Origin of the sequence: Xanthomonas sp. D-36-1 (assembly GCF_017746155.1) — a bacterium.
Classification (GTDB): Bacteria; Pseudomonadota; Gammaproteobacteria; order Xanthomonadales; family Xanthomonadaceae; genus Xanthomonas; species Xanthomonas cissicola.
In genome coordinates this window covers 57,672-114,284 of sequence record NZ_JAGHWR010000006.1, presented here as the reverse complement: position 1 = coordinate 114,284, position 56,613 = coordinate 57,672, and the positions used below count along the sequence as shown (strand labels likewise).

Here is a 56,613-nt window from a genome sequence, read left to right as displayed (position 1 = left end):
CCTCACCAACGAAATACAGCGCCAGCATGGCCGGCAGAAGAACGAGATCATCTATGCCACCCAGACCGGCCCGCGCTACATGCTGGGTCTGCGCTACAAGTTCTGGTGATGCCGCTTGGGCGATGCAGGACTGACTGCATCGCTACAGCAAGCCGCACGTTCCCCGGCAGCCTGGCTGCCGGGGAACGTACACGGCCGTTGCACCTGCCCAAGGACGTGAACGCATCCGGGGCTTGCCGTGCAGTGGCGATTCGTTGAAGCATGGGCCACGCGCCCCGCGTGCTGTGCCTATCCCCCATGAACAATGCTGTGTTGTTGAACAATCTCGATCACCGCGATCTGCGCGTGATCACCGCACACGGCGCCGCCTACGGCGATGACGTGATGTCGGCTGCGACCTTTCCGCAGGAATTTCGCCAGTTGCAGGCGCAATACCCCATCGTGTTCCATCGCAGCGGCGAGCGCAGTTTCCAGCCGCTGGCGTTGCTGGGATTACGCCTGGGCGAAAACCTGTTCCTGGATGGCGCGCGTTGGGATGCGCCCTATGTCCCGCTGGCGATTCAGCGCCAACCGTTCCTGATCGGCGAACAGCCCGATGGGCCGATGGTGCATGTGGACCTGGACAGCCCACGCGTCAGCAGCACCGAGGGCGAGTTGCTGTTTCGCGAACACGGCGGCACCACCGAATTTCTCGACCACATCAGCCAAGTGCTGCGCACGCTGCACGATGGCCTGGTGGCCAGCACGGCATTCGTCGAACGTGCGCTGCGTTACGACCTGCTCGAACCATTCGTGTTCGAAGCCACCTTAAACAACGGCCTGGAATGCCGCCTGGCCGGGCTCTATGTCGTGCACGAAGAACGCCTGCGCGCACTCGATGACGCGGCGCTGCTCGAACTGCACCGGCATGGCGATCTGGAACCGCTGTACATGGCGGTGGCCTCGATTGCGCAATTGCGCCATCTGCTCGAACGCATGAACCGCCGTCATGCCGGCTGAGCCACGCGCCATCCACGAGCGTCACGGCCTGGACCCGCAACGGCTGGACCCGGCCATCCTAAGCTCCACCGCGCCGCTGGTGCTGCGCGGGCTGGTGCGCGACTGGCCACTGGCCCGCGCCGGTGCCAGTTCTGCGCAGGCCGCTGCCGCCTACCTGCGTGGCTTCGACCGCGGCGAGGCGGTGGTGGCGCAGGTTGGACCACCGGAGATCGGTGGGCGCTTCTTCTACAACGCGGACATGAGCGGCTTCAACTTCCGTCCCGAACGCGTGCCGTTGGGCGTGGTGCTGGACACCTTGCTGCGCGACCTGGATAACGCGCAGCCACCGGCCATCTATGTCGGCTCCACCACGCTGGACACCTACCTGCCCGGGTTGCGTGCGCATCACCCCATCGCGCTGCCGCAGGGCGAGCCGCTGGCCAGCATCTGGATCGGCAACCGCACCCGCATCGCCGCGCATCAGGACCTGCCCGACAACCTGGCCTGCGTGGTCGCCGGGCGACGCCGTTTTACCCTGTTCCCGCCCGATCAGCTGGCCAATCTCTACATCGGCCCGCTGGATCTCACCCCGGCCGGGCAGCCGGTCAGCCTGGTGGATATCGCCGCACCGGACCTGCAGCGTTTTCCACGCTATGCGCAGGCGCTGGACCACGCCCTGGTTGCCGAGCTGGCGCCGGGCGATGCGCTGTTCATTCCCAGCATGTGGTGGCATCACGTCGAGGCACTGGAGAGCTTCAACGTATTGATCAATTTCTGGTGGCGGCAGAGCCCGGCCTACATGGATTCGCCGATGAACGCGCTGATGCTGGCGCTGTTGACCATCCGCGACCTGCCGACCGAACAACGCGCCACCTGGCAGGAGGTGTTCCGTCACTACGTGTTCGAGTCCGACGACAGAACCGCCGCGCATCTGCCCGATGCCGCGCGCGGTGTGCTGGCCCCGATGGACGATGCCCGTGCGCGCAGCCTGCGTGCACGGCTGCTGCAACGCTTGAATCGCTGAGGATTTGACCATGCCCGACACCACGCCTTCGGACCCGCACCAGCGCCCGGTACGCCGCGTCGTCATCGCCGGTGGCGGCACGGCCGGCTGGATGGCGGCTGCAGCGCTGTCGAAATTGCTGGGCCGGCACCTGCACATCACCCTGGTGGAGTCCGACGAGATCGGCACGGTGGGGGTGGGCGAAGCTACCATCCCCAGCCTGGTCACCTTCCACCGCTTGCTGGAAATCGACGAAGCCGCCTTCATGGCCGCCACCCAGGCCACCATCAAGCTCGGCATCGCCTTCGAACACTGGCGCGATGTGGACCAGCATTACATCCATTCCTTCGGGCATGCCGGGACCGACCACTGGAGCGCCGGGTTCCAGCATTTCTGGTTGAAGGGGCGCCAGCGCGGGGTGGCGCGCGACTTCGGCGACTACTGCCTGGAACTGCGTGCGGCGCAGGAAGGCCGCTTCGCGCATCTGCCCAATGGCGGCATGAATTACGCCTACCACCTGGACGCCGGGCTGTACGCGCGCTTTTTGCGCCGCTTCAGCGAAGGCTTCGGCGTCACCCGCGTCGAAGGCCGCATCGGCCAGGTGGAGACCGATGCGCAGAGCGGCTTTCTCACCGCACTGACGCTGCAGGACGGCATGCGGGTGGAAGGCGACCTGTTCCTGGATTGCACCGGCTTTGCGGGCCTGCTGATCGGCAAGACGCTGGGCGTGGGCAGCGACGATTGGTCGCGCTGGTTGTTCGCCGACAGCGCGTTGGCGGTGCAGACCGAATCGGTGGGTCCGCCGGTGACCTACACCCGTTCGCGCGCCGACCAGGCCGGCTGGATGTGGCGCATTCCGCTGCAGCACCGGGTGGGGAACGGCATCGTGTATTCCAGCCGCTACATGGACCAGGATGGCGCCCGCGCGGTACTGGAACGCAACCTCACCGGGCGCGCGCTCACCGAACCGCGGCCGCTGCGCTTCACGCCCAACCAGCGCCACCGCGTATGGGAAAAGAACTGCGTGGCGCTGGGCCTGGCAAGCGGGTTCCTGGAGCCGTTGGAATCGACCAACATCCATCTGATCCAGCGCGGCATCATCCGCCTGCTGCAGACCTTTCCGCAGGTGATCAACGCTGTCGACATCGCCGAGTACAACCGTCAGGCGGCCCAGGAGATCACCCACATCCGGGATTTCGTGATCCTGCACTACCACGCCACCGATCGCCGCGACACGCCGTTCTGGCGCGACTGCGCGGCCATGGACATCCCCGATTCGCTGCGCCACCGGGTGGAGTTGTTCCGCCAGAGCGGGCGGGTCTTCCATCAGGCCAACGAGCTGTTCGCCGAGAACTCCTGGGTGCAGGTGATGCTGGGCCAGGGGGTGGTGCCGCAACAGCACCACCCGGTGGCCGACCTGATGGGCGATGCGGAGCTGAGCCGCTTTCTGGAAACCATCCGCACCCGGGTGGAGGCGGCGCTGGTGCGGTTGCCTGCGCACGCGGACTTCCTGCAGCGCTACTGCCCTGCCCCGCCGCTGCCCGAACCGGCCGCACGCGTGCCGGCCCCGCCGGTCATGGCAACCCCGGCGGGATAAATTTCGGCGATCTGCAGCGCAACCCTTGGCTCAGACCGCCCCAGCAATGCTAGATTGCGGCATTGCCGTCCATTGCGGGAACAATGGCCGGCGCTCGCCGCAGCAACGTTATCTTTCGCACTCGGGGTAAGGGGGACGCATGTTGGATCTGACACAGGGCCGTATGGCACGCCGGATCGCGCCGGTCATTTTGCTGGTTGGCCTGGCCGCCTGCTCCAAGCAGGAAGACAAGGCCGCCACCGCCACGCCGGCGACCGGCGCCACACCGGCGGCAACGGCACCCACGCCGGCCACGGCGGTCTCGCCGCAGGTGCAGTCGATGGCTGCCGAACAGTTGCGCGAATCGGCCACCAAAGCGCTGCAGGACAACCGCATGTACGCCCCGGCCGGCGACAACGCGGTGGAGTACTACCTGGCCTTGCGCGAGAAGCAGCCGCAGGACGCCACCGTCAACAGCGCGCTGACCGATCTGCTTCCCTATACGCTGATCGCCGCCGAACAAGGCATCAGCCGCGAAGAATTTCCCGAAGCGCAGCGTTTGATCGCGTTGATCGAGAAGGTCGACCCGCAGGCACCGGCACTGCCACGCCTGAAGAGCGGCCTGGAAACCGGCATGAAGACCGCCGCCAACCGCTCCGAGCAGGATGCCGAGCAGGCCAAGAAGCAGGTCGAGGACAAGGCCAAGCAGGCGGCCGAGCAGAAGCGCCTGGCCGAGCAGCAGAGCCGCGAGGCCGCCGCTGCCCAGCAGATTGCCGCCCAGCAGGAAGCGGCCCGCCAGCAGACCGCCGAGGCCGAGCGCCAGGCGGCTGCGCGGCGTCAGGCCGAAGCGCCGGCCCCCACACCGGCGGCCCCGCGTCCGGCGCCGCCGGCGGCCGCTGCAGCCGCACCGGCCGCGCAGTCGCTGCGTCCGATCAGCACCCCGGCACCGCGCTATCCGGCCGAAGCACTGCGTTCGGGTACCTCCGGCGAAGTGCTGGTGGAACTCACGGTCGGTACCGACGGCTCGATCACCGCCTCGCGCGTGCTGCGCGCCAACCCGCCGCGCGTGTTCGACCGCGAAGCCCTCAACGCGGTCAAGCGCTGGCGCTTCGAACCGGTGGCCGCACCGGTGACCACGCGGCGTACGCTGTCGTTCAATCCGGGCGATTGATGCCTGCGTCGTCGATGATATGGAAACGCAAAGCCCGCAGCGATGCGGGCTTTTGCGTTGTGGCGATGGTGCAGCGTCGGTGTTTCGCGTTGGAGGGTGCCGCAGGGACTTGCAGCAAACAGCCACCACGCAACAACCTCAGCCCGAAATCGCCAGGCGCCCCTGGTGATACCGGCGCACTGCCGCATACCACAGCAATGCCGCCACACCGAAACCGGCCAGCAGATACACCGCCCAGGTCTGTAGGTTGATGGTCTCGTGGCGGATCACCTTCAACAGCATCTGGTTCTGCGCCAGAAACGGCACCGCAAAATGCCATAGCTGCGTCTTCAGCGGATAGGCCATCAATGCATAGCCCGGCAGCATCGGCAGCAGCAGCAGCCAGGTCATATGCGCCTGCGCTTCCTTCATGCTCTTGGCGGCCGCGGCCAGATAGGTCAGCAGCGAGGTGCCGACAAACAGCATCGGGACCAGGATGAAGAGCATCTGCAACATCGGCACGAAACCGACATTGAGCTGGCGGCCAAGAGTCGACGTGGACAACTGCGCACTCAGCTTGAAAGCGAGCAAGGTGAGCAACAACGACACCATGCCGATCACGCAGGCCGCGGCGATCTTGCCGCTGACGATGGCGCTGCGCGGCGCAGGCGTGGCCAGCAACGGCTCCAGCGACTGGCGTTCGCGCTCGCCAGCGGTGGCGTCCAGAATCAACGACGCGCCGCCCAGAAACGAGGTGATCACCAGTAACACCGGCAGCAGCATCGCCATCATCTGGCCGCGCTTGGCTTCGGCAGTGGCCAGATCTTGCGCGGCGACTTCCAGGGGCCTGGACACCTGCGCGTCGATACCGCGCGCCAGCAGCCGCAAGGCGCCGACCTGCTGGCTGTAGCCGGTAAGCGCGGCCTGCAAGCGCATGCTCGGCACATCGGCCTCGCGGCGGGTGCTGTCCTTGATGATCTCCACCAGCGCCGGCCGGCCTGCGCGCCAATCCTCGGCGTAGCTGTCGCTGATGCGCAGTGCCACATCCACATCCTGGTTGCGAATCGCCGCGGTCAGATCGGTTGGCGCATCCACGGCATTGAGTCCCTGCGCGGCCAGAAATCGCACCAGATTCGGTGCATTGCTGCGGCCGAGCGTGGGGATCTCCAGCGGCTTGTCGATCTGCGTGCGCACGCGGCTTTCGCTCAGCGCGCCCATGCCCAGGATCAGGATCGGGTACAGCAGCGGCGACAACAGCAACGCCAATGCCAGGGTGCGCCGGTCGCGCGAGATGTCGCGCAATTCCTTGCGCAGCACGGTCCACAGCGTGGACAACAACGATGCGGTGCTCATGCGTGCAGCCCCTCGTCCGAGCCGATCGCCTTGACGAAGGCGTCTTCCAGATTGTGTTCACCGGTGGCATCACGCAATTCGTCGGCGCTGCCGGACGCCACCACTTTGCCCTTGGCGATGATGACGATGCGGTCGCACAGCGCGGCGACCTCCTGCATGATGTGGCTGGAAAAGATCACGCAGCGCCCCTCCGCACGCAGTTGCTGCAAGAAGCCGCGCATGGCGCGGGTGGTCATCACATCCAGGCCGTTGGTGGGCTCGTCCAGGATCACGTTGCGCGGGTCGTGCACCAATGCGCGCGCAATCGCGGTCTTGGTGCGCTGGCCCTGGCTGAAGCCTTCGGTCTGGCGGTCGAGAATGTCGTCCATGTCCAACGCGCTGGCCAGCAGCTGCGTGCGCTGGGCGATCTGGCTGCGCGACATGCCATGCAACTGGCCGAAGTAGGCAATGTTCTCGCGTGCGGTCAAACGCTTGTAGACGCCGCGTGCGTCCGGCAACACCCCGAGTGCGCGGCGCACCGTCACCGGGTCGCGGGCGGCATCCACGCCATCGACCGTGACGCTGCCCTGATCGGGCGCCATCAACGTGTAGAGCATGCGCAAGGTGGTGGTCTTGCCGGCGCCATTGGGGCCGAGCAGCCCGGTGATCTGGCCATCGGCGGCGCTGAAGCTGACCCCGTCGACGGCTTTCACCAGCCCGGTCTTGGTCTTGAACGACTTATGCAGGGTATCGACGACGATCATGCAAGCGCCTCCGTGGCGTGGTCGATGCGGCTCATGGTTCCCATCCGTTGAACGAGGTGAAGGCGGGCACGGTGTTGAGGCTGGCAACGCAGGTGGTATCCAGCGCCTTGGCATCGGCGGTCTGCATGAACTGGCTCAGCACCTTGGGCATGCAGCCCAGCCGGAACACGCCATGCCCCTGCCCGGGCGCAATCACATGCCGGCCGTTGGGCAGTCCCTGCAGCACGCGCTCGGCATAGCGTGGCGGTGTGACCGGGTCGAGCGCGCCGGAGAGCAGCAACACCGGCAACGTGGAGCGGAACGGGGCGCTCGCGGCAGCCGGGGCCGGCTTGGAGGGCCACACCTTGCATGGTGCGAAGAACATCTCGGCGACCGCGTTGCCCAGCAACGTGGTGTCCTGGCGTGCGGGTGGGTGATAACGCCCGGCATCTTCGCTGCACAACACCGACCATTGCATCAGGCGATTCATCCGGTCGGACATGCCCGATGCGCTCATCTGCGCCAAGGCCATCAACGAGGCGTAACGGCCTGCGGCAGCTTCGTCCAGCACCAACGGTAGCAACGATGCGGTTTCCGGCGCATACGAGAAACCGAACGCCAGGCCGGCCACGGTGTCGGCAGTGACCTGTTCGTGGCGTAAGGCACCGGTGCGCGGGTCGCGGTAGTCCACCGCCACCGGCGCCTGCCGCAGCCGCTCGACCACCTGGCGCAACTGCGTGGCGGTATCCACTGGAAAGCGCTTGGCACATGCAGGCTGCTGGCGGCATTGCGCAGACTGCAGCGCGATCGCATCTTCGAAGGTGCGCGCGAACTCGCCGCCGATCACCAGATCGTTTGGCGCTACGCCATCGATCACCACGGTGCGCGTGTGCTGCGGATAACGCGCGGCATAGTGCTGCGCCACGCGCGTGCCGTACGAGGCACCGATCAGATTCAGCGTCTGCACGCCCAGCGCTGCGCGGACCGCATCCAGATCGCCGATGGCTTCGCTGGTGGTGTAGTAACGCGGGTCGGCGTCGTTGCGCAAACCGTCGGCGCATCGGGCCGCATACGCAGTCAATTGCTCGGCTGTGGCTTCGCTGCTGTTGTCCAGCGCCAGCGGCTTGCCGGCCGCGTCGCGACACTCCAGCGGATGCGAGCCACCGGTGCCGCGCTGATCGACCAGAAAGATGTCGCGCTGCTTGCGCACTTCGTGCAGCCCCATGTCCACGATCGCCGCGACCTCAGTGGCCGATTGCCCAGGCCCACCGGCGATGAAGAACACCGGGTCCTGCGTGCTGCCGCCGCCGGCGTCGCTTTCCAGCCAGGCGATCTTCAACGCGATGCTGCGCCCGCTCGGCGCGGCCGGATTTTCCGGCACGCGCAAGCTCGCGCATTGCGCTTCGATGTTGCCGGCGGCGCTGCCCGAGCTCAGCGTACACGGGGTGAACAGCAGCGTGCCGTAACGATTGCCCGCGGCATTGCCGGGCGGGTGGTTTACGGCAGGCTGCGGCGCACTCGTAGCCGGCGTTGTCGGGGTGGAGTTTCCTGCAACCTCGTTTACTGCCGCTGGCGCTGCAGCGCGCTGGCATCCGGCAGCCAGCATCGCGATCAGCACTGTCGCCACCATTGTGGATTGCTTGACCATCGTCGTCCTCTCTCCTGGTATTGCCTGTCCCTCTGACGTTGCATGCGGCCACACGTGACCGCGGCAACTAATGCCCGTCTTCGTAAAGAAAAACATGCTCGATCGATTCCCCAAACAAGCGTGCGATACGGAACGCCAGCGGCAGGCTGGGATCGTATTTTCCGGTTTCCAGCGCATTGATCGTCTGCCGCGACACACCCAGCCGTTCGCCAAGCTCCCCTTGCGACCACCCATTGGCCTCGCGCAATTCGCGCACGCGGCTATTCATTCAAAACGACGCGCGTGGATGCTTTTGGTGATACCATAGATGGCGCACAGCAAGGGAAACACCCACAGCATCGCCGCGCTCGCCGGAACATCGATCAACTCGGCGGCCTGCAGAAATCCGGCCGTCATGTACGCACCGCTGACCAGCCCGGCGGCAATGGCGATCGCTTCCAGCTCGATCCGCCGTTGCATTTCATCAGAATCGCGCACGTAACGCGCCACCGCACGAATGACCAGTACCACCAGCACTGCCGGCAGCAGGGCGATCAACACCCGCGCCCAGTTGGACCCGACATGCCCAAGCAGAAAGCGCCAGAACAGCATCACCAGCACGTACAACAGCATCGGGATGCCGAATTCGCGGTAATACCGTTGCGCCAGCATAGGGCGGGTGCTGTCGCGCATGCTGCCGCGCGTCAGCCACATCGGCACCGACAGCAGCATGCATGATCCACCGATGCCGGCGCTGAGCCCGGCAAGGTAGTTGTTTAACGGCAGCACCTGCCACAGACCGAGCAGCCCAGTGCCGAGGAAGACCAGTCCCACGCAGAACAGCAGCAGCGCCTTGCGTTTGCAGCTTGTCATTTGCACGGCCCCGGCACAGCCATGACGCGCGCTGCCCGATCGCTGCGCGCATGCCCGGCAACCGTGCGCACAGCGCATCGCGTTGCGCGGTCATGCCTGCATTCCATTTGCCTGTGCCGCCGCCGCATCTCTGTCGCCTGTCAAGTACGCTTGACAGGCAAGATGCGCCCACTGGCGCTTACTGTCAAGCACCCTTTACACATTCGAACGCGGTTTTCCGCATCCGTCTTCATTGCTGGCCCAAGCGGCGAACACCCGTCGCAGGACGCCGGCTGGTAGGTACAGACGACGCACAGCCGCCGCAGCTTACGCGCGGAACATCCCGATGCCGAGCCGCGGCCGCGTTCGCATGGCGGCTGCCCAGCTGTGCTGCTGGCCTCGCTGCATCACGCCGCATGTCGGCAGTGGTCTGCCGCGCATGCGTTACGCTGCAGGCTCGAACTTCAGCAGGAGCGACGATGCGTTCAAATGTCTTGTTGGCAGCAGCGCTGTGCTGCGCAGCGACCTCTGCCATGGCGCAGCACGCAGCGCCGCGCACGATCCAGCTGGATCTGGCCACGGCTGGCGCGCCGGTCGATCGTTTCTACGACCTGTCGGTTGGCTCGGATTTCCCCGGCACGCTAATCCGCAGCGATACCCAGGCGCATCTGGTGCCTGCGGTCCACGAGCTGGGCTTCCGTTATCTCCGCTTCCACGATGTGTTTCATGACGTGCTCGGTACCGTCAAAACGGTAGACGGCAAACTGGTCTACGACTGGACCAAATTGGATCAGTTGTACGACGCGCTGCTGGCCAAGCGGATTCGCCCGTTCGTCGAATTGGGCTTCACCCCAAGCGCGATGAAAACCTCAGAGCAGACGTTGTTCTACTGGAAGGGCAACACCTCGCATCCGGATCCTGCCAAGTGGACGCAGTTGATCGATGCGTATGTGCGCCACATCCGCGCGCGCTACGGTGCCGAGGAAGTGCGCCAGTGGTATTTCGAAGTGTGGAACGAGCCCAATCTGAAGGATTTCTGGGAGAACGCCGACCAGCAGGCCTACTTCGATCTGTATGCGAACACGGCGCGCACCATCAAGGCGATCGACCCGCAATTGCGCGTCGGCGGCCCATCGACGGCAGGCGCCGCCTGGGTACCCGAGTTACTGGCCTTTGCCGCCAAGAACACGCTGCCGATCGATTTCGTCACGACACATACCTATGGCGTGGATGGCGGGTTTCTCGATGAAAACGGCAAGCAGGACACCAAGCTGTCCGCATCGCCGGATGCCATCGTCGGCGATGTGCGACGCGTGCGCGCACAGATCCAGGCCTCGCCGTTCCCGGACCTGCCGCTGTACTTCACCGAGTGGAGCAGCAGCTATACGCCGCGCGATTTCGTCCACGACAGTTACATCAGCGCGCCGTACATCCTGACCAAGCTCAAACAGGTGCGAGGCCTGGTGCAGGGCATGAGTTACTGGACCTATACCGATCTGTTCGAAGAGCCCGGCCCACCGCCGACGCCATTCCACGGTGGATTCGGGCTGATGAACCGCGAAGGCATTCGCAAGCCGGCCTGGTTCGCCTACAAATACTTGAATGCACTCAAGGGCCGCGATGTACCACTCAGCGATACGCATGCGTTGGCCGCGGTGGACGGCAAGCGTGTGGCCGCGCTGGCGTGGGATTGGCAGCAGCCGGTGCAGGCAGTGAGCAATACGCCGTTCTATACCAAACAGGTGCCAGCCACCGACAGCGCGCCGCTGCGCGTGCGCATGACCCATGTGCCTGCCGGCACGTACCAGCTGCAGGTGCGCAAGACCGGCTATCGGCGTAACGACCCGTTGTCGCTGTACATCGACATGGGCATGCCCAATGACCTGGCGCCGCGTCAGTTGACGCAGCTGCAACAGGCCACGCGCGATGCCCCCGAGCAGGATCGCCGCGTGCGCGTGGGCGCCGACGGCGTGGTCGAGATCAACGTGCCGATGCGCAGCAACGATGTGGTGCTGCTGACGCTGGAGCCGGCGGCGCGCTGAGCGTAGAAGTCGGGATGCCACGCGTTAGAACGACGGGGCGCGACACGCCCATGCAGGCCGTGCCGCGCGCATGGACCGCAACCGGCCCAGAGTGAGCGCAATTGTCTGTCGGCCGCGCTTACTTGAGATAGGTCTTGAGGATGGCGGTGATGTCATCCACCGCCAGCTCACGCTCGCCCGGTGCCTCGGGTGCGGCGACATGATGCTTCAGATGCTCGCTGAGCAACTCGACCATTAAGCCTTGCGCCGCACCGCGGAACGCGGCGACCTGGGTCAGCAGCGCGGTGCAGTCCACGTCCTGTACCAAGGCCTTTTCCAGTCCTTCCACCTGCCCGCGGATCCTGCGCACGCGCGCGAGCAGTCTGGATTTGTCCTGATTGAGATGTGCCATCGATATATACCCCCCAGGGGTATTTAAGATACCCTGTGGGGGTACCTTAGCCAGAGCCACCGCCGATGTCGATCACGCACGCCGCGCCGCATTGCGCCCAGTCGCACACCTTTGCCAGCGCCAACCCGCTCGCCGAGCGCAGCACCCGCAAGGCGGTGATCCTGACCGTGCTCATGATGGTGGTGGAGATCGTGGGCGGTTGGACGCTCAATTCCATGGCCCTGCTCGCCGACGGCTGGCATATGAGCTCGCACGCGCTGGCGCTGGGACTGGCGTTGTTCGCCTACCGCTTCGCGCGGCAGCATGCTGGCGATGTGCGCTTCACCTTCGGCACGTGGAAGGTCGAAGTGCTGGGCGGTTACACCAGCGCGATCCTGTTGCTGGGCGTGGCCGGGCTGATGGCATTCCAGTCGGTGGAACGCTTGTTCACGCCCAAGCCCATCCAGTATCAGGAAGCCACCCTCATCGCAGTGATCGGCCTGCTGGTAAACCTGATTTGCGCGTGGTGGCTGCGCGATTCGCATGCACATGGCCACGCGCACGGGCATCATCATGGTCACGCGCATCCGGCTCACGGCCATGCGCACACACACGACAGCCATGGTCATGGTCATGGTCATGGTCATGGTCATGGTCATGGTCATGGTCATGGTCATGGTCATGGTCATGGTCATCGCCAGGATGCGCACAGCGATCTCAATCTGCGCGCGGCATATCTGCATGTGGTGGCCGATGCCGCGACCTCGGTGCTTGCGATCGTGGCGCTGGTTGCCGGCATGCACTGGGGCGTGACCTGGCTGGATCCCATCATGGGCATCGTCGGCGCTGTGCTGGTGACCGTCTGGGCCTGGGGGTTGCTGCGCAGCACCGGCCGCGTGTTGCTGGATGCGGAAATGGACGCACCGGTGGTGGCGGAAGTGAAGCAGGTCATCGCCGAGCTTGGGCATGCGATCGACATCGCCGACCTGCATGTCTGGCGCGTCGGCGGCGAGCGTTATGCCTGCGTCGTCAGTCTGGTCACTGCGGCCGACATCGATGCGGAGCTGGTGCGTGACGCACTGCAGATTCACGAGGAACTGGTGCATGTCACGGTCGAGCTGCAGCGCCCGGCGCTTCTAGACGCTGCCGGCTAAAACCGCAGCAACTTGGCATCACACGCTGCAGGCCGCAGCACGCCTGCAGACACAGGCGGCATCGACGCGCCGCCTGCAGGCCACCTCAGACCTTCGGCGGCGTGGAGCTGACGTATTTCTCGCGGCGGATCTGCGCACTCGGCAGGCCGGCGGCTTTGAGCGCTTCCAGGCAGGTGTCCACCATGTCCGGGTTGCCGCACAGGTAGGCGATGTCGTGCGCGGCATCGGGCGCGAACTCGGCCAGATGCTGCTGCACGTAGCCGTGCCGCACATCGGCGTGCGGCTGGGCGGGCACGTCGCGCGAGAAGCACGGTACGTAGCGGAACTGCGGATGCGCATCGGCAAACGCGCGGAAGTCGTCGCCGTACAGCAACTCGGCCGGGGTGCGTGCGCCCTGCAGCAACACCACCTGCACACCGCGGGTGGCGATTGCCTCGGCCAGCAGCGGCAGCATCGAGCGGTACGGGGTGACGCCGGTGCCGGTGGCGATCAGCACGTAACGCTGGTTGTGATCGCCCGCCTGCAGGCAAAAGCGCCCGTAGGGCCCGCTTGCCTGCAACTGGTCGCCAATTTCCAGGCCCTCGAACAAGGCCGTGGCCGAGCCGCCGGGCACGAAGCTCACCGCGATCTCCACTGCCTCGCCCGGCCCCAGCGCATGATCGTGGATGGTCGCCAGCGAATAGCTGCGCTTGGTCGGCGTGCCATCGGCGTAGTCGAAATGGATCTGGATGAACTGGCCGGGCTGGAAATCCAGCGGCTGCCCGTCGTCACGGACGAACTGACAGTGGGCCACGGTGGGCGCAATCATGCGCCGGTCGACAAGCTTGAGGGGGAATTGAACGGGCACGAACGTATTTGGGACAGTCTGTGATCGGGGCAAACCCCAACGGGCTTCTATAATAACGGGCTGCAACTCGCTGCGCCGTCGCCCTGGCGCAAAGGACCCGGCTTGAATTCCCCATCTCCCACTGCGCCCGCCCTGCGCGTGTGCGATCTGCGCAAGACCTACGACAACGGCACCCAGGCGCTCAAGGGCGTCTCGCTGGACGTGGCGCCAGGCGATTTCTTCGCCTTGCTCGGCCCCAACGGGGCGGGCAAGTCCACCTTGATCGGCATCATCAGCTCGCTGGTGAACCTGTCCGGCGGACAGGTGGAAGTGTTCGGTACCGACCTGGTCCGTCACCGCAGCGATGCGATGCGCCTGATCGGCCTGGTCCCGCAGGAAATCAACTTCAACCTGTTCGAAAAACCCTTCGACATCCTGGTCAATTACGCCGGTTTCTACGGCATGCCGCGCAGCCAGGCGCAAGCGCTGGCCGAAGTGGAACTGCGCCGCGCGCACCTGTGGGAAAAGGCCCAGGTGATGAGCCGCACGCTCTCCGGCGGCATGAAGCGCCGGCTGATGATCGCCCGCGCCATGATGACCCAGCCGCGCCTGCTGATCCTGGACGAACCCACCGCCGGTGTGGATATCGAGATCCGCCGCGACATGTGGCGCGTGCTCAAGGACATCAACGCCGCCGGCACCACGATCATCCTGACCACGCATTACCTGGAAGAAGCCGAACACCTGTGCCGCAACCTGGCCATCATCAATCACGGCCAGATCGTGACCCAGGGGCCGATGCGCGAACTGCTGGCCAAGCTCGACGTGGAAGGTTTCCTGTTCGATATCGACGGTGAGCTGCCGGCGCAGTTGCCGGTGATCGAAGGCACCACGCTTACCGCCATCGACGGCCACACGCTGGATCTGGACATGCCGCGCGCGATGGACCTCAACCGCGTGTTCGCCGCGCTGGGCGATGCCGGTATCCGCGTGCGCTCGATGCGCACCAAGAGCAACCGGCTGGAAGAGTTGTTCGTTCGTCTGACCGGGCCCGGCGAGACCGTCGCCGCCCCGGCTCCTGCCGCAGTGGCGCCCGCGCGCGCGGCAGGCCACCCATGAGTCCTTCGGAGCCGTCGATGTCCGCCACGCCCGCCACACCCCGCCAACGCAACTGGATTGCGCTGGGCACCATCGTGCGCCGCGAAGTGCAGCGCATCCTGCGTATCTGGGGCCAGACCCTGGTGCCGCCGGCCATCACCATGACGCTGTACTTTTTGATCTTCGGCGGGCTGATCGGCTCGCGCGTGGGCGACATGGGCGGCTACAGCTACATGCAATTCATCGTGCCGGGCCTGGTGATGATGAGCGTGATCCAGAACAGCTACGGCAACATCTCTTCGAGCTTCTTCGGTGCCAAGTTCGGCCGCCACGTCGAAGAGCTGCTGGTCAGCCCGATGTCCAACTGGGTGATCCTGTGGGGCTACGTGTCCGGCGCGGTGCTGCGCGGGGTGATGGTCGGGGCGATCGTGCTGATCATCGCGATGTTCTTCACTCCGGTGCGGATCCCGCATCCATTCGTCACCCTGACCACGGTGCTGCTGGGCGCGACCATTTTCTCGCTGGCCGGGTTCGTCAACGCGGTCTACGCCAAGAAGTTCGACGACGTGGCGATCGTGCCCACCTTCATCCTGACCCCGTTGACCTACCTGGGCGGCGTGTTCTATTCGGTGAAACTGCTGCCCGGCTGGGCCGAAGCCGCAACGCATGCCAACCCGATCTTCTACATGGTCAACGCGTTCCGCTACGGCCTGCTCGGTAGCTCGGATGTGCCGATCTGGGTGGCCTACGCACTGATGCTGGGCTTTGTCGCCGTGCTCAGCGCCCTGGCCTTGTGGCTGCTGCGGCGGGGTGTGGGGCTGCGGAGCTGATGGCCGTGCGCATCCTGATCCTGGGCGCCGGCGGCACCGGTGGCTATTTCGGCGGACGCCTGGCGCAGGCCGGCGTGGACGTCACCTTCCTGGTGCGCGAAGCGCGTGCCGCGCAGTTGCAGGCAGACGGCTTGCGCATCCGCAGCCCGCTGGGCGATGCCGATCTGCAGGTGGCGCATGTCACCGCGCAGGACTTGCCGGCATTGGTGGCGCAGCAGCCGTTCGATCTGATGATCTTGAGCTGCAAGGCCTACGACCTGGACAGCGCGATCGACGCGATTGCGCCGGCGGTGGGCGAGCACACCACGGTGTTGCCCATCCTCAACGGGCTGCGCCATTACGCGGCCCTGGACGAGCGCTTCGGCGCCGCGCGGGTGCTGGGCGGGCTGTGCTTCATCAGCGCCACCAAGGGCGAGCACGGCGAGATTCTGCACCTGGGCAAGCCGGCAGCGATCACCTTCGGCGAGCGTAGCGGTGACGCGCATTCGGCGCGGGTGCAGGCATTTGCCGCCGCCTGCGCGCAGGCCGACATCACCCATGTGGCCAGCGAGAAGATCGCGCAGGAACAATGGATCAAGTACAGCTTTCTCACCGCGCTGGCCGCGGCCACGTGCATGATGCGTGCGCCGGTGGGTGCGATCGTGGTCACCGACGACGGCCGTGCGTTGATCAACGGCCTGTACAACGAATGCCTGTGGGCCGCCGATGCGGCCGGGCAATCGATTCCCGAGCCCGCACGCGCCAACGCGTTGCAGACGCTGCTACAGGTGGATTCGCCGCTCAAGGCCTCGATGCTGCGCGACCTGGAAGCCGGCCAGGACGTGGAAGCGGCGCAGATCGTCGGCGACATGCTGGCGCGCGTGCGCGAGACCGGCCGCAATGCCCCGCTGCTGATGGCCGCCAATGTGCACCTGCAGGCGTATCAGGTGCTGCGGCACCGCTGAGAAGGTGGCAGGCGGCGGTCGGTGGCTGCGCGCCAGCCCCCATCCGCCCTTCGGGCACCTTCCCCCGCAGGCGGGAGAAGGAAGCTGCCTGGGGGAACGGTGACTACCGTTGCATCAATGCGCGACTACCCTCGGCACCACTTCCAATACATCCCTTCCCCCGCTCGCGGGAGAAGGTGGCGCAACGCGCCGGATGAGGGCGCGCCGGCTTGGCGCAGCCTTCGCGCTGTAACGACGCGGTGCACACGATGCTCTGCTTCCCATCGCCCGCCTCGCCCCTGATGAAAGCGCTCAGCCACCTGTTTCGTGCCGGTCATTTCGTGATCCTGGCGTTCTTCGTGCTGTGTGCGGCGGGCCTGGTGACGATGGCCGGGCTGGAGTTGTGGCACGGCTTCACCCCCGGCGGCGACATGGTGGTGCGCGACCGTTTCAACGTCGTGCTTGAAGCTGTGGGCCTGCTGACGGTGGCGCTGGTCACGCTCGAACTGGGCCAGACCATCTTCGAAGAAGAGATTCTGCGCGACGTCAAGGTCAGTGGCCCCACGCGCGTGCGGCGGTATCTGTCGCGCTTTTTCGTGGTGATCGTGATTGCCCTGGCGATCGAGACGCTGGTGTCGATCTTCGAGCTGATGCATGCCGACCCGGCCAAGCTGCCCTACGCCGCTGCCGTCGGCTCATGCGCGGCACTGCTGCTGATCGCCTGGGGCGTGTTCGTCAAACTCAATCGCAGCGCCGAAGAGCTGGAACCGGAGGCGATGGAAGAAACCAAGCGCGAAGACCGCGAAGTGCAGGAGTAAGCGCGGTCAGCGCAGCTAGCGAGCGGTCGTCAGACGTGGGGCGGATGACGCGCAGGAACCGCAGTGTCCACGTGACACATGCCGCACCGAGCACCGATCACGCCCGCATGCGGCGGTGCAGTCGCTATCGGCTGCGGTTAGTCCGCCGCTGGCAAGGGCGGCACCGCAGTCGGCTTGCCATCGGCATCGAGCGCAATCATCACGAACTGCCCGCGCGTGCACAGCTCGCGCGCGCCGCTGAGCAGGTCTTCGGCGATCAATTCCACTTCCACCGTGATCGAGCTACGTCCCACCAAGACCACGCGGGCGATGGTTTCCACCATCTGGCCCTGGCGGATCGGCAGCTTGAAATCCACCTGATCCGAACGCGCCGTCACCACGGTGCGGCGCGCATAGCGCGAGGCGGCGAGAAACGCGGCCTTGTCCATCCACGCCAGCGCCTGCCCACCGAACAGCGTGCCCAGATGATTGGTGTGATTGGGAAACACGATCTCGGCCATGCGGGCTTCGGTCGGTGCAACGGGCGTGGAACTGGTCATGAAGAAGTGCCGTCAGAAGGAAGGAAAGCCAACCCGATCAGCTGCGCAGCGTCGGCAGGAAGCTCAGGTCCAGGTGGTAACGCAATGGACGCTGCGGATCGACGAAGACGCGCAGCAGTTGTCCATCGGCCATAAACGGCTGCGGATCGACCCACAGATTATCGCTGCGATACTCGGTCAAGGTGTCGTGCGTGCGGTCGTGGCGATGGGCCAGGATACGGAACGGGTGCACGCCATTGACCTGCAAAGACGCATTGCGTTCAACGCACACAAAACGCGCCTCCACCACCGTGCCATGCCGGCGCAACCACGCAGCACGGCGCGCATGCCAGACGCGATAACCGAGGATGCCGCCACCCACGCCGCCGAATACCACGCCCAGCAGCAACAAGATCCAGCGCGCCTGATCCGGCAGCAGCGCCGCACCGGTCAACAGGCCCAACCCCGCCAGCAGGAAGCTCCAGGCGACGATGGTGACCGTGGTGTTCATTGCCGGGCACCTTGCATCGACCGGGCGTCCGTCGCCATCACAGGCCGCTGCGGACCGCCGCTTCCACCTGCGCCGGCGACTGGAAGCCGGGCAGACGCGCCACTTCCGCGCCATCGCGATACAGCGCCAGGGTCGGGGTCTGGCGCAGGCCCAGGTCGCGGAAGAAGTCCTCGCCCACCACTTCCAGCTTGACCTTCAACAAGGCCACGCCATTGGCGGCATCGCTGTTGGCGAACTTGTCCAGCGACATGTCGAGCATGCGGCAGCCGGGGCAGTTGTCCTTGTAGAAATCCACCAGCGCGCGCGGATGCGCGGCCAGGGTCTGGGTGTAGTGCTCAGGCGACGTGACGGTAATGGTCTGCATTGGGATCGTTCTTGCATTGGGCCAGAACCGTGTCGGTCCAGGCGGCGATGGCCTGCGCGTCGCGCTGGCCGTGGGGCATCTGCTCGATGGTCAAACGGGGAAACGGGCTGTCGAAGAAGCGCGCGATACGGTGCACCGCACCGCAGAAATACTCTTCGCCCCACTGCGTTTCGCCAGTGCCGAACACGGCAACGCGCGGCGGCTTGCCCAGCGTGTCGACCAACTCGACGATGAAACGCTTCATCTCTGCCGGCGTACGCCCGCCGTTGTCGGTCCAACTGCCAAGCAGAAACAACGCGTACTGCCCTGGCGCATGCGGCACCTGCTCCAGCCGCTGCATGTCGGTTTCCAGCCAGGTCACCGCATGCCCGGCCGCTTCGCAGCGCAGCGCCACCGCACGCGCCAGATCGCGTGTGTTGCCGCTCAACGATGCCAGGGCGAGCAGGATGTTCATGGGGCGGGGATTGGGGAGTCGGGATTGGGGATTCGCAAAAGCCGCAACTGGTACGTCATTGAAAGTCCTTGATCGATGTGTCTTAGCGCAGTGCTGCTGTGACGAATCCCAAATCTCCAATGCCTAATCGCGGCGCTTCAACGCATCCCAAATCCCAAATCCCGGCTCCTCACAGATCGTCGAAGCCGTTATCCGAGTTGGTCTTCTTGTAAGACGCATTGCGCATTTCGAAGAAGTCGGTCTTGGTCTCGGTGAAGTTGTCGGCGTAGGCCTTGATCCACGGCATCACGTTGTCGTTGGCGCCTTCGTACAGCTTCTCGATGCCGAGCATGCCGGCCATCTTGTTGGCGCGGTACTTCACGTAACGGATCATCTCGTCCACGTCGATGCCGTCGATGCCGTCCAGCACTTCGGCGGTCCACTGGGTTTCCAGGTCGATCGCGTGTTCGAAGGCCTTGTGCACGTAGTCGGTGAGCTGGTCGCCCTGCAGCGCCTGGTTCTCGCCGATGATGGCGCGAATGAGCTCGCTGATGAACTTCGAATGCGCCAGTTCGTCGCGGTTGATGAAGCTGATGATCTTGCCGGTGCCGGTCATGCGGTTCTGGCGCACCAGATTGTAGAAATACGCAAAGCCGGAGTAGAAGTTGATGCCTTCCAGGATCGAGGACTGGATCAGCGAACGGATCAGCGTTTCGGCCGTCTTCTCGCGCATGAAGTCTTCGTAGGCGCCCATGATCGGCGCATTGCGCTTGATGATGGTCGGGTGCGTGCGCGCGATTTCGAACACGCGGTTCTGGTCGGCCAGGCCGGTGATCGAGGCCAGCACGTAGCTGTAGCTCTCGTTATGGATCACTTCCTGCTGGCCGATGATGGCGGCATTGGCATGCGCGGCCGGGTCGGTGATGTATTCGGCCACGTTGTAGATGAAACGCGTCTGCGGCGAATCCAGCGTGGCCAGCAAGCCGATGATCGAATCGTAGGCGTTCTTTTCGCGCGCGGACAGCTCGTTGTACTGGCGCGCATCGCCCTTCATGTCCACCTCGTCGGGGATCCAGAAGTTGGTCGACAGTTCCTTGTAGGCCCGATAGAAGGACGGGTACGGAATGTCGTTCCAGTTGAGGATGCCCGAGGTCTGACCGTTGATGATGCCGGTCGAACGGTTCGGGTTGCGCGGCTCAAGGATCTTGATGCGGTCGAGCGGTGTTGCGGACATGGGTTTCTACTCGTGTTTCAGGCGTCGCGCGTACAAGACAGCAACGGCGCAACAAATCGATCTGGAGGAAAGCCCCCTGAGTCAGGGGGCGCGCCAAAGGCGCGGGGTGTGGGAGATGGTGAAGCAGGGTCCACGGTTCGCGACGCGAACCGTGGAAGCGAAGCGCGAATGCGCTTAGCTACTGCACCATTCGCACTCACTGATGTCGATGTCGTTGGAGCGCACGTAGTACGTGGTCTTCAGCCCTTCGCGCCAGGCGGTCATGTGCAGGTCCAGCAGCGTGCTCGCACGGATGGTGCTGGGCACATAGAAGTTGAAGCTGATCGACTGGTCCACGTGCCGCTGGCGGCGCGCGTTCTGGCGCACGCTGGCGAACTGGTCGACCTTGTAGGCGCCCTTTTCGTAGTACGGCCAGGTCTCCAGCGACAGGCCAGGAGCGGCAACCGGACGGCGGAAGTCCTTCTTTTCTTCGTAGTAGAACGCGCTGTAGATCGGGTCGATGGAGGCGGTGGAACCGGCGATCTGCGCGGTGCTCATGTTCGGTGCAACCGCCAGCATCCAGGCATTGCGCACGCCATTGACCGCCACCTGCGCCGACAGCTCCAGCCATTGCGGGCTGTTGTAGTCGCGCGCACGGAAGTACTCGCCGTTGTGCCAGTCGCTGCCGCGGAACACGCTGTAGGTGCCCTTTTCCTTGGCCAGCTCCATGCTCGCCTGGATGGTCAGGTAGTTGATGCGCTCGTACAGCTCGTCGCTGTAGTCCTCGGCTTCCTTGGCATTCCAGTGGATGGACTTCTGCGCCAGCAGATGATGCCAACCGAAGGTGCCAAGACCGATCGCGCGGTACTTCTGGTTGGTGATGGTGGCCTGCGGCACCGGCAACTGGTTCAGATCGATCACGTTGTCGAGCATGCGCACCTGGATCGGGATCAAGCGCTCCAGCACGTCGGCACCCAGCAGATCGGCCTGGTCGGCCTGCACGGTGATCGCGCGACCCAGGTTGATCGAGGACAGGTTGCACACGACGAAATCGCCCGCCTTCTTGGTGGTGACGATCTGATTGCCGCTGATGATCTCCTGCATCATCCGCGTCGGGCTCATGTTCTGCAGGATCTCGGTGCACAGGTTGGACGAATAGACCATGCCCTCGTGCTTGTTCGGGTTCTTGCGATTGACTTCATCGCGATAGAACATGAACGGGTTACCGGTTTCCAGCTGGCTGACCATGATGCGCTTGAAGATCTCGATCGCCTTGACGGTCTTGCGCGTGATGCGCTCGTCGGCGACGACTTCTTCGTACTTGCGACGGAAGCTGCCGTTGGCGTCGCCCTTCTTCTCATCGAAGAAATCCTGCAGGTACCAGCCCTTGATCCGCTTCACTTCGTGCGGGTCGAACAGGTACCAGTCGCCGCGGCGCTCGACCGCTTCCATGAACAGGTCGGGGATGCACACCGAGGTGAACACGTCGTGCGCGCGCAGGCGCTGGTCGCCGTTGTTCAGGCGCAGGTCCAGGAACGCTTCGATGTCGCGATGGAAGATGTCCAGGTAGACCGCGATGGCGCCCTTGCGCTGGCCCAGCTGGTCCACCGACACGGCGGTGTTGTTGAGCTGCTTGATCCACGGCACCACGCCGCCGGACGAATTGGACACGCCACGGATCGCCGAACCCGACGAACGCACATAACCCAGGTACGCGCCGACGCCGCCGCCGTGCTTGGACACGCGCGCCACGTCGGTATTGGAGTCGTAGATGCCCTGCAGGCTGTCGTCGACGGTGTCGATGAAGCAGCTCGAGAGCTGGCCGCCGACCTTGCCGGCATTGGCCAGCGTCGGGGTGGCCACCGTCATGTACAGGTTGGACAGCGCCCAGTAGGCCTCGCCGACCAGCTGCATGCGGCGCTCGCGGCTGCCCTTGCCGGTGCCGATCTCGTCCTGCATCAGGTACAGCGCGATGGTCAGCCAGCGCTCCTGCGGCAGTTCGAACACGCCGCGCGAGCTATCGGTGGCCAGGTAACGCGTCGCCAGCAGGTACAGGCCGTTGTAGGCGAACAGCTTGTCGCGCTCGGGCTCGATCATCTTGCCGGCTTCGATCAGCTCGTCCTTGGAGTAGCGGCGCAGGATGTCGTTGGAATAGACATTGCGGTCGGCCAGGCTTTCCTGCAGGCCGACGAACGAGCCGTACTTCTGGCTGGCGTCGTAGAAACGGTTGCGGCTGGCGCGCTTGTACAGGCGGCGCAGGTACAGACGCGCAGCGAAGTGCTCCCACTCCGGGGTGGTCAGATCGACGCGGGCTTCGGCCTCGCGGATCAAGTGGTCGACCAGGTCGTCGGCGTTGACGCTGTCCTTGCGCTCGACGAACCCGAACACCGAGCGCTTGTAGTCGGCCACGTCCAGCTGCGGGAACTCGGCATGGATCTGGTCGATGGCGCGCTCCAGGCGCTCCGGCTCGAACGGAATCTTGCGATTGCCCGCTTCTTTCGTGATCCAGGTGGAGACGTTTTGTTCTTCGATGGTCTGTGCGTGCATTGCAATGGCTTGGCGGGGAGGCGGCACGATGTCCGACGGGTCGGTCAATTCCGGCGCGCCGCAGGCGGGCGCGGCAACGCTGGCGGGAACGCTGGTGGGTATTGCGGTACCGGCGGCGATCGCGGAAAGGGTGTCGTTGGTGGTCATGCGTCCTCCATGCGTAGGCACACGAACCTGCCGGAGCAGGCAACGACCGAGCGGCGTCCACGGTGCATTGGCGACACAGGACGCACAGCGCGCAGGCCATGGCCTGCGGCGGCATCACCACCAATTTCCCTGAACTCCCACGGTCGCCATCACGCGGTGTGCTGTCGCATGATGGTGTTCGGTGGCAACGCGCTGCCGTCATCGGGCCGGAAGCGACCGCGGCAATGCCGGGGCGCGTACAGGTCGCTGAGATGGGAGCCACAGGCAATGTCGCACTTGCGCATCGCCTTCGTCTCATCGGTGCCACTTGGGGGCGGTCACCACCGAACCCCAAGATAGTGGGGTACCCCCAGGGGGTCAACACCAAATGTGCCCAAATTGCGCCGAGCCTTGCGGCACAACGGGCTGCGCTGACGAGCGGTCGCCTCGCGCGGCGGGAGGACGAATCCGACTGCGCAGGTCAAGTCGGGAGGGTCCTGATTCGCTCGCCACACTCACCCGCCGTCGACACCAGGCGTGCTATCGGTAGCGTTTTTTTGCTGGGCGCCCACGCGCCCGCCAGCCGATCAGCGACCGCGCAAGCTCGCCGGTGATCGCTCAGATCTCGGTCGGCCCGATGTGGTGACGCTTGCGGTAGCGGATCGACGACCACACCGAGGCGGCGATGAAGGCCACGCCGATCAGGCCGGTCAGCACCTCCGGCACGTGGTAGACCGTGCCCACCAGCATGATGATCGCCAGCACGCCGATGGCGTAATGCGCGCCGTGCTCCAGGAACACGAATTCGTCCAGGGTGCCCTTGTGCACCAGGTAGACCGTCATCGAGCGCACGAACATCGCGCCGATCGCCAGGCCCAGCATGATGATCACCACGTCGCGGGTGATGGCGAAGGCGCCGATCACGCCATCGAACGAGAACGAGGCGTCCAGCACTTCCAGATACAGGAAGGCGGCGATGCCCGAACGCTTGGCCGGGCCCATGCTGCCGTCTTCGCTCTCTTCGGCCTCGAACAACGCATCCACGCTGCCGACCAGCAGATACAGCAGGATGCCGCCCAGGCCTGCGAACAGCACGCTCTGGAAGATGCCGTCCGGCAGGAACAGCTTGGTGCCCAGCAGCACCGACACCGCCACGATCACCGACATCGCATCGGCCTTGCCCAACTTGCCGACCAGCCGCTCCACCGGGCCCAGCCAGTGCAGCTTGCGCTCCTGGTCGAACAGGAAATTCAGGAACACCAGCAGCAGGAACATGCCCCCGAAGGCGGCGATGGACGGGTAGTTATCGGTCAGCACCTGGCTGTAGCGGTCCGGCTCCTTCAGCGCCATCTGCATCACCGGCACCAGGCCCATGCCGGTGGCCACCGACACGATCACGATCGGGAACACCAGGCGCATGCCGAACACGGCGATCAGGATGCCCACGGTCAGGAACAATTTTTGCCAGAACGCGTTCATGTGCTTGAGCACGCCGGCGTTGACCACTGCGTTGTCGAACGACAACGACACTTCCAGCACGCTCAACACCAGGCACAGCCACAGCGCCTGCCAGATCCCCATCGATGAGGTGTGACCCCACCACGCAGCCAGGCCCAGGCAGATGGCGGCGACCAACAACGACATTCTGAAATCGCGAAACATTGACACTCCCAGGCGGGCCGAGACGACAGCCGGAGCAATGGGCCAGGGCGAAGCCTGGCAGTCCGGCGTGCGGTGGAGGATGGGGGACCGCGGCGTGACGCAACGTCAGGCCGGGCGCGGCTCGCCCATTATAGGGAGTGTCACCGCCATCAGGGTTGCATCGTCAGGATCCGGGCGCACGCCAAAGCCCAGGCTCTGGCACATCGCCAGCATGGTGCGGTTCTCGCGCAGCACCTGACCTTCGATTTGTTTGAGGCCCAGCCAGCGCGCGTACTCGATCATGATGCGCATCAGCTGCCAGCCGATGCCGTGGCCCTTGAGGTCCGAGCGGATCAGGATGCCGTACTCGCCGCGCTGGTAATCAGCGTCGGCGTGCAGGCGCACTGCGCCGAGCATGTCGCCGGTCTTGGGGTCGATGGCCACCAGCGCGATGGAGCGGGCGTAATCGAGCTGGGTCAGCCGGGCGATGAATTCGTGGCTGAAATGCTTCACCGACTGGAAGAAGCGCAGGCGCAGGTCTTCGTCGGTGACGCGGGCGAAGAAGGCGCGGAACAGCGCGTCGTCTTCCGGGCGCACCGGGCGCACCAGCGCATGGGTGCCATCGCCCAGGCCGATCTGGCGCTCCCATTCCTTGGGGTACGGGAAGATCGCAAAGCGCGGATGGCCGCGGCCCTTGTGCAGCTTGCGCGCTGGCGCCACCGCCACGCGGGCGTCCAGCGCGATCACGCCATCGCGGTCGGCCAGCAGCGGGTTGATGTCCAGCTCGGTGATTTCGGGGATGTCGGCGGCCAGCTGCGCCAGCTTGACCAGTACCAGCGCCACTGCACGCTCGTCGGCGGCCGGCACGTCGCGGTAGGCCTTGAGGATGCGCGAGACGCGGGTGCGGCCGATCAGCTCGTGGGCCAGGCGCAGGTCCAGCGGCGGCAGGGCAAGCTCGCGGTCGTTGATGACCTCCACCGCGGTGCCGCCGCGCCCGAACACGATCGCCGGGCCGAACACCGGGTCGTCGGCGATGCCGGCGATCAGTTCGCGCGCCTTGGGCCGCAGCACCGTGGGCTGCACGATCACCCCTTCGATCACTGCATGGAGATGCGCGGCGCGCGCCCGCGCCAGGATGCCGGTGGCCGCTTCGCGCACCGCCGCCACGCTGGACAGGTTCAGGCGCACGCCATCCACATCGGACTTGTGCGCGATTTCGCTGGACAACACTTTCAATGTCACGGTGCGGCCGACGGCCAGTAACGGGTCGGCCAGCAATGCGGCCTCGTTGGCGGTGGCGGCCACCTGCAGCGGCACGATCGGGATGCCGTAGGCGGCCAGCAGGCGGTTGGTGGCGACCGGATCCAGCCAGCGCCGGCCGGCCGCCAGGGCCTCTTCCACCAGCGTCCGCGCGATGCCGGCATCCACGACGAAGTCTTCCGGCAGGCTGGGCGGGGTCTCCATCAGCGCCGCCTGCGCCTCGCGGTAGCGCACCAGGTGGGTGAAGCCGCGCACCGCGTCCGATTCGGTGGCATAGGTGGGCACGCGTGCGGCGTTGAGCGCGGCGATCGCCGCATCGTCCTGGCCCAGCCACACCGCAAACACCGGTTTGTCGCGCTGGTAGCGGTTGCGCTGGTCCAGCGCGCGGGTCAACGCCTTGGCCGCATCGGCCGAGGAGGTGAACGCGGTGGGCACGTTGACCACCAGCAGCGCGTCGTTCTCCGCATCGTCCAGCAGCGCCTCGATCGCTGCGGCATAGCGCGCGCCGTCGGCGTCGACAATGATGTCGACCGGGTTGCTGCGCGACCAGCCTTCCGGCAGCGATTGATCGAGTCTTTCCAGCGTCTTGGGCGACAACTCGGCCAGGGTGCCGCCACGCAACACCAGCTGGTCCACCGCCAGTTGCCCCACCCCGCCGCCGTTGCTCAGAATGGCCAGGCGCCGGCCCGGGAAACTGCCGAGCCGACCCAGGGTTTCGGCGGCGGCGAACAGCTCGTCCAGCGCGCCCACCCGCAACAATCCCGCACGCGCGAACGCGGCGCCGTAGACCGCATCCGAGCCGGCCAGCGCCTGCGCGTGGGTGTCGGCATTGGGATTGATGCGGTACTGGCGGCCGGATTTGACCACCACAACGGGCTTGGCACGCGCGGCGGCACGTGCGGCCGACATGAACTTGCGCGCATCGCCGATGCGTTCGACGTACAGCAAAATCGCGCGGGTGCGGTAGTCGGTGGCGAAGTAGTCGAGCAGATCGCCGAAATCCACATCCAGCGTATCGCCCAGCGACACCACCGCCGAAAACCCGACCGAGCGCGCCACCCCCCACTCCACCAGCGCGGCGGCAATGGCGCTGGATTCGGAAATCAACGCCAGATCGCCGGCCTGCGGGCAATGCGCGGCGATGCTGGCGTTGAGTCGCGCATGCGGGGCGATCACGCCCAGGCAGTGCGGGCCGAGGATGCGCATGCCTTTGGCGCGCGCGGCCGCTTCCATGCGTGCGGCCGGCGAGCCGGGGCCGCTGCCCAGACCGGCAGTCAAGATGATCGCCGCGGCCACACCACGCCGCGCGGCGATGGAGACGATGCGCGGCACGATACGCGCCGGCGCGGTGATCACCACCAGGTCGGGCACCCACGGCAGATCGGTCAGCCGCGCCACCGTGCGCACGCCGTCGATCTCGCTATAGCGCGGGCTCACCCAGCCGATCTGGCCGGGAAACCCGGCCGCGCGCAGGTTACGCACCACCGCCCGCCCGGCCGAACGATCACGCGGGCTGCCCCCCACCACCGCCACGGTGCCGGGACGAAAGACCTGCTGCAGGTGGTACGTACTCATCGGACGGGGGACGCGAATGCCATCGCACTACGGTACACGCACTGGCGTTTCAGGGCATGGGGTGACGGATGCATGCGCACATGCATGCATCCGTGATTACCTGGGCGCGATGCCTCTATAACAGCGTGCCGCTCAAGATCAGCGCAGCGATGCTGAAATAAATCACCAGCCCGGTGACATCCACCAGCGTGGCGACGAACGGCGCCGAGGCGCTGGCCGGGTCGAACCCGAAGCGTTGCAGCACGAATGGCAGCATCGAGCCGGACAGCGAACCGAAGGTGACGATGCCGATCAGCGCCGCGCCGATGGTCAGCGCCACCATCTGCCAGTGCGGGCCATAGTCGTACAGGCCGGCGGTCTGCCAGATGGTGATGCGCACGATCGCCAGCACGCCCAGGATCGCGCCCAGGGTCAGGCCGGTGGGCAGTTCGCGCAGCGCCACCTTCCACCAATCGCGCAGGCGGATTTCGCGCAGCGCCAGCGAGCGGATCAGCAGCGAGGTGGCCTGCGAGCCGGAGTTGCCGCCCGAGCTCATGATCAGTGGAATGAACAAGGTCAGCACCACCGCCTTGGACAGCTCGTCCTCGAAGTGCTGCATGGCGCTGGCGGTGAGCATTTCGCCCAGAAACAGCACGCTCAACCAGCCGGCGCGTTTCTTGATCATCTGGCCGAAACCAATCTGCATGTACGGCTTGTCCAGCGCTTCCATGCCGCCGAACTTGTGCACGTCTTCGGTGGATTCGGCGATGAGCGCGTCGAGCACATCGTCCACGGTGACGATGCCGAGCACGTGGCCGCGCGCATCCACCACCGGGATCGCCAGCAGGTCGTGGCGACGGATCAGCCGCGCCACTTCTTCCTGGTCCAGTGCCGGGTCCACGGTGACCGGGGGATTGACCTGCGCCACGTCCAGGATCGGCGCCTCCGGCGCGCCGGTGATCAGGCGACGCATGGTCACCACCTGCTGCAGCACGCGGGTGTGCGGGTCGAGCAGATAAATCGCATACACCGTCTCGCGGCTGCGCTCCACCTCGCGGATGTGCTGCAGGGTGCGGCCGACCGTCCAGTCCGACGGCACGGCCACGAACTCGGTGGTCATCAGCGCGCCGGCGGTGTTGGGCGGGTAGCGCATCAGCGCCTGGATCGACAGCCGCGCCTCGGCACTGAGCAACCACAGCAGCGGCTGGCGCTGCTCGGCATCCAGGCCATGGAAGATATCGGTGGCGCGGTCGTCGGCCATCTGCCCAAGCAGCGAGGCGGCCTGCTCGGCCGGCAGCGACGCCACCAGCGTGCTGGCATCGCGCAGCTCCGGCTGTTCGAGCAATTTCACCGCACGCAGCAAAGGCAACGCGGCCAGCACCTGCGCCGCTTCGTCGCGGTCGAGGGTGTTGAGATATTCCACTGCATCGGCCGTGTTGAGCTCGGCCAGGGGTGCGGTCAGTGCATCGACGCCTTCGGCAAGGCGCAGGGTTGGATCGTACATGGTGGTTCGCCTGGTGACGACCGTCGTCGATGACAGCCGGCGAACCTGGGCCTCAGGCGCGCGCCAGCTGGGTCATCGACCCGGGTCTAGGGTGACTGTCGCTGGACATGGGTAAGGGCTCCAAAGGTGCGTACCGACCGGTGATCCGGGCGATGGCGCGGCGCAGTCTGCGCGCCTGAGTCGGCTTGGTCAATGCCCTGCGCGCAGGCCGCTTAGAGCGTGTTATGCACGTTGAGATGAGATGCGTTGGCCGCCGACCCTCCGGAAAGCGCCCTGTGCGCGCCGATACCGCGTTGCGCGCCTTGCCCAGGCGGCGGGGCCGCAGCGCACGGCTTGTCTCGACGCGCCACAGGACGCTTCGCACTCACCTCAAAGCACATGACACGCTCCAGGTGGGCTTCCAGAAGCCGGGCGGCGCAGGCATGCGCCAGCCAGGCGCTGGGTAACAGGCCGGCAGCGGCGCGATGTGGGGCGTGCCGGCGCACGGGGCATTGCGCAGCGTTGCGGCTAGGCTGAGGACGCTCGCGCGGCGATACCCCAGCGCCTGCCGGGCAGGCGTTCTGGCGGATGCTGTGGCGCCGCTGGCCGCCGCGACAGAGCCGCGCAACCGCCTGTCGCCGCGCCGTGCTGAGAGTCACACTTCATTGCTACAGTCCGCTTCCCGCAACGCCTGGCGCGTTGCTTTTCCGCCATGGCATCGGCCATCGCATCCACGCAGTGGGTTTTTCTTCCGGAGTTTGTGCATGCCCGCTTCCAGGTCGCTTCTGTTACGTCGCATCAGCCCGCTGTGTCTGTGCATCGCCGCCGGCTGGGGCGCGGTGGGCATGGCGCAAACCGCATTGCCTGAAAGCAAGCCGGTGGAGGCGCATGAGACCGCGCCGCACACCGGGCACGAATGGGGCTATACCGGCCCGGAAGGTGCCGAGCATTGGGCCGAGCTGGCCAAGGAAAATGCGCTGTGCGGCCATGGCCAGCAGAACAGCCCCATCGATCTGAAAGGCGCCATCGACGCCAACCTGGGCACGCTGCTGCTGAGCTACAGCGCCGTGCCGCTGGTAGTGCGCAACACCGGCCATTCCATCCAGCTGGATCTGCACGATGGCGGCAGCATGGCAACCGGCGGCAAGCAGTATCAAGCCTTGCAACTGCACTTCCATCACCCCAGCGAGCATCTGTTGAACGGCCGTCGTTTCCCGATGAAGCGCACCTGGTGCATCAGGGCCCGGACGGAACGCTGGGCGTGCTGGCGATCTTCTTCGAAACCGGCAAGGCCAACCCGGCCTTCCAGCGGGTGCTCGACGCCATGCCCAGGGACAAGGACCAGACCCGGCAGGTCGCCAACGCGACGGTGAGCGCCGAGGCGTTTCTTCCGCCGAGCAGTCAACGCAGCTTCTATCGCTACGAAGGCTCGCTGACCACGCCGCCGTGCAGCGAAACGGTGGACTGGGTGGTGCTCAGCCAGCCGGTGCAGGTCTCGGAAGCGCAGATCAACGCCTTCGAACGCGTGTACCCGTTCAATGCACGCCCACTGCAGCCGCTGGATCGGCGTTTTCTGCTTAAAAGCCACTGATTGCTCGCGCGGTGTGTCGACCGTGCGCGGCGTGTCACCCACCGCCTGCGCACTGACCGTGCGGGCGCAGGCGGTGCCGGACTGATCCGTGCACACAGCCGCAGATAGGTGCCTGGCCGCATCGCGCAGCCACGCATCGCCGCGGTGCAGATGGCACATGCATGCGCGCAGGCCAACGGACCTGCACGGCATAATGCGCGCCTCAATGGAGAGTACGCATGCATAGCGGTGGTCTGGAACTGGCCTTGGTGCTGATGCTGGCCGCCATCGTGGCAGTGCCGGTGTTCAAGCGCTTCGGCCTGGGTGCGGTGTTGGCCTACCTGGTCGCCGGGGTGGTGCTCGGGCCCGATGGCGTGGGTGTCGTGCAGGATGCCGAACGCATCAGCGGCGCGGCCGAGATCGGCGTGGTGATGCTGCTGTTCGTGATCGGGCTGGAACTGTCGCCGGCGCGCCTGAAGGTGATGCGCCATTCGGTGTTCGGCGCTGGCGCCACCCAGGTGCTGGTGACGGCGGTGATCCTGGGCGGCTTGTTGATGGCAGCCCAGCTGGGCTGGAAGAGCGCGTTGATCGTCGGCGTGGCGCTGGCGCTTTCATCCACCGCGGTGGGGCTGCAATTGCTGGCCGAACGCAAGGCGCTGAGCAGCGACTACGGGCGGCTGGCATTTGCCATTTTGCTGTTCCAGGATTTGATTGCGATCCCGTTGCTGGCGGCCATCCCGCTGCTCGGCGGCAGCAAGAACGCAACGCTCCAATGGCAGGACGTGGCCAAGGCGATGGCGGCCCTGGCGCTGGTGATCGTGTGCGGGCGCCTTGTGTTGCGTCATCTGTTCAACGTGGTGGCGCGCACGCGCATGCCGGAAGTATTCACCGCCAGCGCCTTGCTGGTGGTGCTGGGCACCGCCTGGATCATGCAGGAGGCCGGACTGAGCGCCAGCCTGGGCGCCTTCATCGCCGGCGTGTTGCTGGCCGATTCGGAGTTCCGCCATGAACTGGAATCGCAGATCGAACCGTTCGAAGGCTTGCTGCTGGGCCTGTTCTTCATCTCGGTGGGCATGGGGATCGATCTCCACCGCGTGGTGGCCGAGCCGTGGCTGATCGCCGCGGGCGTGGCGATGTTGCTGGTGGTGAAGTTCTCGCTGCTGGTCGGCATCGGCAGCGTGGCCAAGCTGCCGCTGCGCAGCAGCCTGATGCTGGGCAGCGTGCTGTGGCTGGGCGGCGAATTCGCCTTCGTGGTGTTCAACGAAGCCGACCGCGTGGGCCTGCTGGAACCGGCCAATCACGATCGGCTGGTCGCCATCGTCGGCGTGTCGATGGCGCTGACGCCGCTGTTGCTGCTCGGCATGCAACGCATCCTCAACGGACCGCTGCGTGCGCGCGCACCCAAGACCGATCGCCCGTTCGACACCATCGATGCGCAGACCCCCAAGGTGCTGGTCGCCGGCATGGGCCGCTTCGGCCAGGTGGTCGCGCGCCTGCTCACCGCACGGCATGTGCCGTTCGTGGCGCTGGAACACAACCCCGACACGGTGGAAGACCTGCGCCGCTTCGGCAGCCAGCTCTATTACGGCGATCCCACCCGCCCCGAGCTGCTGCGCGCTGCCGGTGCCGAGCGCATCAAGGTGTTCGTGATCGCGGTGGACGACCCGGAAACCAACATCAAGACGGTGCGACTGATCCGTCGCCTGTACCCGCAAGCCACCGTGCTGGCGCGTGCACGCAACCGCCAACACGCCTGGAAATTGATGGACCTGGGCGCAGAACCGTTCCGCGAGGTATTCGCCTCCAGCCTGGAACTGAGCGAGCGCGTACTCACCTCGCTGGGCCTGGGCGAAGCCCTCGCACACGATCACGTCAAACGCTTCCGCCAGCACGACGAAGACCTGCTGCGCCGCCAGCACCTGGTCTACGACGACGAAGCCAAGGTCATCCAGACCTCGCGCGATGCACGTGCTGATCTGATGAACCTGTTCGAAGCCGACGTCAGGGCGGATGTGGATGCTGAGCCGGCGCCGGTAACGCCCGATCGCTGAGCCTTGCGCAGGAGCGCGCTTGCGCGCGATGAGGCCTTACCGGTAACCCCGCATCGCGCGCAAGCGCGCTCCTACAGGGATTTTCTGCACACACAGCCGCCGCACGATCGCAGCGGCTGCATGTTGATCGCATCACTCAGCGGCGCGGTATGCGCACTGCGGTCTTGCTGGCCGACTTCTTCGCTGCGCTCTTGCCAGCCGCAGCGTTGCTCACGGCCTTTACAGCTGCTTTTGCGACCTTCTTCGTCGCGCGCTTGGTGACGGATGTCTTTGCCACCTTGCCAGGCGAACCGGCTGCGCCCTGAGTGGATTTTGCAGAAGGTGCGGCGGCACGTTTGGGTGTCGCCTTACCCGCTTTCTTCGCGGTCTTTTTGGTGGTTTTCTTAATCGGCGTGGCAGCGCCAGCACGCGCCTCCGGCGGCCGCCGCGGTGGGGGTTTGCGCCCGGGGGTGAGGGCGCGCCAGGCGTGTCCGCCATTCATTGCCAGCAGTGCATCGGCGGCCGAGGGACCGGCGCTGCCTGCCGCGTAATTGGGGAAGTCGCTTGGGGGTTGTTTCCATGCATCCAGGATCGGTTGCACGATGCGCCATGCGCCTTCCACCATGGCCGCATCCTGGAACAGGCCGGCCTCGCCGTTCATGCAGTCCTGCAGCAGGCGCTCGTAGCCCACCGTGTATTCCTTGGGGAACCAGTCGCGGTAACGGAAGTCCATGCGCACCGGTGCCAGTGCCACCTGCGCGCCCGGGCGCTTGACGTCGAACTGCAGCGAGATGCCCTCATCCGGCTGGATATGCAGCACCAGCCAGTCGGGGCCGTAGCCGCCCACCTCGGTGCTGCGGAACGGCGCCAGCGGTGCCGGCTTGAAGCGAATGGCGATCTCGGTCGTGCGTTCGCGCAGGCGCTTACCGGTGCGCAGGTAGAACGGCACGCCGGCCCAGCGCCAGGTGTCCACCTGCAACTTCATCGCCACATAGGTTTCGGTGTCCGAATCGTCGGGCACGGTGTCTTCTTCGCGGTAGCCCGGCACCGCATTGCGATTGACCGCACCGGAGGCGTATTGCCCGCGCACCACGTCTTCGGGTTTGATCGGGCGCACCGCTTCGATCACTTCGGCGCGACGGCGATGCATCGCCTCGGTGGTGAAGGCCGCTGGCGGCTCCATCGCAATCATCGCCAGCAGCTGGAACAGATGGTTCGGCACCATGTCGCGCAGGCAGCCGGTGGGGTCGTAGAACCGTCCGCGCCCTTCCACGCCGATGGTTTCGGCCGCGGTGATCTGCACATGGTCGATGCGGTCGCGGTTCCACACCGGCTCGAACAAGCCATTGGCGAAGCGGAAGGCGAGAATGTTCTGCACGGTTTCCTTGCCCAGGAAATGATCGATGCGGAACACCTGATCCTCGTGAAGCACCTTGGCGACCGTGGCATTGAGGTGCTGGGCACTGGGCAGATCGTGGCCGAAGGGTTTTTCCACGATCACCCGGCGCCAGCCTTCGCCTTCGCGCTGCTTGACCAGGCCAGCCTCGCCCAGGTTGAGCAATACCGGCTCGAAGAAGCGCGCGGCGGTGGCCAGATAGAACAGGACATTGCCCTGCGTGCCGTAGCGCTTGTGCAGCTTGTCCAGCACGCCGCCCAGTGATCGATAGGCTCCCTGATCGGTGAAGTCGCCGCGCAGGTAATGCATGCGTTCGCGCAGCCAGTCCCAGGTGGCGGTGTCGAATTCGTCGGTCTGGAATTCGGCATCGCGACTGCTGAGCAGCTGCGTCATCGACTGCCCCATGTTGGTCCGCCACGCGCGCTCGCTGATGTCGCCATGGTCCATGCCGACAATGGCGAAATCATCGCCCAGCGCACCGGAACGGCGCAGGTTGTACAGCGCCGGCATGACCAGGCGCTTGGTCAGATCGCCGCGTGCGCCGAACACCACGATGATGCACGGCGGTGTGGTTGCTTGCTCACTCATGGATGCGTTTCCTTTTCGCCCATGCGTCCATGCAGGCGCAGTGCCGCATTGACCAGGGCCACGTGGGAATACCCTTGCGGGAAGTTGCCGAGCATGCGTTTGCTGCGCGGGTCGTATTCTTCGGCGAGCAGACCCACGTCGTTGCACAGTTCGAGCAGACGTTCGAGCAGCGCACGCGCCTGGTCGGTGCGGCCGATCAAGGCATAGTTTTCCACCAGCCAGAAACTGCAGGCCAGGAAGGTGCCCTCGCCGGCCGGCAAACCGTCGGCGCTGTCGTCGGCGCGATAGCGCTCGACCAACCCGTCGATGGTCAGATCGCGTGCTATCGCATCGGCAGTGGCGGCGATGCGCGGATCGTCCGGCGGCAGAAACCCCACGATGGGAATCAGCAGCAGCGAGGCATCCAGCCGATCCGAGCCGTAGCTCTGTACGAAATGGCCGTCCGGGTGCACGCCTTTTTCCAGCACTTGCGCGCGGATTTCTTCGGCGAGCCGGCCCCAGTGCGCGCGTTTCCCAGCATCTGCATTGGTGATGCCGTCGCGCGCGCCGCAGTCGAAGGCCAGCCACGCCATCACCTTGGAATGCACGAAGTGGCGGCGCTGGTCGCGGATTTCCCAGATGCCCTCGTCAGGTTCGCGCCAGAGGGTTTCCAACGTTTCCAGAATCTTTTCCAGCAGCGATGCAGACGAACCGTCGTCGTCCGACGGCAGGCCCACGCCCTTTTCGCGGGCGTAATGAAACGCACCGATCAACTCGCCATACACATCGAGCTGGAACTGATCCACCGCGCCGTTGCCAATGCGCACCGGGCCGGAATGTTCATAGCCAGGCAACCAGTGCGCTTCCCACTCCTGCAAGCGGCGTTCGCCGGCAATGCCGTACAGCGCCTGCAATTGATCCGGCGAACCGGCAATGGTGCGTTGGACCCAATCGCGAAAGGCTGCCGCTTCGTCGCGGCACCCGGCCTGCAACAACGCGATCAGCGTGAACACCGAATCGCGCAGCCAGCAGTAGCGATAGTCCCAGTTGCGGGTGCCGCCCAGATGCTCCGGCAACGAGGCGGTGGGCGCGGCGACAATGCCGCCGGTGGGCAGATAACTCAGCCCCTTCAGTACCACCAACGAGCGGCGCACCTGCTCGGTCCATGGCCCGACATCGGTACAGCGGCGCGCCCAGCCGTGCCAGAACGCGGTGGTGCGTTGCAGTGCCTGTTCGGCGTCGATCAAAGGCGGCGTGGCTTGATGGGATGCGCCGTGGCTGAGCAGGAACCAGGTGCTCTGACCTTCGCGCAGGGTGAAGTCGGTTTCGGTGCCCATGTCCTGGCCGCGCAGCGTCTGCGGCGAACGCAATGCCAGTTGATCGGGGCCGGCGATGGCGCGGATACCATCGACGATGCGCGTCACCCATGGCACCGTGCGGCCGTAGTTGAAGCGGAAGGTCAGGCGCATGTGCATCGGCACGCTGCCCTGCACGCAGCGCACGATACGCACCAGATGCTGATGGACTTCGCCGTTTTCGCTGGCGACCATGAAGTCGATCAGCTCCACCGTGCCGGTGTCGGTGATCATGCGCGTGCACAGCACCAGACTATCGTCCTGGTAGGCGCGCTCGGTGCGGAAGTCGGCGGCCGGCGACAACGTCCATTGCCCGTGTTGTTGATCGCCCAGCAACGATGCGAACACCGCATCGGAATCGAAGCGTGGCAGGCACAGCCAGTCGATGGTGCCGCGGTGGTCGACCAGGGCCGCGCTGTGGCAGTTGCCCAGCATGGCGTGATCCTCGATACGCACGCTCATTGGTGGGCGCCTCCTTCCGGCGAAAGAGCGCGCAGTCTTGCATGGGCCGTGTCGGGATCAGGTTACGAATGCGCGGGCAAACGCAGCAGCGGTGGCACCGTGTGTTCCAGGCGACGTATCAGTGCCGGATCCATGTACGCATAGTCGTCGGGAATGTGCAGACAGATCATCCGGCAATGGCGCAGGTGCGCGGCGAAGCGTTGACGCAGCAATTGCAGATGGCGGCGTTCCATCGCCAGCACCACCTGCGCTTCCTGCAACAACTCCGGGGTGACCTGCACGTCGGCATCTGCGGCCAGCCCGGCCGATTGCGCCTGCACGCCGGGCCAGTCGGCGAACACGCGCTCGGCGGTAGGGCTGCGCAGGCGGTTGCGGCTGCACACGAAGAGCACCCGCAGCGGTTGCCCGCCGCGCTGGCTCAGCGGCCTTCGCGCAGGAAGCGCGCCATCGACGAAACGCCCGGCAGCGCCGGTTCGAACTGGCCGGCTACATCGATGAAGCCACGCATGATGGCGATCTCGCGCGGGGTGCGGTTGAGCGCATCGCGACGGTCGGCATCGGCGCCGGCCCGCAACAGGCGCTGCACCAGCAGCGGCAGGCCGTGCAGTGCAGCCAGATGCAGCGGGCCGAAGCCGCGCTGGTCGGCCACATCCAGCGAGACATCTTCGTCGAGCAGGCGTTCGACCCCGGCCAGCACCACCTGCTCGTCGCAGGCGGTGCCCGGTTCGGCACGCGCGCCCAGCAACAGCAGCAGCGGGCTGACCCGGCCACCGGCCAGGTCGTCCGGGTCGGCGCCGGCCAGCAGCAAGGTATCCAGCAGAGCCAGCAGCCGGTTCTTGTCGCGCGCGGTAAAGCCGTACAACGCCGCGCAATGCAGCGGCGCCAGCCCCTGATTGTCGGTGGCGTGCACGTCGGCCGCGGCAGTGAGCAGGCGCGCCACGATGTCCGGCAGGCCCAGCGCGCAGGCCAGCATCAGCACGGTGACCCCGCCCGGCAGGCGGTGCTCGATCTGCGCACCGGCGTGCAGCAAGGCGGCCACGATCTCGGTCTGGCGCATGCTCACCGCCGCCGACAACGGCGTGGCGCCGCTATTGGCCGCGCGCTGCGGATCGGCGCCGCGGCCGAGCAGGTGCGCGACCACGCCAAGATGGCCACCACCGGCCGCACGCAGCAGCGCGGTGCAGCCTTGGGCGTCGACGGCGTCGACGGTGAGGCCGAGATCGATCAGGCGACGCACCGCATCGGTATCGCCGGTCATCGCGGCGGCCGGCACATCCGCTTCGCGCAGTGTGCGGCGCGGCAGCGACCAGATGCGCCAGTCCAGCCAGTCGGCCAGATCGCGGCGGCCGATCGACAGCGCCACGCCCAGCGGGGTCTGCCCGTCGGCAGCGCGCGCTTCCGGCGAAGCGCCCTGCTTGACCAGCAGTTTCAGCGAGGCATCGCGGCCCAGCGCGGTGGCCAGATGCAGCGCCGTCATGCCGTGGCTGTCGCGCGCTTCGCGGTCCACGCCATGTTCCAGCAACCACTGCTGCAGGCGCAGCCAGCCCAGCCGCACCGCCAGCGACAACGGCGGATCGCCTGCGGCCGACGGCGCGAAGGGGTCGGCGCCGCGTTCGAGCAGTTCCAGCGCGAACTGTTCCAGCCCACGCGATGCCGCATCGTGCTGCACGCAGGCACTCAGCAACCGGGTCAGGCCACCGGCGCCAGCCGGCGAGACGCCATGCCGCAACAATGCCTGCAGCGCCGGTACCGCCTCCACGCCGCGCGAGAGCAGCGCAAACATCGGCACATCGCCGCAGGCGTCGCGCACTTCGGCGTCGGCGCCGTGGCGCAGCAGCCAGTCGACCGCCTCGGCGTTCAAGGCCAGGTGCGCGTCGTGCAGCAGGCCGCCCAGTTCTTCCGGTGCGCATAGCCGCGCCAGCGCGACCAGGCCGTCGCGCTGCCCGAGCTGCAGGCCTTCGCGCAGCAGCACCAGCGGCGGGCGATCGGGCAGTACGGCAACGCCAGGCGTGTCGCCCTGCGCGTCGCTGACCGCGGCCGGCAACGGGTAAGCGGGATCGAGCAGTTGCACGATCGCCCAACGTCCGGCCTCGGCGGCCACATCCACCGCGCGACGGCCATGCGCATCCACGCTGTCGGCAGGCACCTGCAGGTCCAGCAGGCGGCGGATCAGCGCCGGCGAGACGTTGTCGGCGGCGCAGGCCAGCATCAATGCGTTGCGGCCGTCGCCATCGATGGCCAGCACATCGGCCTTGCGCGCGACCAGGCGTTCGAGCACGGCGCTACGTGCCTGGCGCGCGGCATCCAGCCACGGCGTGCGGCCCAGCAGATCGCGTGCTTCCAGATTCGCCCCGGCCGACAACAGCGCCTCGACGATGTCGCCGTGGCCGGCCAGCGCGGCTTCGTGCAGCGCACTGCGACGCTGGCGGTCGCGCGCATCCACACGCGCCTTGTGCTTGAGCAGCAACTGCACGCCGGCCGGGTCGTCTTCTTCGGTACCGGCTGCCGCCAGCAGCACCGGGGCGCCGCCCTCCGGCTCCGACTGCGCGCCGCGCTCCAGCAGGAATTTGGCCAGCCGCCAGTTGCCGACCTGGCAGGCCATCGCCAACGGCGAATGGCCTTCGTTGTTGAGCGCGTCGAGCTCGGCGGCGGCATCGCGCAACAGCGCGGCCACGCCCGGGTCGGAACTGCGCACGGCGTGATGCAAGGGGGTGTTGCCGTCGTTGTCGCTGGCGCGCGGGTCGGCGCCGTTGGCCAGCAAGGTCATCACCGCATCCGGGCGGCCGTGCCAGCTGTCGCGGGTGGCGGCCAGCAAGGGGGTCATGCCGCGATGCGGTTGATTGACGTCGACGCGGCGCACGATCAACTCACGCAGCAGGCGCAGATCCGGCAGTACGGCCGCCAGCGCCGGCAGGCTGCGTTGATCGCGCCATTCCGGCAGCGGCAGCGCCTGCGGGTCGGCACCGGCCTCGAGCAATTGCAGCGCGCGATCCACCCGGCCACCGCGCGCGGCCTCGAACAGTTCGGGCACCAGCTGGTGCTGGGCCACCGGTTCCAGCGGGCGCGGTTCGGCGGCGGCTTCGGAGAAGAAATCGGCGGCCTGGCGCGTGTGCGGCACATCGCTGCGCATGGGCGCGGCGGTGCGTTGCAGCAGCAGATGGGCCACCGGCAACAGCACACCGGCAGCCACCGCCAGACCCCAGCGCAGGCCGCCGGACAACCAGCCCGGCCAGGCCAGCACCACGGCCAGCGTGCACATCGCCAGCACCAGTGCGGCCGCCAGCAGGCCGCGCCAGGCATGCAATTCCTGCGCGGCCAGCGCCTGCCAGCGTGGCGCCAGCGCGCCACCGTCGCGTTCCACCTCGCCCCACAACGGCCAGGTCCGCCACAGCCCCAGCAAGGCCGCGCTGACTGCGACGCTCAGCGCCAGCGCGGCCGCCAGGCTGCCGCTGTCGCGCAGGGCGGTCAGCGGCCAGCTGATCAGCGCCGCCAGTGCCAGCAGGCCCACGCCCCAGATGGCCAGCAACGGCGGCAGCGCCTGCGCGATCGCACGCGGCTGGCCCGGCACTGCGCGCGTCCCACGTGCCCACGACACCGCCAGCGCGAACGCCGGCTGCGCCAGCCACAGGCTCAGTGCAGCGACCACGCCGCCAAGGCCGCCGAGCAGGCAGAGCGCCACGCCAGCCGCACCGGCCAGCGCTGCGGCGCGCATCCGTGCGCCACGCACAGGCTCAGTCATGGTCGCACTCGCCGGCGAGCACGATGGTCTTGGGCAATTGCAGATAGAAGCCGTGCTTGCCCAGCGCCTCGCGCACCGTGGCCGCATCGGCCTGCGCCAACCGGCGCTCGGGCGTCAACGCCACATCCAGCACGAACGTAAACGGCGCCAGCTGCGCCTGCACGGCGGCAGGAAGACCGGAGAAATCGTCACGTGCGGCGAGATAGACGAAGGTGTCCTGCTTGCGTTGGCTTTTATAGACGTAGGCGTGCATGCGCGCGTGGTCGCGCTCTGAAGAGAGATGTGTCGCGTCGATTGTGTCGCAATTGCGGCGACGGCGAAAGCGCGGCCTGTGCGAAAAATCCCAGCCGCGTCAGACACATGACGGTGACGTTCAGTTGCGCCGTCCACGGGACCCACGCGCGCCATCGATATACTGACCGCACTTTTTGCCAGCCAGACCATCGTGAGCCAAGCGCAGCATTCGTCCCAGATGGCCCCGGTTGCCGTCACCGCGTTCACTTCCACCACCGCGCTCGGTGCCGGGCTTGCCGCCCAGGCCGCCGCGTTGACCGCCCGACGCAGCGGCCTGCGTCGCAACGATTTCGGCGCGCAACCGCTGCTGCCATGCTGGGTTGGCCGCGTCGATGGCGTTGAAGACGTTGTACTGCCCGATTCCCTGCAAGCGTGGGATTGCCGCAACAACCGCCTGGCCTGGCTGGCCCTGCAGCAGGACGGGATGGCGCAGGCCGTGCAGGCCGCTGCGCAGCGCTACGGCGCCGAGCGCGTGGCGGTGATCATCGGCACCTCCACCTCCAGCATCGGCGCCAGCGAAGAAGCCTATACGCGGCTGGTCGACGACGCCGACGGCGCGCGCTTCCCCGAGGATCTGAATCGCCCGATCGTGCACACCCCGCATTCGCTGGGCGACTTCGTGCAGCACGCCACCGGCCTGCGTGGCCCGTGCGCCACCGTGGCCACGGCCTGTTCGTCCAGCGCCAAGGTGTTCGCCCAGGCGGCGCGGCTGATGGAGGCCGGCGTGATCGACGCGGCGCTGGTCGGCGGTGTGGACACCTTGTGCGGCAGCGTGCTGTTCGGCTTCAACTCGCTGCAGGTGGTGGCGCCGGAGATGTGCCAGCCGTTCGATGCACGCCGGGTCGGCCTGAGCCTGGGCGAGGCCGGCGGCTTTGCGCTGCTCGAACGCCCGGCCGCCGCACCGGATGCCACGCTCTGGCTGTACGGCTACGGCGAATCCAGCGATGCGCACCATATGTCGGCGCCGCATCCGCAAGGGCTGGGCGCGCAGCTGGCGATGCGCGGTGCGCTCGACCGCGCCGGTCTGGAGCCAGCCGCGGTGGGCTATCTGAATCTGCACGGTACCGCCACGCCGGCCAACGACAGCGTGGAAGCCGCCGCAGTGGCAGCGATCTTCCCCGGCACCTTGCACGCCAGTTCGACCAAGGCCTGGACCGGCCACACCCTGGGCGCGGCGGGCATCGTCGAATCGGTGATCGCACTGCTCGCGCTGCGCGACGACGTGCTGCCCGGCACGCTCAACAGCGACATCCCCGACCCGGCCTGTGGCCCGCAGATCCGCTTCGACAACGCCCATGCCCGCATCGACTACGCCATGAACAACTCTTTCGGTTTTGGCGGCAACAACTGTTCGCTGCTGTTCGGGCGGGCCCGCTGATGCTGGCCGCGACCATCGAAGGGATCGGCTTCTGGACCCAGGGTCTGCCCAACTGGGAAGCTGCCAGCGCCTTCGCACGCGGCGGCGCGCTGCAGGAAACCCCCGCCCGCCCGGCGCCGCAGCTGCTGGCCGCCAACGAGCGCCGGCGGGCACCGGACACGGTCGCCGTGTCGCTGGAAGCTGCGCTGGCCGCCTGTGGCGCCGCCGGCCGCGATCCGGCCAGCCTGCCGTCGATCTTTACTTCTACTTACGGCGATCTGGCCATCTCCGACTATATGTGCACCACGCTGGCCAGCGACCCGTTGGCGATTTCGCCAACGAAGTTCCACAACTCGGTACACAACGCCGCAGCCGGCTACTGGACCATCGGCGCCGGCGCGATGACCCCGGCCACGGCGATGAGCGCCAGCCTGGGCAGCTTCGCGCAGGGCCTGCTGGAAGCGCTGGTGCAGCGCGCTGCCGGCGCGCAGGCCGTGCTGCTGGCCAGCTACGACGCCCGTTCGGTCGGGCCGCTCGGGCGTGTCGCCCCCAGCCAGGGGCTGCTTGGTAGCGCATTGGTGCTGGGCACGCCCGGCCAGGCCGGCAAGCCGCAGCTGCACGCACATCTGGACGACGGCGCCCCCTCGCCCGGCGATGGCGCGCTGTCGCGCCACATCGCCGGCAATGCAATGGCGCCGATGCTGCCGCTGCTGGACCTGTTGGCCGGCAATGGCGGCAGCGTGGCGCTGTATGCCGCACCGGGCCGGGTGCTGCGCGTGGAGATCCGGCCATGAGCCGGCAACCGCTGAGCCGCGAGGACACCGCCATCCTGGTGCCGGCCTTGAACGAGGCGCTGCGCATCCGCGAAGTGGTCACCGACGCGCTGACCTATTGCTCTCGGGTCATCGTGGTCGACGACGGCTCCGACGACGGCACTGCCGAGTGCATCGCCGGCATGCCGGTCACGCTGATCCGTCACCCGCAGCGCATGGGCAAAGGTGCTGCCCTGCGCAGCGGTTTCGCCGAAGCACAGCGTCTTGGCATGCGCGCGGTGATGACCATGGACGGCGACGGCCAGCACAAGGCGGCCGATTTCCCGCGCCTGCTGGCCGCCGCCAACCGCCACCCGGGCTGCGTGATCATCGGTGCGCGCATGCGCAAGCGCGCCACCCAGCCCACCATCCGCCGCATCGGCAACGACTTCGGCGACTGGGGCATTGCCTGGGGGTGCGGCTTCCGCTTGATCGACAGCCAAAGCGGCCAACGGTTGTATCCGGCCTCGGTGTTCACCCTGCCCAACGTGCCGGGCGAAGGCTTCGTATTCGAAGCGCAGCTGCTGATTTCGGCCGCACGCCAGGCCGGCGCGCGCGTAGTCGCCGTGCCGATCGAAACCCGCTACGCCGGTACCTCGCCGGGCACCTTCCGCAAGAGCCATTTCCGGCTGGTGCGCGACCTGTGGAATATCACCTCGCACGTGGTCAAACAGGTGTGGGCATACGGCCATGTGTGGCGCGAATATCGCCGCGTGCGCGCCAACCCGGTGATCGTTGACGATCCCGATGGCGAATTTGCTACTGTCCCTGCGGTCACCAAGAGCAATCACTCCTCATGAATGCACCGCGCGCCGATGTCGTGATCACCGGGGGTGGCCTGGCCGGCCTGAGCCTGGCCTTGCAACTGAAGCAGCGCGATCCGGCGCTTGCCATCACCGTGCTGGAACGGCGCGCGCATCCGGTCCGCGAGGCCGCGTTCAAGGTCGGCGAATCCACGGTGGAAATCGGCGCGCATTATTTTGCCGACGTACTGGGCCTGCGCGAGCATCTGGAGTCCGAGCAGATCCGCAAGTTCGGGTTCCGCTTCTTCTTCTCCGACCAACGCCACGACATCGACCGCTGCACCGAACTGGGCGTGAGCAAGATCCTGCCCACGCCGTCCTGGCAGATCGACCGCGGCCGCTTCGAAAATTTCCTGGGCGAACGTGCGCGTGCACAGGGCATCGCCTTCATCGACAGCTGCAGCGTCAAGGGCGTGGACCTGTCCGAAGACGACACCGACCACGCCGTGCGCTTCGAACGCGATGGCACGCCGGGCACGCTGGGTGCGCGCTGGGTGGTGGATGCCAGCGGACGCGCCGGCCTGCTCAAGCGCAAGCTCGGCCTGGCGCAGGACAACGACCACAACGCCAATGCCGTGTGGTGGCGTGTGGAAGGCCTGATCGACCCCAACGGCTGGTCGCAGGACAGCAGCTGGCTGCAGCGCTGCACGCCACCAGACCGCTGGCGCTCGACCAATCACATGTGCGGGCCGGGCTACTGGTTCTGGCTGATCCCGTTGTCGTCGGGTGCGCATTCGCTGGGCATCGTCTGCGATGCAGACCTGCATCCGCTGGAGGGCATGAACACCCACGAGAAGGCGATGACCTGGCTGCGCACGCATCAGCCGCAGGTCGCTGCCACGCTCGACCAGGCCGATTACCGGCTGCAGGACTTTCTGTTCCTGCGCAACTTCTCTTATGGCTGCAAGCAGGTGTTCTCGCCGCAGCGCTGGGCACTGACCGGCGAAGCGGGCGTGTTCCTGGATCCGTTCTATTCGCCCGGCAGCGACTTCATCGCCATCTCCAACACCTACATCTGCGAATTGATCGGCCGCGACCGCGCCGGCAAATCGCTTAGCCCGTATGTGGAGCTGTACGAGCAGCTGTATTTCTCGTTCTACGAAAACACCCTGACGCTGTATCAGGATCAGTACGCGCTGTTCGGCGACGAGCAGGTGATGCCGGTCAAGGTGATCTGGGATTACACCTATTACTGGTCGTTGCTGGCGCCGCTGTTCTGCAGCGGGCGCATCGCCCATCTCAGTCTGCTCTCGCGCATGAAGAACGACTTCCTGCACGCGCGCGACATGAACCTGGCAATGCAGCAGGTGCTGCACGATTGGGGCGTGCGCAATACCGCCCAGGGCATCGCCACCGGCAATGGCCGGCTGCTGGACCAATACCTGATCGGCTGGTTCAACGACCTCAACGGCGCATTGAACGACACGCTAGACGATGATGCATTTGTCGCACGTGTCCACGGCAATGTCGCGCAGATGGCGGTACTGGCGCGCGAGATCCTGCAACAGGCACGCCAGCGCTACCCGGACCTGCCCGACCACGGCCTGGAGTCATTGACCGCCTGCGCCAACGGCGAGGCGATTCTTACTGCGGCCTGGTACGCCGACGCGGCGTGAGCTTTAGAGCAGCTACACGGCAAGTTGGCATGACCTGCACTTCTTGACCCTCGCGTGATGCGCCACCGTGATCTGGTCATGATGATCTGGTCATGAAAATAAAAGAGACCGGAGCTGAGCCAGCAGTTGCTCGTGAGCATGCGCACCGGCCATCCAGATTGGCCCTTGCCGCCTCACCGCCGCGGGACCTTACGCGGCATGGATGCCGCGTAAGCGCTTACCAGGACATGCTTGCAGCGTGTCCTGCGACGGTGGGCCGGCAAGGGCCCTGCAGCGAACGTCGCAGACCAGCCGCTCTCAGCCCATGCCACCATTGACGCCAATCACCTGGCCATTGATGTAGCCGGCCACGTCCGAGCACAGAAAGGCGACCAGCGCGGCCACTTCATCGGGCTTGCCGACGCGGCCGGCCGGTACCAATTGCTTGATCGCCTCCGGCGCGAAACTGTCGCCGACCATCTCGCTTTCGATCACGCCGGGCGCGACCACATTCACTGCAATGCCGCGGCTGGCCATTTCGCGCGAGAGCGACTTGCTGGCACCGTGCAACGCGGCCTTGGCGGCGGCGTAGTTGGTCTGCCCGCGATTACCCAACACGGCCGCCACCGACGACACGCTGACGATGCGGCCCCAACGCGTGCGCGCCATCGGCAGCAGCAACGGCTGGGTGACATTGAAAAAACCGTGCAATGACACGTCGATGACGCGGTGCCACTGCTCGGCATTCATGCCTGCCATCGGCGCGTCGTCATGGATGCCCGCGTTGTTGACCACGATCTGGATCGGGCCAGCTTCCAGCAAGCTCTCCAGCGCCGCCGAACTTGCCTGCGCGTCGGCCACATCGAAGGCCACTGCCTGTGCGCTCCCGCCATCGGCCACGATCGCGGCAACCACCTCGTCCGCACGCGCCAGGTTGCGGTTGGCGTGCACGATCACATGCCGGCCCTGCGCAGCCAGGTGGCGGCAGATCGCACCGCCAAGATCGCCGCTGCCGCCGGTAACGATGGCGCGTCGTGCAACTGAGTTCATAAGGCAAGGACCGCATGCGCAGGGTGGGAGCGTTATCGTAGACCAACCCGCCTGCGCGCAGACAGACACGCGCATCGAAGCACGCGGCGGTGGCGCATTTTCTCGACCAGGCCGCACATCGGACAGTGGGCGCTTGAGCGCCATCGCGTCGGATTGCTAGCGTTTCGACATGCGCGATCGTGCGCGGCGACAAGGAGCGGCACCACATGAGCGCAGTGACCCTGATCGAACTGGGCAAGCAGGGCGAGGATGCGATGAACGCGTGGCTGCAGTTACATGGCTTCAGTTATGTGGCCATCTGCCAGGCGCCGGAGACCTTCGCGCCGTTGTTCGGCACAGCGGTCAAACGGCCGGATTTCCTGCTGCTGGAGTCGATCGGCTTGATCGCCATCGACGTCAAGAACCGCAACAGGTACAAGAACACCTGCTACAGCCTGCCCTATGAGGATGAACTCAGACGCGCGGTGGCGTTCGAGCGGCTGTTCCGCATTCCGGTCTGGTACGCCTATTTCAATCGCGAAGACGCTGGCCAGTCCTTCCATTGGATCAGCGCCTTGAAGGCACTCGAAGTCGGCGAGATCAAGACGCCGCACGATGGCAGTGCGGAATTCCTGTCGATCGGTCTGGAGCATTTCGAGCATCTGCACAGCGGCGGCGACATCGCGCGGCTGTATGCGCATCGCCTGCCCGGCGTCGGCAATCTGAGCGCGCTGATCGCGGCGAAGACACCCGTCAATCCCTGAGCGCAGGCCTCAGGCGGCGCCCAGCATCACGGTGGCGCGTCCTTCGGCAAGCAATTGCTCGCCATGGGTCAGGCGAAAACTGTATTGCTGGCTGTCCTCGCCCTGCATCAACACCTGCGCCTGGCAGTCGATCGCATCCGGCAAGGTGTCCAGATACATCACGTGCACCTCCACGCTACGCAGCGCTACCAGCATGCCCGGGCGTACCGGCTTGCCGGATTCGCGGCCCAGCAACCCGCCATGCACGGCCATGGCCTGCGCGCCGTATTCGCACAGATGCAGCGCGCGCAAACGCGCGTTGCTACGCAACGGATGCGCATCGCTGCGATGCGCGTGACTGCGCAGCACAATGCGCTGCGCATCCCACTCGATCACTTCTTCCCACAGGCACATGCTGCCCTGGTGCGGAATCAGCGCAGCGATTGCGTCACGTCCCTGCATGCGGTTCTCCGTTCGCGGTGCGCTCCAGCGCCGGTTCGCGCGACACCAGCAAGGCCAGAATGAAATTGAACAACACGCCCAGCGCCACTGTGCTGCCGATGGCACGCAAGACCGGGATGCTGGACGCGGCCAACAGCGCAAACACCAGCAACGTCATCAGGCTGCAGACGATCAACGCATGCAGCGTACGCAGTTGGTCGGCGTGATCGTCGCCGGCATGATCGAAGAACAGCGCGTAATCCAGGCCCAGACCAGCGGCCAGGATCAGCGCGATCAGATGGAACAGATTGAGCTCCACCCCGGCGCCGCGCAGGATCGCCAGGATCAGCACCGTCGTCAGCGCCATCGGCAGCAATACGCGCACGATGCGGCGCGGGCTGCGCAGTGCGATCGCCACGGTCACTGCCAGCAACAAGGCAGCCAGGACCAGCGCACCGAGCACGCGTCCGCGGTAGGCGGCCACCAGCGATTCGGAGGCGTCCTTCAGATCCAGCAATTGCGCGCCGCTGCCTTGCACGGCGGCCGCCAACACCGCCGGATCGCGCAGGCCGGTCAACGACACCAGCGCGGTGCTGCGATCGCCACGGCCAAGCAGCAAGCCACCGACCGACGTGGCCAGCGGTGAGCCGCTCAAATCCTTCGGTCGCAGCGGTGCGGCGCGCTTGGCGGCGTCCAGATCCTGCAGGAACGGCGCAAACGCATCGCTGCGGAATGGCGTCGTGGCCACAGCACGCTCGGTCAGCGCGCGCGCCTGCGCAGCATCGGGCAATGCGGCCTGTCGCGCACGCTGGGTCCTGGCACTGGGCAGATAGCGTGCCGCCATGTCGTAACCGAGCAACGCACCATCGCGCACCAGCGCATCCAGACGCGGGCGCAATTGCTCGCTGGCCTGCAACGCCGCCTCATCGCTGGCTGCCGGCAGCGCCAGCACGTAACGCACGTCCGGCGCGCCCAGTTCCTGACGCAGATGGGTGTCCTGCGCCAATGCCTTGGGCGGCACGGGGGTTAGCTTCGACAGATCGTTTTGCCAGAACTGCCCCGGCGCGAACACGATCACCGCAATGCCGATCACGGCCATCACCGCCAGGCTGATGCGTGGCCGCGGCAGGCGCGCAATGCCACGCCACAGCACCGCCAGCAGGCGCGAGTCCGCGTAATCGCGCGGGGCCGGATCGATCAGGGCCGGCAACAGCCAGCGCGTGGTGACCGCGGCGGTCGCAAGGCCGGCGATGGTGAACACCGCCAGCTGCCGCAGGCCGTCCACGCCGGAGAACAGGAAGGTCACGTAGGCAATGCAGGTGGAGACCACCCCGGTGGCCAACGTCGGCCACAGATGCCGTGCGTTCTCGCGCGGATCCAGACCGGGACGCTGATGACTGAACAGGTGGATCGGGTAATCCTGCACCACACCGATCAGCGTGAAGCCAAATGCCACGGTGATGCCGTGCACGCCGTCGAACAGCAGCGCCACCGCGCCCAGGCCGGCCAGACCGGCGCTGGCCAGCGGCAACACGCCAAGCACCGGAATCTTCCAGCTACGGTAGGCCACCAGCAGCAGCAACACCAGGCCCACCGTATCGAGCGTGCCGATCCACTGCGCCTCGCCCTGCGTGCGCGCGGTGATTTCCACAGCGAATGCGCCCGGTCCGGTCAGCGTCAGCTGGGTGGCGGTGCCCTTGCTGACCTTCGCGAAGGCCGCTTGCACGGCGTCGTAGGCCAACTGCTGGCCGGTGGGGTCGAAGCCTGCCGCGCGGGTCTGCACGATCAACAGCGCCGAGGTGCCGGCGCGATCGAACCACACGTCATTGCGCGTGCGCGGCATCACTGCCGGCTGCAGGGTGTCGGCCAGATGCAGGAGTTCCATCGTGGGGTCGCGCGGCAGCAACGGCTCCACCATGGCCGCCGCCGGCGAGCCCAGATCCTGCACGCGCGCCTGCAACGCCGCTTCCAGCGCGGGCGCGTCGAGCGGGGTCTTGTCGAAGCTGTCGCTGAGCAGATAGCGGTACGGCAGCAAGCGCTTGGGAATCGCCTCCAACCCGGCATTGCCGCCATTGCCGACCAGTTCGAACAACGCCGGCTGTGCGGACAGCGCTTGGTGCAGTTGCTGCGACTGCTCGGCCAAGGTGACCGGATCGCTGTTGGACAACGCCATCAGCAGCAGCCGCGATCCAGGGCCTTCGCCGAGTTCTTCGATCAACAATTTTTGCGCCGGCGTGCGCGGGGCAGGCATGAACTTGCGCAGATCGCCGGTGACCTTGAGCGTTTCGCTCAACCAGAATCCGGCGACCGCCAGCAAGGCCAGCCACAACAGCGCCAGGCCGATGCGGCGGTTTGCATTCAATTCAAGCGCCATGGTGTGCGTGTCCTGCTACAGCGGCCGAACGCCCGCCGGCCGCGCGCGCGGCATCGGTCGTCATCGGCGATGTGCGCTCTTCAGCTGCGAAGGGTGTGATGTTTTCAGAGACGATCGGCGCCACCATCCCGCGCGCGGTCACGCGCCCGAACCGTGGCAAAGCGTGGTCAGCGCGTTGGCATCGATGATGCCGGTCGCTTCGCGTGCCGCAGCGCCCAGCAGCGTGCGCTGCATGTCGCCCTTGGCGGGCACGCTTTCGATACACCGCAGTTCGTCGTTGCGTCCGTACAGGCGCAATTCGTGCACCTGCCTGGCCACGGCGGCGTCCTTGGGCTGCAGGGTCAGCTGCCAGGCCTGTGGCTGGCCCTGCCCACTGACGCGGTAGTGCTGCTCCAGCAGCGCGCGGTCGCCGGACAGCAACGCGCCGAAACCGGACTTCAAGCCAGCCAGCTCGGGCACCCGGCTCAACGAGAAACGGCGTGGCGACTTGCCTTCGCGTTCCAGCACGCCTTCGTCGCCGGTCAGCGTGGTGGTTTCGCGGTATGGCGCACTGACCTCGCGCACCAGCGTCTGCGCGTCCGGGCGACGGTAGTGGCCCTCCACGCGCAACGGCGTCTTCAGCAAGGCCGAGCCGCGCAATTCGACGAAGTCGGTGCTGACCGGTGCGGGGCGCGCCAGGCGCTGCAGCACCCGCCCGACGTCCAGCGTCTCAGGCGGTGCGGCGCATAGCGGTGCGGCGCTGAACAGCAGTATCAGCATCCACGGCAGGGTGCGGCACATCGGCATGGTGGGTGTTCCAGAAATCGTAGAAGTTGAACCAGTTGTACGGCGCGTAGCAGGTGTAATGTTCCAGCCTGGCAGCGTAATCGCGCATGAGTACCGCCAGCACCGGGGCGCGCTGACGACGCGGCACGTCCAGGCCTTCGCTGAAGGTTTCGAACGCCAGCTCGTAGTGATTGCCGCCGTGATACAGGCCGAACGCCAGTACCACCGGCACCTTGAGCGCCGCGGCGATCAGCCACGGCGAGGTCGGGAACATCGCATTGCGGCCAAGGAACATCGCCGGCAGCGCCGGGTCGCCTTCGCTCGGGCGATCGATCAGCAGCGCCACCAGCGCACCGGCATCGGTGGCTTCCTTGATCGCCATGACGATCGAGGTCGCATCCATGCCGGCGTCGATGATGTTGGCGGCCAGCTGCGGGTTGAGCGCCCCCAGCAGGTCGGTCATGGCGCGGTTGTGCGCCTTGTCCAGCACCACCTTGACCTGCACGTCCGGGCGCTCGGTGGCCAGCACGCGCAGCGCATCGAAGCTGCCCAGGTGCGAGCCGAAGATCAGCACGCCGCGGCCGCGATCCATTTGCGTGTGCAGTTGATCCAGGCCGGTGATGTCCACGCGGAAGCGCTGCATCTGCCCGCACAGCATGTACACCCGGTCCAGGATGGTCGAGGCGAAGGTATGGATGTGCCGCGCCACATCGCGCAGCGAAGCCGGGCGGCCCAGCACCCGCGCCAGATAGGCACGCGAGGCGGCGCGCTCCGGGCCACGCACCAGCAGGAAGTACAGCGTGATCGGATACAGCAGCGCACGCCCCACCGCACGCCCGGCGTGCCGTGCAATGCCGCGGATCAGCCACAACGCAAAGCGCCCGCCACCTTCCGGACGCTGTTTCCAATGCTTGCTCATGGCGCTGCCTCGGCCACCAGTTCGCCGCTGACCAGCAACGCCTCGGCGCGCTGCACGCGGAAGCGCCAGCGCGGGCCATCGCCTTCCAGCGTGACCGAGGCGGTCTGGCCGGGCAGCAACGGCTGCACGAACTTCACCTGCGGCAGGCGCATGGCCGCGCGCGGACCATGCAGGGCTTCCACTGCCTGCAGCACATGGTCGAGCACGACCACGCCAGGCACCACGGGATGGCCCGGGAAATGTCCGGGCAGGCAGGGATGATCATGCGGCACAACGAAATCCATAAGCGTGGAACTCAGATCCTGGGTTGAAGCATTGCAGCCACGGCCTTGTGTGCCTGCTCGGTCAATTGTTGGCGATCCGGCGCATCCGGCCCGGTCACCGCGATCGGCGCACCGATCCGCACGCGAATGATGCCCGGCCTCACCCTGAACAGGCCATCGACCGGCAAGACCTTGCCGCAGCCATCCAGCGCCACTGGAACCACCTGCACACCAGCATCGATAGCGGCCTGCAGTAGTCCGGCCTTGAATGGCAACAATGCGCCGGTACGGCTGCGCGTGCCTTCGGGAAACAGACACAACTGTTTGCCCTCGCGCAGCAGTGCGGCAGCCTGGCGCCGCACCAGCGCCCCGGCCCTGCGGCTGTCGCGGTCCAGAAACAGCATGCCGGCGGCATGCGCATACCAGTTCACGAACGGCACCTTGCGCATTTCTTGCTTGAGCAAAAAGCGCAGCGGTACCGGCAAGGCATGGAACAGCGCACAGATGTCGATGATCGACTGGTGGTTGCTCACGAACAGATAGTTCTTGGACCAATCCACCCGCTCGCGCCCTTCCACGATGACGGTGGCGCCCGCACCACGGAACAGCACCGGCGACCACATCCAGCTGCCCATGCGCAGCAGACGGTCGGCATCGCGGGTGATCGCCAGCACGACCAATGCATAGACGATTCCGCCAGCGGTAAAGGCCAGCGTGAACGCCAATTGCAACAGGTTGAACACAGCCCACGCCAGGCGCGACGGCATCCTTGCCAACGGCATTTTTGTCTTGTCCCCGAAAATATGCACGTCCGTCGCTGCCCCAGGCCACGCACTCAGCGCAGCAGATCGCGCCAGAAATCCGGCCCGAGCCGCGCCATCTGACGCAAGAAGTCTGGCAGATTACGATAGGGGCGCTGTGGAAACCAGCGACCGCGCAATAGATATTCCCCAACGAAGAAGCCGCCAATCACCCCATAGGCGAGCAGATTGGCGAACAACGAGGCGCGCGCGTCGCTGATCGGCAGCGGCGAGGCATGACCCAGCTGCGCGAGCACGCCGCTGGGCTCGGCGCACAGCCCCAGCACCAGATTGGCCAGGGTCAGGCCGCACAGCAGCAGCGCCCAGGCCAGCGTGAGGCGGCGCGTGTAGCGGCGTTGTTCGGGCGTGATCGGCATGCCGGCCTGGCCGTACAGGCCTTCGACAATGCGCGTGATCAGCGGCGTGCGCCCGGCCCGCAGGCTGCGCCCGAAAAACCAGGCCACCCACCCGGTAAACACCACCGGCGGCGCCGCCAGCACCAACATCGCATACGGCGAATGCCACAGCGCGCCCAGCCCGGCAAGCAGCAGCAGCGCCAACGCCCAGGCCCAGGGCCGGCGCGCAACCATCGGTTCGATCAACACCATCAGCACCAGCAAACCACCGGCGATGACGGCCAATTCCGGGCGGTGACTGGCATTGGCCCAATGCGCCAGCGGCGAATACGCCACCGCCAGCAGAACGCCCAGCCCCAGCACCCACGCGGGTGCGTCGGGGGATGGCGCAGTTGGCAGATCAGACGGTCTTGTTGGCTTGGACATGCGCCGACAGTGCGCGCAGCGACGCGAAGATGCGACGGTTTTCGTCGTTGTCCGAGCGCAGCTGGAAGCCGTAGCGCTTGCTGATCGCCAGCGCCAGTTCCAGTGCGTCGATCGAGTCCAGCCCCAGCCCGGTATTGAACAACGGCGCCTCCGGATCGATGTCGGCGGGTTGGACGTCTTCCAGGTTCAGACTTTCGACCAGGAGTTCGGCCAGTTCACGTTCGGCAGCGGTTTGCGAGGACATCCAGGATTTCCACAGGTCAGGGTCGGGCAACAAGAGTGAGAACAAGCAAGAGCAGCGCGGGCGACCATCGGCAGGCATGGGCGTCGCGTCGGGCCGTAGTGTACGTTGCCGCCGCTGCCAATCCGAGCATCTGCCGCGCGGCTGGCCGGTGCCTGCCTGCTGCCGTCGTTCTTCACATATGGATCGGCGGGCCACAGCTGGCCGGGCCGCCGGGCAGGCTATCATGACTGCATGACGCTCGCCCGCCGCAGGTTCGTTCCAGGATGACTTCCACCGCTGTTCGCCTCACCCCGACCGCCATGCCGGCAGCCGGGCCGGCTCCCGGACCGGAGTGTCCGGATGTCCTGATCGTCGGCGGCGGCCCGGCTGGCTGCACCGCGGCCATCGCACTTGCCGAGCTCGGTTGGTCCGTTACCCTGCTTGAGAAGGCGCAGCACCCGCGCTTTCATATCGGCGAATCCTTGCTGCCGATGAACATGCCGATTCTTGAACGCCTCGGCGTGCTGGAAGACGTGCGTGCCATCGGCGTGCTGAAGCGTGGGGCGGATTTTCCCAACGACAGCGGCGGCTACAACACGTTCCGTTTTTCGCACGCGCTCGATGCCAAGGCCGATTTCGCCTTCCAGGTGCCGCGTGCGCAATTCGACCATGTGCTGTTCCAACGTGCGCGTGCGATGGGCGTGGATGCACGCGAGCAGGTCTGCGTGGAGCAGGTCGCCTTCGACGGCGAGCACCCGGTGCTGCAGGCACGCACGACAGATGGTGGCGTGCAGCAGTTCCGCCCGCGCTATCTGCTCGATGCCAGCGGCCGCGACACCTTTCTGGGCAACCGCCTCAAGCTCAAACGCGCCAATGCAACGCATCAGTCGGCCGCCTTGTTCAGCCATTTCCGCGGCGTGGCACGACGCCCGGGCGAAGATGCCGGCAACATCAGCATCTACCGGCATGCGCATGGCTGGATGTGGCTGATTCCGCTGCCGGAGGACATCATGAGCGTGGGCGCGGTCTGCTACCCGGACTACATGAAGACCCGCCAGGGCGACAGCGAGGGCTTCTTGATGCGCACGCTGGCGCTCAATGCCGAACTCAACGCGCGCATGCTCGGCGCCGAGCGCGTGGCGCCGGTGCATGCCACCGGCAATTACGCCTACGAATGCACGCGCATGGCCGGGCCGCGCTGGTTGATGCTGGGCGATGCCTACACCTTCGTCGACCCGATGTTCTCCTCTGGCGTGTTCCTGGCCATGCACGGCGCCGAACGTGGCGCAGCGATGGTGGATGCGGCACTGCGCGCACCGCAGTCGGAGGCGAAACTGCAGCGCGCGCTGCAGCGCGAACTGACGCGCGGCGTGGATGAATTCAAGTGGTTCATCTACCGCTTCACCTCGCCCACCATGCGCGCCTTGTTCGCGCAGCCGCAAAACACCTGGCAGGTGGAACAGGCGGTGGTCGCGATGCTGGCCGGCGACGTGTTCGATGCCCCCAAAGTCCGCATCCGCCTGCGCGCCTTTCGCGCCTTGTACGCACTCACCACCTTGTCGATGATGCCGCGCGCCTGGCAGTCGTGGCGCCATCGCCGGCGTCAGGCCAAGCTCGGCTTCGACGGCGACACCTTGCAACGCGACACGCAACAACGAGACGCTCAATGACCGCTTCCCAGGCCCAGACCACGCACGCCGTGCGCCATCCCCGGCTGCAGGTCGACTATGTCGACCAGACCGACCCTGCCGTGCTGCTGACCGATCCGCAGGTGCTGGCCGTGTTCGGCTTCGGCGATGCGGCGCCGCGCCTGCACGACTCGCGCTATCTGCGCGTGCCGCTGCAGCCGTACCAGGCCAGCGTGCTGGAAGTGTGGCGCACCGATGCGCCGGTGAGCAGCGGCCGCGATGGCAACATCGCCTGGTCCAGCGATGGGCACCTGCAGTTCGGCGTGATCGAGATCGACGAGCAGGATGTCGATATCGAAGAAGCCGCCGCCAGGGCGTATGCGGAAATCACCGCCTTCGTCAGCAACAGCCAGACGCCACGGTTGCTGCGGATCTGGAATTACCTGGACGCCATCACCCTGGGTAGCGGCGACCGCGAACGTTACCGGCAGTTCTGCGTTGGCCGTGCACGCGGGTTGGGCGCATTCGACACCGCGCAGTTACCGGCCGCCACCGCCGTGGGCCGTTGCGATGCCGAGCGCATCATCCAGATCTACTGGCTGGCCGCCGCCAATGCCGGCACGCCGCTGGAAAACCCGCGTCAGGTCAGTGCCTACCACTACCCGCGTCAGTACGGTCCGCAGTCACCGAGTTTCGCCCGTGCCATGCTGCCGCCGGCCGGCAGCGACATGCCGTTGCTGCTGTCAGGCACCGCTGCCGTGGTCGGCCACGCCTCGATGCACACCGGCCAATTGCTGGCGCAGCTGGAAGAAACCTTCGCCAACTTCGACGCCCTGCTCGGCGCCGCGCGTCAGCAGGCACCTGCGTTACCCGCGCAGTTCGGCGCCGGCACCCGCCTGAAGGTCTATGTACGAGAGCGCGAGGACCTGCCCAGGGTTGCGCAGGCACTGGACGCCCGCTTCGGCGATGCGGTCCCGCGCCTGCTGCTGCACGCGGTGATCTGCCGCGATGAGCTGGCGGTGGAGATCGATGGGGTGCATGGGTGATGCCACCTGCCGCGGAGGCCATCTGCGGCGATCGCTTGAGCAGCGCCAACGGATGGCGCGATGCGGGCGACGTGACGCAGGCACTCCTGCGCTGTGCGTGTTCAACACCGCTTGTCGAAAGCGTTAGACAGCCGCTGACAAATGCCGGCACACCGCTGCTTCTAAGCTGGCCTCTCAGCATTGCGCGCAGAGGCCGACCATGTTGTTGCTTGCGATCGTATTGGCGGCGTCCGTTCCAGCCGCCCCCCAATTGCTAGTCGGCCAGTCGTTCGAAACCTTCGCGACGCAGACCGACAGCCTGTGCCCTGGCAGACAGGCCAGGTCGGTCACGCCCGGCGATCTGGATTTTGCGCAAGAAACCTTTGAAGCGCAGTTGCGCCCACGCACCCGCACACGGCTGGAGGCGGCGAATACTGCGGCAACTCGCTGCGCCGACCGCAATGGCCTGAGCTGCCAGGTGGAAGCAACGCTCGAAGCCCTGCAGCAAACGCGCTTGCTGGCACGTTTTTCGCGCTATGTCTGCAGCCATCCATCGCCAAGCTGATCCTGACAGAGGCAGCGCCCGACGACGCGCGCACGCGGCTGTTCACGCTCAGCCGTTGAGCAATCCCAGCACCACATCGCGCGGCAGCTTGCCGGTTTCGTTGC

Annotated in this window: 51 protein-coding genes and 1 pseudogene (2 of these 52 running past the window's edge); 21 read left to right on the top strand and 31 right to left on the bottom strand. The window is 66.2% G+C overall.

The features are described from left to right. The 5 genes from J7367_RS02275 to J7367_RS02255 all read left to right on the top strand — a co-directional run. Positions 1-109 carry the final stretch of a TonB-dependent receptor gene (locus tag J7367_RS02275; RefSeq protein ID WP_057660695.1) on the top strand. It extends 2,906 nt beyond the left edge of the window, so 109 of the gene's 3,015 nt are visible here — the last part of the coding sequence; its start codon lies off the left edge, out of view; it ends in the stop codon at positions 107-109. A 188-nt stretch (positions 110-297) separates the two neighbouring features. Beyond that, entirely contained in the window at positions 298-999 is a 702-nt protein-coding gene (locus J7367_RS02270) for a SapC family protein (protein ID WP_033481139.1), read from the top strand. Next, positions 989-2,002 (top strand): cupin-like domain-containing protein, encoded by a 1,014-nt coding sequence (locus tag J7367_RS02265; RefSeq protein ID WP_057660698.1) that lies wholly within the window; start codon positions 989-991, stop codon positions 2,000-2,002. Before J7367_RS02270 ends, J7367_RS02265 begins: the two co-directional genes overlap by 11 nt. A gap of 10 nt (positions 2,003-2,012) precedes the next feature. Next, entirely contained in the window at positions 2,013-3,578 is a 1,566-nt protein-coding gene (locus J7367_RS02260; protein WP_057660701.1) for a tryptophan halogenase family protein, read from the top strand. A 139-nt stretch (positions 3,579-3,717) separates the two neighbouring features. Continuing rightward, the gene (locus J7367_RS02255) at positions 3,718-4,728 is read left to right on the top strand and encodes an energy transducer TonB (protein WP_057660704.1); all 1,011 of its coding nucleotides are present in this window, start codon (positions 3,718-3,720) and stop codon (positions 4,726-4,728) included. A gap of 138 nt (positions 4,729-4,866) precedes the next feature. On the opposite strand, the gene J7367_RS02250 is transcribed toward J7367_RS02255, so the two are convergent. The 5 genes from J7367_RS02250 to J7367_RS02230 all read right to left on the bottom strand — a co-directional run bounded on the left by J7367_RS02250 (position 4,867) and on the right by J7367_RS02230 (position 9,282). Next, positions 4,867-6,060: an ABC transporter permease gene (locus tag J7367_RS02250; RefSeq protein ID WP_057660707.1), complete on the bottom strand. Its 1,194-nt coding sequence runs from the start codon at positions 6,058-6,060 to the stop codon at positions 4,867-4,869. Beyond that, positions 6,057-6,803: an ATP-binding cassette domain-containing protein gene (locus J7367_RS02245; RefSeq protein ID WP_057660711.1), complete on the bottom strand. Its 747-nt coding sequence runs from the start codon at positions 6,801-6,803 to the stop codon at positions 6,057-6,059. Before J7367_RS02245 ends, J7367_RS02250 begins: the two co-directional genes overlap by 4 nt. 31 nt (positions 6,804-6,834) lie before the next feature. After that, positions 6,835-8,430 carry an alpha/beta hydrolase gene (locus tag J7367_RS02240; protein ID WP_057660715.1) on the bottom strand — a complete coding sequence of 532 codons (1,596 nt, stop codon included), beginning with the start codon at positions 8,428-8,430 and terminating at the stop codon, positions 6,835-6,837. Between the two features lie 67 nt (positions 8,431-8,497). After that, positions 8,498-8,698 (bottom strand): helix-turn-helix transcriptional regulator, encoded by a 201-nt coding sequence (locus J7367_RS02235; protein ID WP_022560258.1) that lies wholly within the window; start codon positions 8,696-8,698, stop codon positions 8,498-8,500. Next, positions 8,695-9,282, bottom strand: a complete 588-nt coding sequence (locus tag J7367_RS02230) for a hypothetical protein (protein ID WP_007965075.1) — start codon at positions 9,280-9,282, stop codon at positions 8,695-8,697. The genes J7367_RS02235 and J7367_RS02230 overlap by 4 nt, the downstream gene beginning before the upstream one ends. 458 nt (positions 9,283-9,740) lie before the next feature. Between J7367_RS02230 and J7367_RS02225 the strand changes: the two genes are divergently transcribed. After that, entirely contained in the window at positions 9,741-11,303 is a 1,563-nt protein-coding gene (locus tag J7367_RS02225; protein ID WP_057660718.1) for a beta-xylosidase, read from the top strand. Between the two features lie 118 nt (positions 11,304-11,421). Here J7367_RS02225 and J7367_RS02220 read toward each other — a convergent pair whose 3' ends face one another. Further along, positions 11,422-11,694, bottom strand: a complete 273-nt coding sequence (locus J7367_RS02220) for a metal/formaldehyde-sensitive transcriptional repressor (protein WP_022560260.1) — start codon at positions 11,692-11,694, stop codon at positions 11,422-11,424. Positions 11,695-11,759: 65 nt separating this feature from the next. Here J7367_RS02220 and J7367_RS02215 point away from each other — a divergent pair, with 65 nt between their 5' ends. Further along, the gene (locus J7367_RS02215; protein ID WP_209028894.1) at positions 11,760-12,827 is read left to right on the top strand and encodes a cation diffusion facilitator family transporter; all 1,068 of its coding nucleotides are present in this window, start codon (positions 11,760-11,762) and stop codon (positions 12,825-12,827) included. An 85-nt stretch (positions 12,828-12,912) separates the two neighbouring features. Here the strand turns inward: J7367_RS02215 and J7367_RS02210 are convergent, their stop codons facing one another. Further along, complete coding sequence (locus J7367_RS02210; RefSeq protein ID WP_161797553.1) at positions 12,913-13,740, bottom strand: ferredoxin--NADP reductase; 828 nt, start codon at positions 13,738-13,740, stop codon at positions 12,913-12,915. Between the two features lie 36 nt (positions 13,741-13,776). Here J7367_RS02210 and J7367_RS02205 point away from each other — a divergent pair, with 36 nt between their 5' ends. The 4 genes from J7367_RS02205 to J7367_RS02190 all read left to right on the top strand — a co-directional run bounded on the left by J7367_RS02205 (position 13,777) and on the right by J7367_RS02190 (position 17,322). Then, entirely contained in the window at positions 13,777-14,772 is a 996-nt protein-coding gene (locus tag J7367_RS02205; RefSeq protein WP_057660724.1) for an ABC transporter ATP-binding protein, read from the top strand. Then, positions 14,769-15,581 carry an ABC transporter permease gene (locus J7367_RS02200; RefSeq protein ID WP_176215016.1) on the top strand — a complete coding sequence of 271 codons (813 nt, stop codon included), beginning with the start codon at positions 14,769-14,771 and terminating at the stop codon, positions 15,579-15,581. The genes J7367_RS02205 and J7367_RS02200 overlap by 4 nt, the downstream gene beginning before the upstream one ends. Beyond that, positions 15,581-16,525 (top strand): 2-dehydropantoate 2-reductase, encoded by a 945-nt coding sequence (gene panE, locus J7367_RS02195; protein WP_057660730.1) that lies wholly within the window; start codon positions 15,581-15,583, stop codon positions 16,523-16,525. Before J7367_RS02200 ends, panE begins: the two co-directional genes overlap by 1 nt. A 281-nt stretch (positions 16,526-16,806) precedes the next feature. Continuing rightward, positions 16,807-17,322 carry a hypothetical protein gene (locus J7367_RS02190; RefSeq protein WP_003487308.1) on the top strand — a complete coding sequence of 172 codons (516 nt, stop codon included), beginning with the start codon at positions 16,807-16,809 and terminating at the stop codon, positions 17,320-17,322. A 137-nt stretch (positions 17,323-17,459) separates the two neighbouring features. On the opposite strand, the gene J7367_RS02185 is transcribed toward J7367_RS02190, so the two are convergent. The 9 genes from J7367_RS02185 to mgtE form a co-directional block, all read right to left on the bottom strand. Next, entirely contained in the window at positions 17,460-17,861 is a 402-nt protein-coding gene (locus tag J7367_RS02185) for an acyl-CoA thioesterase (RefSeq protein ID WP_003487309.1), read from the bottom strand. A 37-nt stretch (positions 17,862-17,898) separates the two neighbouring features. Then, entirely contained in the window at positions 17,899-18,351 is a 453-nt protein-coding gene (locus tag J7367_RS02180; RefSeq protein WP_057660733.1) for a hypothetical protein, read from the bottom strand. A gap of 37 nt (positions 18,352-18,388) precedes the next feature. Then, positions 18,389-18,715, bottom strand: coding sequence for a thioredoxin family protein (locus tag J7367_RS02175; RefSeq protein ID WP_003487311.1), 327 nt, complete (start codon positions 18,713-18,715; stop codon positions 18,389-18,391). Beyond that, entirely contained in the window at positions 18,687-19,169 is a 483-nt protein-coding gene (locus J7367_RS02170) for a flavodoxin (RefSeq protein ID WP_057660737.1), read from the bottom strand. The genes J7367_RS02175 and J7367_RS02170 overlap by 29 nt, the downstream gene beginning before the upstream one ends. A 169-nt stretch (positions 19,170-19,338) precedes the next feature. Then, positions 19,339-20,382, bottom strand: a complete 1,044-nt coding sequence (locus J7367_RS02165; protein WP_003487313.1) for a ribonucleotide-diphosphate reductase subunit beta — start codon at positions 20,380-20,382, stop codon at positions 19,339-19,341. 174 nt (positions 20,383-20,556) lie between these two features. Then, entirely contained in the window at positions 20,557-23,055 is a 2,499-nt protein-coding gene (locus J7367_RS02160; RefSeq protein WP_007965098.1) for a ribonucleoside-diphosphate reductase subunit alpha, read from the bottom strand. A gap of 597 nt (positions 23,056-23,652) precedes the next feature. Beyond that, positions 23,653-24,696, bottom strand: coding sequence for a DUF475 domain-containing protein (locus J7367_RS02155; protein ID WP_003487316.1), 1,044 nt, complete (start codon positions 24,694-24,696; stop codon positions 23,653-23,655). 105 nt (positions 24,697-24,801) lie between these two features. Beyond that, on the bottom strand, positions 24,802-27,510 hold the full coding sequence (locus J7367_RS02150) for a bifunctional acetate--CoA ligase family protein/GNAT family N-acetyltransferase (RefSeq protein WP_057660744.1): 2,709 nt from the start codon (positions 27,508-27,510) through the stop codon (positions 24,802-24,804). Between the two features lie 115 nt (positions 27,511-27,625). Next, the gene (gene mgtE, locus J7367_RS02145) at positions 27,626-28,993 is read right to left on the bottom strand and encodes a magnesium transporter (RefSeq protein WP_007965104.1); all 1,368 of its coding nucleotides are present in this window, start codon (positions 28,991-28,993) and stop codon (positions 27,626-27,628) included. 743 nt (positions 28,994-29,736) lie between these two features. Between mgtE and J7367_RS02140 the strand changes: the two are divergent. Together J7367_RS02140 and J7367_RS02135 are read left to right on the top strand one after the other, a co-directional pair. Continuing rightward, positions 29,737-30,563: pseudogene (locus J7367_RS02140) on the top strand (carbonic anhydrase family protein). 218 nt (positions 30,564-30,781) lie between these two features. Next, complete coding sequence (locus J7367_RS02135) at positions 30,782-32,593, top strand: monovalent cation:proton antiporter-2 (CPA2) family protein (RefSeq protein ID WP_057660747.1); 1,812 nt, start codon at positions 30,782-30,784, stop codon at positions 32,591-32,593. A gap of 136 nt (positions 32,594-32,729) precedes the next feature. On the opposite strand, the gene zwf is transcribed toward J7367_RS02135, so the two are convergent. From zwf to J7367_RS02110, 5 genes are all read right to left on the bottom strand, one after another. Continuing rightward, positions 32,730-34,556, bottom strand: a complete 1,827-nt coding sequence (zwf, locus tag J7367_RS02130; protein ID WP_022560275.1) for a glucose-6-phosphate dehydrogenase — start codon at positions 34,554-34,556, stop codon at positions 32,730-32,732. Then, complete coding sequence (locus tag J7367_RS02125; protein WP_057660750.1) at positions 34,553-36,352, bottom strand: glycoside hydrolase family 15 protein; 1,800 nt, start codon at positions 36,350-36,352, stop codon at positions 34,553-34,555. The genes zwf and J7367_RS02125 overlap by 4 nt, the downstream gene beginning before the upstream one ends. A gap of 62 nt (positions 36,353-36,414) precedes the next feature. Continuing rightward, positions 36,415-36,744 (bottom strand): hypothetical protein, encoded by a 330-nt coding sequence (locus J7367_RS02120; protein WP_007969218.1) that lies wholly within the window; start codon positions 36,742-36,744, stop codon positions 36,415-36,417. 26 nt (positions 36,745-36,770) lie between these two features. Beyond that, positions 36,771-40,091 (bottom strand): ankyrin repeat domain-containing protein, encoded by a 3,321-nt coding sequence (locus J7367_RS02115; protein ID WP_057660752.1) that lies wholly within the window; start codon positions 40,089-40,091, stop codon positions 36,771-36,773. Further along, on the bottom strand, positions 40,084-40,344 hold the full coding sequence (locus J7367_RS02110) for a YcgL domain-containing protein (RefSeq protein ID WP_017156303.1): 261 nt from the start codon (positions 40,342-40,344) through the stop codon (positions 40,084-40,086). Before J7367_RS02110 ends, J7367_RS02115 begins: the two co-directional genes overlap by 8 nt. A gap of 219 nt (positions 40,345-40,563) precedes the next feature. Between J7367_RS02110 and J7367_RS02105 the strand changes: the two genes are divergently transcribed. The 4 genes from J7367_RS02105 to J7367_RS02090 are packed head-to-tail and all read left to right on the top strand — an operon-like array spanning position 40,564 to position 44,973. Then, entirely contained in the window at positions 40,564-41,763 is a 1,200-nt protein-coding gene (locus J7367_RS02105) for a beta-ketoacyl-[acyl-carrier-protein] synthase family protein (protein ID WP_057660754.1), read from the top strand. Continuing rightward, positions 41,763-42,536, top strand: coding sequence for a beta-ketoacyl synthase chain length factor (locus J7367_RS02100; RefSeq protein WP_007962540.1), 774 nt, complete (start codon positions 41,763-41,765; stop codon positions 42,534-42,536). Before J7367_RS02105 ends, J7367_RS02100 begins: the two co-directional genes overlap by 1 nt. After that, positions 42,533-43,354, top strand: coding sequence for a glycosyltransferase family 2 protein (locus tag J7367_RS02095; protein ID WP_007962538.1), 822 nt, complete (start codon positions 42,533-42,535; stop codon positions 43,352-43,354). The genes J7367_RS02100 and J7367_RS02095 overlap by 4 nt, the downstream gene beginning before the upstream one ends. After that, a complete protein-coding gene (locus tag J7367_RS02090) occupies positions 43,351-44,973 on the top strand; it encodes an NAD(P)/FAD-dependent oxidoreductase (protein ID WP_057660757.1) in 1,623 nt (540 codons plus the stop codon). The genes J7367_RS02095 and J7367_RS02090 overlap by 4 nt, the downstream gene beginning before the upstream one ends. A 297-nt stretch (positions 44,974-45,270) precedes the next feature. Here J7367_RS02090 and fabG read toward each other — a convergent pair whose 3' ends face one another. Then, positions 45,271-46,002, bottom strand: coding sequence for a 3-oxoacyl-ACP reductase FabG (gene fabG / locus J7367_RS02085; RefSeq protein ID WP_007967045.1), 732 nt, complete (start codon positions 46,000-46,002; stop codon positions 45,271-45,273). A 206-nt stretch (positions 46,003-46,208) separates the two neighbouring features. Here fabG and J7367_RS02080 point away from each other — a divergent pair, with 206 nt between their 5' ends. After that, entirely contained in the window at positions 46,209-46,745 is a 537-nt protein-coding gene (locus J7367_RS02080; RefSeq protein ID WP_209028893.1) for a hypothetical protein, read from the top strand. A gap of 9 nt (positions 46,746-46,754) precedes the next feature. Here J7367_RS02080 and J7367_RS02075 read toward each other — a convergent pair whose 3' ends face one another. The 8 genes from J7367_RS02075 to xanC all read right to left on the bottom strand — a co-directional run bounded on the left by J7367_RS02075 (position 46,755) and on the right by xanC (position 53,312). Beyond that, a complete protein-coding gene (locus J7367_RS02075; protein WP_057660760.1) occupies positions 46,755-47,186 on the bottom strand; it encodes a hotdog family protein in 432 nt (143 codons plus the stop codon). Continuing rightward, on the bottom strand, positions 47,173-49,539 hold the full coding sequence (locus J7367_RS02070) for an MMPL family transporter (protein ID WP_057660763.1): 2,367 nt from the start codon (positions 49,537-49,539) through the stop codon (positions 47,173-47,175). The genes J7367_RS02075 and J7367_RS02070 overlap by 14 nt, the downstream gene beginning before the upstream one ends. A 138-nt stretch (positions 49,540-49,677) precedes the next feature. Beyond that, positions 49,678-50,325: a LolA-related protein gene (locus J7367_RS02065; RefSeq protein ID WP_057661050.1), complete on the bottom strand. Its 648-nt coding sequence runs from the start codon at positions 50,323-50,325 to the stop codon at positions 49,678-49,680. Beyond that, complete coding sequence (locus J7367_RS02060) at positions 50,249-51,223, bottom strand: acyltransferase (protein WP_057661039.1); 975 nt, start codon at positions 51,221-51,223, stop codon at positions 50,249-50,251. Before J7367_RS02060 ends, J7367_RS02065 begins: the two co-directional genes overlap by 77 nt. Then, positions 51,220-51,447: a hypothetical protein gene (locus J7367_RS02055; RefSeq protein ID WP_202988577.1), complete on the bottom strand. Its 228-nt coding sequence runs from the start codon at positions 51,445-51,447 to the stop codon at positions 51,220-51,222. The genes J7367_RS02060 and J7367_RS02055 overlap by 4 nt, the downstream gene beginning before the upstream one ends. Before the next feature lie 71 nt (positions 51,448-51,518). Next, positions 51,519-52,268, bottom strand: a complete 750-nt coding sequence (locus J7367_RS02050; protein ID WP_005914786.1) for a lysophospholipid acyltransferase family protein — start codon at positions 52,266-52,268, stop codon at positions 51,519-51,521. Positions 52,269-52,321: 53 nt separating this feature from the next. Next, positions 52,322-53,005 (bottom strand): ketosynthase, encoded by a 684-nt coding sequence (locus tag J7367_RS02045; protein WP_161797554.1) that lies wholly within the window; start codon positions 53,003-53,005, stop codon positions 52,322-52,324. Between the two features lie 37 nt (positions 53,006-53,042). Further along, on the bottom strand, positions 53,043-53,312 hold the full coding sequence (gene xanC / locus J7367_RS02040) for a xanthomonadin biosynthesis acyl carrier protein XanC (RefSeq protein ID WP_005914783.1): 270 nt from the start codon (positions 53,310-53,312) through the stop codon (positions 53,043-53,045). A 299-nt stretch (positions 53,313-53,611) separates the two neighbouring features. Here xanC and J7367_RS02035 point away from each other — a divergent pair, with 299 nt between their 5' ends. The 3 genes from J7367_RS02035 to J7367_RS02025 all read left to right on the top strand — a co-directional run bounded on the left by J7367_RS02035 (position 53,612) and on the right by J7367_RS02025 (position 56,509). Then, positions 53,612-54,961, top strand: coding sequence for an NAD(P)/FAD-dependent oxidoreductase (locus tag J7367_RS02035; RefSeq protein ID WP_033481140.1), 1,350 nt, complete (start codon positions 53,612-53,614; stop codon positions 54,959-54,961). After that, on the top strand, positions 54,958-55,965 hold the full coding sequence (locus J7367_RS02030) for a pteridine-dependent dioxygenase (protein ID WP_022560288.1): 1,008 nt from the start codon (positions 54,958-54,960) through the stop codon (positions 55,963-55,965). Before J7367_RS02035 ends, J7367_RS02030 begins: the two co-directional genes overlap by 4 nt. A 199-nt stretch (positions 55,966-56,164) precedes the next feature. Then, positions 56,165-56,509, top strand: a complete 345-nt coding sequence (locus J7367_RS02025; RefSeq protein ID WP_057661036.1) for a hypothetical protein — start codon at positions 56,165-56,167, stop codon at positions 56,507-56,509. 48 nt (positions 56,510-56,557) lie between these two features. On the opposite strand, the gene J7367_RS02020 is transcribed toward J7367_RS02025, so the two are convergent. Next, on the bottom strand, positions 56,558-56,613 hold the 3' end of the coding sequence (locus tag J7367_RS02020; RefSeq protein WP_007967068.1) for an AMP-binding protein. 1,288 nt of this gene lie beyond the right edge of the window; 56 of the gene's 1,344 nt are visible here — the last part of the coding sequence; its start codon lies beyond the right edge, outside the window; it ends in the stop codon at positions 56,558-56,560.

What these genes read in the sequence shown, in the direction of transcription:
- J7367_RS02270 (WP_033481139.1), top strand. Translation starts at nt 298, where the DNA reads ATGAACAATGCTGTGTTGTTGAACAATCTCGATCACCGCGATCTGCGC.
- J7367_RS02265 (WP_057660698.1), top strand. Translation starts at nt 989, where the DNA reads ATGCCGGCTGAGCCACGCGCCATCCACGAGCGTCACGGCCTGGACCCG.
- J7367_RS02260 (WP_057660701.1), top strand. Translation starts at nt 2,013, where the DNA reads ATGCCCGACACCACGCCTTCGGACCCGCACCAGCGCCCGGTACGCCGC.
- J7367_RS02255 (WP_057660704.1), top strand. Translation starts at nt 3,718, where the DNA reads ATGTTGGATCTGACACAGGGCCGTATGGCACGCCGGATCGCGCCGGTC.
- J7367_RS02250 (WP_057660707.1), bottom strand. Translation starts at nt 6,060, where the DNA reads ATGAGCACCGCATCGTTGTTGTCCACGCTGTGGACCGTGCTGCGCAAG.
- J7367_RS02245 (WP_057660711.1), bottom strand. Translation starts at nt 6,803, where the DNA reads ATGATCGTCGTCGATACCCTGCATAAGTCGTTCAAGACCAAGACCGGG.
- J7367_RS02240 (WP_057660715.1), bottom strand. Translation starts at nt 8,430, where the DNA reads ATGGTCAAGCAATCCACAATGGTGGCGACAGTGCTGATCGCGATGCTG.
- J7367_RS02235 (WP_022560258.1), bottom strand. Translation starts at nt 8,698, where the DNA reads ATGAATAGCCGCGTGCGCGAATTGCGCGAGGCCAATGGGTGGTCGCAA.
- J7367_RS02230 (WP_007965075.1), bottom strand. Translation starts at nt 9,282, where the DNA reads ATGACAAGCTGCAAACGCAAGGCGCTGCTGCTGTTCTGCGTGGGACTG.
- J7367_RS02225 (WP_057660718.1), top strand. Translation starts at nt 9,741, where the DNA reads ATGCGTTCAAATGTCTTGTTGGCAGCAGCGCTGTGCTGCGCAGCGACC.
- J7367_RS02220 (WP_022560260.1), bottom strand. Translation starts at nt 11,694, where the DNA reads ATGGCACATCTCAATCAGGACAAATCCAGACTGCTCGCGCGCGTGCGC.
- J7367_RS02215 (WP_209028894.1), top strand. Translation starts at nt 11,760, where the DNA reads ATGTCGATCACGCACGCCGCGCCGCATTGCGCCCAGTCGCACACCTTT.
- J7367_RS02200 (WP_176215016.1), top strand. Translation starts at nt 14,769, where the DNA reads ATGAGTCCTTCGGAGCCGTCGATGTCCGCCACGCCCGCCACACCCCGC.
- panE (WP_057660730.1), top strand. Translation starts at nt 15,581, where the DNA reads ATGGCCGTGCGCATCCTGATCCTGGGCGCCGGCGGCACCGGTGGCTAT.
- J7367_RS02190 (WP_003487308.1), top strand. Translation starts at nt 16,807, where the DNA reads ATGAAAGCGCTCAGCCACCTGTTTCGTGCCGGTCATTTCGTGATCCTG.
- J7367_RS02185 (WP_003487309.1), bottom strand. Translation starts at nt 17,861, where the DNA reads ATGACCAGTTCCACGCCCGTTGCACCGACCGAAGCCCGCATGGCCGAG.
- J7367_RS02180 (WP_057660733.1), bottom strand. Translation starts at nt 18,351, where the DNA reads ATGAACACCACGGTCACCATCGTCGCCTGGAGCTTCCTGCTGGCGGGG.
- J7367_RS02175 (WP_003487311.1), bottom strand. Translation starts at nt 18,715, where the DNA reads ATGCAGACCATTACCGTCACGTCGCCTGAGCACTACACCCAGACCCTG.
- J7367_RS02170 (WP_057660737.1), bottom strand. Translation starts at nt 19,169, where the DNA reads ATGAACATCCTGCTCGCCCTGGCATCGTTGAGCGGCAACACACGCGAT.
- J7367_RS02165 (WP_003487313.1), bottom strand. Translation starts at nt 20,382, where the DNA reads ATGTCCGCAACACCGCTCGACCGCATCAAGATCCTTGAGCCGCGCAAC.
- J7367_RS02160 (WP_007965098.1), bottom strand. Translation starts at nt 23,055, where the DNA reads ATGACCACCAACGACACCCTTTCCGCGATCGCCGCCGGTACCGCAATA.
- J7367_RS02155 (WP_003487316.1), bottom strand. Translation starts at nt 24,696, where the DNA reads ATGTTTCGCGATTTCAGAATGTCGTTGTTGGTCGCCGCCATCTGCCTG.
- J7367_RS02150 (WP_057660744.1), bottom strand. Translation starts at nt 27,510, where the DNA reads ATGAGTACGTACCACCTGCAGCAGGTCTTTCGTCCCGGCACCGTGGCG.
- mgtE (WP_007965104.1), bottom strand. Translation starts at nt 28,993, where the DNA reads ATGTACGATCCAACCCTGCGCCTTGCCGAAGGCGTCGATGCACTGACC.
- J7367_RS02135 (WP_057660747.1), top strand. Translation starts at nt 30,782, where the DNA reads ATGCATAGCGGTGGTCTGGAACTGGCCTTGGTGCTGATGCTGGCCGCC.
- zwf (WP_022560275.1), bottom strand. Translation starts at nt 34,556, where the DNA reads ATGAGTGAGCAAGCAACCACACCGCCGTGCATCATCGTGGTGTTCGGC.
- J7367_RS02125 (WP_057660750.1), bottom strand. Translation starts at nt 36,352, where the DNA reads ATGAGCGTGCGTATCGAGGATCACGCCATGCTGGGCAACTGCCACAGC.
- J7367_RS02115 (WP_057660752.1), bottom strand. Translation starts at nt 40,091, where the DNA reads ATGACTGAGCCTGTGCGTGGCGCACGGATGCGCGCCGCAGCGCTGGCC.
- J7367_RS02110 (WP_017156303.1), bottom strand. Translation starts at nt 40,344, where the DNA reads ATGCACGCCTACGTCTATAAAAGCCAACGCAAGCAGGACACCTTCGTC.
- J7367_RS02105 (WP_057660754.1), top strand. Translation starts at nt 40,564, where the DNA reads ATGGCCCCGGTTGCCGTCACCGCGTTCACTTCCACCACCGCGCTCGGT.
- J7367_RS02100 (WP_007962540.1), top strand. Translation starts at nt 41,763, where the DNA reads ATGCTGGCCGCGACCATCGAAGGGATCGGCTTCTGGACCCAGGGTCTG.
- J7367_RS02095 (WP_007962538.1), top strand. Translation starts at nt 42,533, where the DNA reads ATGAGCCGGCAACCGCTGAGCCGCGAGGACACCGCCATCCTGGTGCCG.
- J7367_RS02090 (WP_057660757.1), top strand. Translation starts at nt 43,351, where the DNA reads ATGAATGCACCGCGCGCCGATGTCGTGATCACCGGGGGTGGCCTGGCC.
- fabG (WP_007967045.1), bottom strand. Translation starts at nt 46,002, where the DNA reads ATGAACTCAGTTGCACGACGCGCCATCGTTACCGGCGGCAGCGGCGAT.
- J7367_RS02080 (WP_209028893.1), top strand. Translation starts at nt 46,209, where the DNA reads ATGAGCGCAGTGACCCTGATCGAACTGGGCAAGCAGGGCGAGGATGCG.
- J7367_RS02075 (WP_057660760.1), bottom strand. Translation starts at nt 47,186, where the DNA reads ATGCAGGGACGTGACGCAATCGCTGCGCTGATTCCGCACCAGGGCAGC.
- J7367_RS02070 (WP_057660763.1), bottom strand. Translation starts at nt 49,539, where the DNA reads ATGGCGCTTGAATTGAATGCAAACCGCCGCATCGGCCTGGCGCTGTTG.
- J7367_RS02065 (WP_057661050.1), bottom strand. Translation starts at nt 50,325, where the DNA reads ATGCCGATGTGCCGCACCCTGCCGTGGATGCTGATACTGCTGTTCAGC.
- J7367_RS02060 (WP_057661039.1), bottom strand. Translation starts at nt 51,223, where the DNA reads ATGAGCAAGCATTGGAAACAGCGTCCGGAAGGTGGCGGGCGCTTTGCG.
- J7367_RS02050 (WP_005914786.1), bottom strand. Translation starts at nt 52,268, where the DNA reads ATGCCGTTGGCAAGGATGCCGTCGCGCCTGGCGTGGGCTGTGTTCAAC.
- xanC (WP_005914783.1), bottom strand. Translation starts at nt 53,312, where the DNA reads ATGTCCTCGCAAACCGCTGCCGAACGTGAACTGGCCGAACTCCTGGTC.
- J7367_RS02035 (WP_033481140.1), top strand. Translation starts at nt 53,612, where the DNA reads ATGCCGGCAGCCGGGCCGGCTCCCGGACCGGAGTGTCCGGATGTCCTG.
- J7367_RS02030 (WP_022560288.1), top strand. Translation starts at nt 54,958, where the DNA reads ATGACCGCTTCCCAGGCCCAGACCACGCACGCCGTGCGCCATCCCCGG.
- J7367_RS02025 (WP_057661036.1), top strand. Translation starts at nt 56,165, where the DNA reads ATGTTGTTGCTTGCGATCGTATTGGCGGCGTCCGTTCCAGCCGCCCCC.